The 49,868-nt window shown below is 67.4% G+C and carries 45 protein-coding genes; 28 read left to right on the top strand and 17 right to left on the bottom strand.

What is annotated here, in order from left to right; translation table 11 throughout:
• The first annotated feature begins 106 nt into the window (after nt 1-106).
• On the top strand, nt 107-505 hold the full coding sequence (locus ACPXB3_RS19740; RefSeq protein ID WP_425729246.1) for a DUF1275 family protein: 399 nt from the start codon (nt 107-109) through the stop codon (nt 503-505).
• Between the two features lie 192 nt (nt 506-697).
• Complete coding sequence (locus ACPXB3_RS19745) at nt 698-1,462, top strand: 3'(2'),5'-bisphosphate nucleotidase CysQ (protein ID WP_425729196.1); 765 nt, start codon at nt 698-700, stop codon at nt 1,460-1,462.
• A 10-nt stretch (nt 1,463-1,472) separates the two neighbouring features.
• Here ACPXB3_RS19745 and ACPXB3_RS19750 read toward each other — a convergent pair whose 3' ends face one another.
• Together ACPXB3_RS19750 and eccA are read right to left on the bottom strand one after the other, a co-directional pair.
• Nucleotides 1,473-1,922, bottom strand: a complete 450-nt coding sequence (locus tag ACPXB3_RS19750; RefSeq protein ID WP_425729198.1) for a hypothetical protein — start codon at nt 1,920-1,922, stop codon at nt 1,473-1,475.
• Entirely contained in the window at nt 1,919-3,721 is a 1,803-nt protein-coding gene (gene eccA, locus ACPXB3_RS19755; RefSeq protein WP_425706282.1) for a type VII secretion AAA-ATPase EccA, read from the bottom strand. The genes ACPXB3_RS19750 and eccA overlap by 4 nt, the downstream gene beginning before the upstream one ends.
• A gap of 147 nt (nt 3,722-3,868) precedes the next feature.
• Between eccA and purL the strand changes: the two genes are divergently transcribed.
• The 3 genes from purL to ACPXB3_RS19770 all read left to right on the top strand — a co-directional run bounded on the left by purL (nt 3,869) and on the right by ACPXB3_RS19770 (nt 7,879).
• Nucleotides 3,869-6,163 carry a phosphoribosylformylglycinamidine synthase subunit PurL gene (gene purL, locus ACPXB3_RS19760; RefSeq protein ID WP_425729200.1) on the top strand — a complete coding sequence of 765 codons (2,295 nt, stop codon included), beginning with the start codon at nt 3,869-3,871 and terminating at the stop codon, nt 6,161-6,163.
• Between the two features lie 162 nt (nt 6,164-6,325).
• The gene (locus ACPXB3_RS19765) at nt 6,326-6,967 is read left to right on the top strand and encodes a hypothetical protein (RefSeq protein WP_425729202.1); all 642 of its coding nucleotides are present in this window, start codon (nt 6,326-6,328) and stop codon (nt 6,965-6,967) included.
• 105 nt (nt 6,968-7,072) lie between these two features.
• Nucleotides 7,073-7,879 carry a hypothetical protein gene (locus tag ACPXB3_RS19770; protein WP_425729204.1) on the top strand — a complete coding sequence of 269 codons (807 nt, stop codon included), beginning with the start codon at nt 7,073-7,075 and terminating at the stop codon, nt 7,877-7,879.
• Between the two features lie 24 nt (nt 7,880-7,903).
• On the opposite strand, the gene ACPXB3_RS19775 is transcribed toward ACPXB3_RS19770, so the two are convergent.
• Nucleotides 7,904-8,752 (bottom strand): glycerophosphodiester phosphodiesterase, encoded by an 849-nt coding sequence (locus ACPXB3_RS19775; protein WP_425729206.1) that lies wholly within the window; start codon nt 8,750-8,752, stop codon nt 7,904-7,906.
• Nucleotides 8,753-8,824: 72 nt separating this feature from the next.
• On the opposite strand from ACPXB3_RS19775, the gene ACPXB3_RS19780 reads away from it, so the two are divergent.
• The 4 genes from ACPXB3_RS19780 (at nt 8,825) to ACPXB3_RS19795 (ending at nt 13,211) form a co-directional block, all read left to right on the top strand.
• Nucleotides 8,825-9,922 (top strand): diacylglycerol kinase, encoded by a 1,098-nt coding sequence (locus ACPXB3_RS19780; protein ID WP_425706277.1) that lies wholly within the window; start codon nt 8,825-8,827, stop codon nt 9,920-9,922.
• Nucleotides 9,923-10,100: 178 nt separating this feature from the next.
• A complete protein-coding gene (locus ACPXB3_RS19785; protein WP_425729248.1) occupies nt 10,101-11,324 on the top strand; it encodes a PepSY-associated TM helix domain-containing protein in 1,224 nt (407 codons plus the stop codon).
• A complete protein-coding gene (locus ACPXB3_RS19790; protein ID WP_425706276.1) occupies nt 11,321-11,698 on the top strand; it encodes a hypothetical protein in 378 nt (125 codons plus the stop codon). Before ACPXB3_RS19785 ends, ACPXB3_RS19790 begins: the two co-directional genes overlap by 4 nt.
• 205 nt (nt 11,699-11,903) lie before the next feature.
• On the top strand, nt 11,904-13,211 hold the full coding sequence (locus ACPXB3_RS19795) for a DUF222 domain-containing protein (RefSeq protein ID WP_425729250.1): 1,308 nt from the start codon (nt 11,904-11,906) through the stop codon (nt 13,209-13,211).
• 97 nt (nt 13,212-13,308) lie between these two features.
• Here the strand turns inward: ACPXB3_RS19795 and ACPXB3_RS19800 are convergent, their stop codons facing one another.
• Nucleotides 13,309-14,817, bottom strand: coding sequence for a glutamate--cysteine ligase (locus tag ACPXB3_RS19800; protein ID WP_425706275.1), 1,509 nt, complete (start codon nt 14,815-14,817; stop codon nt 13,309-13,311).
• A gap of 74 nt (nt 14,818-14,891) precedes the next feature.
• Between ACPXB3_RS19800 and ACPXB3_RS19805 the strand changes: the two genes are divergently transcribed.
• The 3 genes from ACPXB3_RS19805 to purM all read left to right on the top strand — a co-directional run bounded on the left by ACPXB3_RS19805 (nt 14,892) and on the right by purM (nt 18,217).
• Nucleotides 14,892-15,293 carry a sterol carrier family protein gene (locus ACPXB3_RS19805; RefSeq protein WP_425706274.1) on the top strand — a complete coding sequence of 134 codons (402 nt, stop codon included), beginning with the start codon at nt 14,892-14,894 and terminating at the stop codon, nt 15,291-15,293.
• A gap of 213 nt (nt 15,294-15,506) precedes the next feature.
• The gene (purF, locus tag ACPXB3_RS19810) at nt 15,507-17,090 is read left to right on the top strand and encodes an amidophosphoribosyltransferase (RefSeq protein ID WP_425729207.1); all 1,584 of its coding nucleotides are present in this window, start codon (nt 15,507-15,509) and stop codon (nt 17,088-17,090) included.
• A gap of 71 nt (nt 17,091-17,161) precedes the next feature.
• Nucleotides 17,162-18,217: a phosphoribosylformylglycinamidine cyclo-ligase gene (gene purM, locus ACPXB3_RS19815; protein WP_425706316.1), complete on the top strand. Its 1,056-nt coding sequence runs from the start codon at nt 17,162-17,164 to the stop codon at nt 18,215-18,217.
• A 189-nt stretch (nt 18,218-18,406) separates the two neighbouring features.
• Here the strand turns inward: purM and ACPXB3_RS19820 are convergent, their stop codons facing one another.
• From ACPXB3_RS19820 to ACPXB3_RS19830, 3 genes are all read right to left on the bottom strand, one after another.
• A complete protein-coding gene (locus tag ACPXB3_RS19820) occupies nt 18,407-18,583 on the bottom strand; it encodes a DUF3073 domain-containing protein (protein WP_425706272.1) in 177 nt (58 codons plus the stop codon).
• A 170-nt stretch (nt 18,584-18,753) separates the two neighbouring features.
• A complete protein-coding gene (locus ACPXB3_RS19825) occupies nt 18,754-19,428 on the bottom strand; it encodes an MOSC domain-containing protein (RefSeq protein WP_425729209.1) in 675 nt (224 codons plus the stop codon).
• A gap of 17 nt (nt 19,429-19,445) precedes the next feature.
• Nucleotides 19,446-20,663 carry a YgfZ/GcvT domain-containing protein gene (locus ACPXB3_RS19830; RefSeq protein ID WP_425729211.1) on the bottom strand — a complete coding sequence of 406 codons (1,218 nt, stop codon included), beginning with the start codon at nt 20,661-20,663 and terminating at the stop codon, nt 19,446-19,448.
• Between the two features lie 98 nt (nt 20,664-20,761).
• Here ACPXB3_RS19830 and ACPXB3_RS19835 point away from each other — a divergent pair, with 98 nt between their 5' ends.
• The 7 genes from ACPXB3_RS19835 (at nt 20,762) to ACPXB3_RS19865 (ending at nt 30,015) form a co-directional block, all read left to right on the top strand.
• Nucleotides 20,762-21,652, top strand: a complete 891-nt coding sequence (locus ACPXB3_RS19835) for an aminodeoxychorismate lyase (protein WP_425729215.1) — start codon at nt 20,762-20,764, stop codon at nt 21,650-21,652.
• Nucleotides 21,653-21,861: 209 nt separating this feature from the next.
• Complete coding sequence (locus ACPXB3_RS19840) at nt 21,862-23,463, top strand: cytochrome ubiquinol oxidase subunit I (RefSeq protein ID WP_425729226.1); 1,602 nt, start codon at nt 21,862-21,864, stop codon at nt 23,461-23,463.
• A gap of 11 nt (nt 23,464-23,474) precedes the next feature.
• The gene (cydB, locus tag ACPXB3_RS19845; RefSeq protein WP_425729228.1) at nt 23,475-24,554 is read left to right on the top strand and encodes a cytochrome d ubiquinol oxidase subunit II; all 1,080 of its coding nucleotides are present in this window, start codon (nt 23,475-23,477) and stop codon (nt 24,552-24,554) included.
• A gap of 8 nt (nt 24,555-24,562) precedes the next feature.
• Complete coding sequence (gene cydD, locus ACPXB3_RS19850; RefSeq protein ID WP_425729252.1) at nt 24,563-26,242, top strand: thiol reductant ABC exporter subunit CydD; 1,680 nt, start codon at nt 24,563-24,565, stop codon at nt 26,240-26,242.
• Between the two features lie 10 nt (nt 26,243-26,252).
• Nucleotides 26,253-27,971, top strand: coding sequence for a thiol reductant ABC exporter subunit CydC (gene cydC, locus ACPXB3_RS19855; protein ID WP_425729254.1), 1,719 nt, complete (start codon nt 26,253-26,255; stop codon nt 27,969-27,971).
• Nucleotides 27,972-28,361: 390 nt separating this feature from the next.
• Nucleotides 28,362-29,150 (top strand): hypothetical protein, encoded by a 789-nt coding sequence (locus ACPXB3_RS19860; RefSeq protein WP_425729230.1) that lies wholly within the window; start codon nt 28,362-28,364, stop codon nt 29,148-29,150.
• 91 nt (nt 29,151-29,241) lie between these two features.
• Nucleotides 29,242-30,015 (top strand): hypothetical protein, encoded by a 774-nt coding sequence (locus ACPXB3_RS19865; RefSeq protein ID WP_425729232.1) that lies wholly within the window; start codon nt 29,242-29,244, stop codon nt 30,013-30,015.
• A gap of 33 nt (nt 30,016-30,048) precedes the next feature.
• On the opposite strand, the gene ACPXB3_RS19870 is transcribed toward ACPXB3_RS19865, so the two are convergent.
• The 3 genes from ACPXB3_RS19870 to ACPXB3_RS19880 all read right to left on the bottom strand — a co-directional run bounded on the left by ACPXB3_RS19870 (nt 30,049) and on the right by ACPXB3_RS19880 (nt 32,112).
• Entirely contained in the window at nt 30,049-30,720 is a 672-nt protein-coding gene (locus tag ACPXB3_RS19870) for an FABP family protein (protein WP_425729234.1), read from the bottom strand.
• A gap of 244 nt (nt 30,721-30,964) precedes the next feature.
• Complete coding sequence (locus tag ACPXB3_RS19875; protein WP_425729236.1) at nt 30,965-31,270, bottom strand: DUF1416 domain-containing protein; 306 nt, start codon at nt 31,268-31,270, stop codon at nt 30,965-30,967.
• 2 nt (nt 31,271-31,272) lie between these two features.
• The gene (locus tag ACPXB3_RS19880) at nt 31,273-32,112 is read right to left on the bottom strand and encodes a sulfurtransferase (RefSeq protein WP_425706262.1); all 840 of its coding nucleotides are present in this window, start codon (nt 32,110-32,112) and stop codon (nt 31,273-31,275) included.
• A 33-nt stretch (nt 32,113-32,145) separates the two neighbouring features.
• Here ACPXB3_RS19880 and ACPXB3_RS19885 point away from each other — a divergent pair, with 33 nt between their 5' ends.
• Nucleotides 32,146-32,475 carry a hypothetical protein gene (locus ACPXB3_RS19885; protein ID WP_425729238.1) on the top strand — a complete coding sequence of 110 codons (330 nt, stop codon included), beginning with the start codon at nt 32,146-32,148 and terminating at the stop codon, nt 32,473-32,475.
• A 9-nt stretch (nt 32,476-32,484) separates the two neighbouring features.
• On the opposite strand, the gene ACPXB3_RS19890 is transcribed toward ACPXB3_RS19885, so the two are convergent.
• Nucleotides 32,485-33,450: a DUF2993 domain-containing protein gene (locus ACPXB3_RS19890; RefSeq protein WP_425706260.1), complete on the bottom strand. Its 966-nt coding sequence runs from the start codon at nt 33,448-33,450 to the stop codon at nt 32,485-32,487.
• Nucleotides 33,451-33,630: 180 nt separating this feature from the next.
• Here ACPXB3_RS19890 and ACPXB3_RS19895 point away from each other — a divergent pair, with 180 nt between their 5' ends.
• The 6 genes from ACPXB3_RS19895 (at nt 33,631) to pstB (ending at nt 39,593) form a co-directional block, all read left to right on the top strand.
• Complete coding sequence (locus ACPXB3_RS19895) at nt 33,631-34,425, top strand: winged helix-turn-helix transcriptional regulator (RefSeq protein ID WP_425706259.1); 795 nt, start codon at nt 33,631-33,633, stop codon at nt 34,423-34,425.
• A complete protein-coding gene (gene mshD / locus ACPXB3_RS19900) occupies nt 34,403-35,383 on the top strand; it encodes a mycothiol synthase (protein ID WP_425706258.1) in 981 nt (326 codons plus the stop codon). The genes ACPXB3_RS19895 and mshD overlap by 23 nt, the downstream gene beginning before the upstream one ends.
• Nucleotides 35,384-35,558: 175 nt before the next feature.
• On the top strand, nt 35,559-36,683 hold the full coding sequence (gene pstS, locus ACPXB3_RS19905) for a phosphate ABC transporter substrate-binding protein PstS (protein WP_425729240.1): 1,125 nt from the start codon (nt 35,559-35,561) through the stop codon (nt 36,681-36,683).
• A 53-nt stretch (nt 36,684-36,736) separates the two neighbouring features.
• Nucleotides 36,737-37,825 (top strand): phosphate ABC transporter permease subunit PstC, encoded by a 1,089-nt coding sequence (gene pstC / locus ACPXB3_RS19910; protein ID WP_425706256.1) that lies wholly within the window; start codon nt 36,737-36,739, stop codon nt 37,823-37,825.
• Nucleotides 37,822-38,751: a phosphate ABC transporter permease PstA gene (gene pstA / locus ACPXB3_RS19915; RefSeq protein WP_425706255.1), complete on the top strand. Its 930-nt coding sequence runs from the start codon at nt 37,822-37,824 to the stop codon at nt 38,749-38,751. The genes pstC and pstA overlap by 4 nt, the downstream gene beginning before the upstream one ends.
• Before the next feature lie 65 nt (nt 38,752-38,816).
• Nucleotides 38,817-39,593 carry a phosphate ABC transporter ATP-binding protein PstB gene (gene pstB / locus ACPXB3_RS19920; protein ID WP_425706254.1) on the top strand — a complete coding sequence of 259 codons (777 nt, stop codon included), beginning with the start codon at nt 38,817-38,819 and terminating at the stop codon, nt 39,591-39,593.
• A 26-nt stretch (nt 39,594-39,619) separates the two neighbouring features.
• Here pstB and ACPXB3_RS19925 read toward each other — a convergent pair whose 3' ends face one another.
• From ACPXB3_RS19925 to ACPXB3_RS19950, 6 genes are all read right to left on the bottom strand, one after another.
• A complete protein-coding gene (locus ACPXB3_RS19925) occupies nt 39,620-39,769 on the bottom strand; it encodes a hypothetical protein (protein WP_425706253.1) in 150 nt (49 codons plus the stop codon).
• Between the two features lie 91 nt (nt 39,770-39,860).
• Nucleotides 39,861-40,517 (bottom strand): phosphate signaling complex protein PhoU, encoded by a 657-nt coding sequence (gene phoU / locus ACPXB3_RS19930; RefSeq protein ID WP_425706252.1) that lies wholly within the window; start codon nt 40,515-40,517, stop codon nt 39,861-39,863.
• Between the two features lie 95 nt (nt 40,518-40,612).
• Complete coding sequence (locus ACPXB3_RS19935; protein ID WP_425729242.1) at nt 40,613-42,877, bottom strand: LCP family protein; 2,265 nt, start codon at nt 42,875-42,877, stop codon at nt 40,613-40,615.
• 165 nt (nt 42,878-43,042) lie between these two features.
• A complete protein-coding gene (gene dusB / locus ACPXB3_RS19940) occupies nt 43,043-44,176 on the bottom strand; it encodes a tRNA dihydrouridine synthase DusB (protein ID WP_425729256.1) in 1,134 nt (377 codons plus the stop codon).
• A 125-nt stretch (nt 44,177-44,301) separates the two neighbouring features.
• Nucleotides 44,302-45,294: an acyl-ACP desaturase gene (locus tag ACPXB3_RS19945; protein ID WP_425706250.1), complete on the bottom strand. Its 993-nt coding sequence runs from the start codon at nt 45,292-45,294 to the stop codon at nt 44,302-44,304.
• 207 nt (nt 45,295-45,501) lie between these two features.
• The gene (locus ACPXB3_RS19950) at nt 45,502-46,053 is read right to left on the bottom strand and encodes a nuclear transport factor 2 family protein (protein ID WP_425706249.1); all 552 of its coding nucleotides are present in this window, start codon (nt 46,051-46,053) and stop codon (nt 45,502-45,504) included.
• 147 nt (nt 46,054-46,200) lie between these two features.
• Here ACPXB3_RS19950 and ACPXB3_RS19955 point away from each other — a divergent pair, with 147 nt between their 5' ends.
• Nucleotides 46,201-47,604 (top strand): WS/DGAT/MGAT family O-acyltransferase, encoded by a 1,404-nt coding sequence (locus ACPXB3_RS19955; RefSeq protein ID WP_425706248.1) that lies wholly within the window; start codon nt 46,201-46,203, stop codon nt 47,602-47,604.
• 41 nt (nt 47,605-47,645) lie between these two features.
• Nucleotides 47,646-49,703 carry an NAD(+) synthase gene (locus tag ACPXB3_RS19960; RefSeq protein WP_425729244.1) on the top strand — a complete coding sequence of 686 codons (2,058 nt, stop codon included), beginning with the start codon at nt 47,646-47,648 and terminating at the stop codon, nt 49,701-49,703.
• Nucleotides 49,704-49,868 lie beyond the last annotated feature (165 nt).

Genomic DNA, 49,868 nt, shown 5'->3' on the forward strand with positions numbered 1-49,868 from the left:
TCGGAATGTTTCGCAACATCCAGATTTCCGGAGACCAGGGGCGTCTCACCTCAACGACACGCCAGCCCTCTGACCAGACACTGCCCGCTCACCTCGAAGAGCCCCTATCGCCGCATTCGCCCTGGGTGTGTTCGTGTATGCGCTCATCAAATCTGGGCGCATCGACCACGTGCTGCCGCACCCCCTTCGGTGGGTGATGGCAGCGCAAGCCCTGGTCCTGCTCGCTGCAGGATGTGTGCCACTGACCGTTCCGCACAGCTACGTCACCGTCCCGATCGCTTTCATGGCCGGTGTACAACTGGGTCTGTTCAGAAACATCGGCGACTTCAATTACGTCGCGATCGCGACCACCGGGAACCTCATGCGCCTCGTAGAGTCGGCTTTCGGCGGTGTCATCGACAAAGACCCCGTTGCCATCACAGCATTCGGGATCTACGTACGGGTGATCGGGATCTTCGCGGGCGGGGCCGTCATCGGGGCGTTCGCCACCCTGGCATGGCATTAACACTCCGCTTGGATACCAGCTGCCCTGCTGGCCCTGACTCTGGCACTGTTCATCCTCGACGAACGGCAGCGGTAGTCGTTCCACCCCGTACGTGGATCGAAGGCGTTGAGTATTGCGGCCCACGCCGAGACCATCGGTCTCGGTTCCCGATTAGAGTAGCGAAGGTCACGGACATCGAAGTGGGAGACGAGTATGGACGACGACCGCGCACTCGCGGGCGAACTGGCCACCGCGGCAGGGCGTTTGCTGCTCGATATCCGCGCGAACAGCGGACTGGCGGGTAAGGAACTCGGTGACGCAGGCGACCAGCGGTCCAACGAACTGCTGATTCGCCGGCTGGCCGAGGAACGACCCGACGACGCGGTGCTCTCCGAGGAGTCGGCCGACGACAAGTCGCGGCTGAGCGCCGCACGGGTGTGGATCGTCGATCCGGTCGACGGCACCCGCGAATACGGCAAGGGCGACCGGGCCGACTGGGCGGTGCACGTGGCGCTGTGGTCGTCGGCAGACGGCGGCGGCCTGATCGCGGGTGCGGTGGCGTTGCCGGCGCTGGGCGTCACCTACGTCGACGATCCCGGGCCGGTCCCGCCGACAACAGGTCTGGCGAGTTCACCGAAGGGTGACCGGCCGCGGGTGGTCGTCAGCAGCTCACGGCCACCGGCCTTCTCGCAGCCGGTGGCCGACGCCATCGGCGGCGAGGTGCTGTCGATGGGGTCGGCGGGGGCCAAGGCGATGGCGGTGGTGCGCGGCGAGGCCGACGCCTACGTGCACTCCGGTGGCCAGTATGAGTGGGACTCGGCGGCGCCGGTCGCCGTGGCACAGGCAAAAGGCTTGTGGTGCGGGCGCATCGACGGCTCGCCGCTGGTGTACAACCGCGACGACACCTATCTTCCCGACCTGGTGATCTGCCGTCCCGAACTCACCGAGCAGATCATCGCGGTGACCGCTGCTGGTTGAGAACCTTCGGTCAGTTCGGTAGGCGTCCGGCGACGAGGTCGGCGATGAGCGCACCGGGGTAGCCGGGACACACGGAGTTGTAGATGTCGATGGCCACCCCGAGTCGGGTGCTGTCGGCGGTGGCGCCGTTGGCGCGCAACACCGCCGCCTGGGTCGACCGATCGAGTGTCACGAACTGGCTGCACGTCATCGTCGTTGCGTTCGGTGGCGCGGGCACGTCGCTGATCGGTGCGTCGGTGCTCGAATCGGGTTCGGTCGAATCCGGTTCTGTCGCATCGGGAGCTGGGGAGTCGGTGGTGGCGTCGGGGTCGGTGGTCGTCGTGGAGATCGACGCGGCGGCCGGGTCGGCCACCGGGTCGCCGCTGACGGTGCACGCGGGCACCGCCGCGAACACCACCGCGGCGAGCGCGATCATTGCCACCCGGATTCGGCGGGTCCTCATGGATGTCCCTGTGGTCATGCGTGACTCCTCGCCGGTGCCAGCCCCGACAGCACCGACGTCAACGCGGCACGCAGGTCGGTGACCTCGATACGCATCAGCTGCTCGTGTGAGAGCGACTCGAGATCGCCCGTCGCCGACAGCCGGTGTTCGCGTTCCTCTTCGGCCGCCTCGATGACATTGCGGATGAACCGTCCGTTGCCGGCCAGGTCGGTGGCCCGTTGCGGACCCGAGGCATGCCGGCGCACATCGTGATACATCGGTGTGCAGGCCTGCTCGAGTTCGGCGACGGCGTCCTCGGTGAGGATCGAGTCGCGGCGGGCGGCGATGAATTCGCCGATGCGCGCCAGTTCTTCGGGTGTGTAGGACTCGAACCGGATACGGCGTGCGAAGCGTGAGGCCAACCCGTCGTTCGCCGCGAGGAAGCGGTCGATCTCGGCGTCGTAGCCGGCAATGATCACGACGAGCCGATCGCGGTCGTCCTCCATCCGGGCGAGCAGCGCGTCGACGGCTTCGCGACCGAACGCGTCACCGCCGGAGAGTCCCTGCTGGATCAGGGTGTAGGCCTCGTCGATGAACAGGACACCGTCCATCGCGGAGTCGATGAGCGCCGCGGTCTTGATGGCGGTGGAACCCAGGTGTTCACCGACGAGGTCGCGGCGCGTCGCCTCGATCACCTTGTCGGACTTGATGAATCCGAGTCCGCAGTACAGCTTGGCGATCACGCGGGCGACGGTGGTCTTGCCGGTGCCGGGTGGTCCGGTGAATGCCAGGTGCAGGCTGCGCGCCGACGTCGACAGTCCGCGGTCGGCGCGGATCCTCGCCAGCGTGGCCGCCGACTGCAGCTTGGCCACCTGCTCTTTGACCGAGGCGAGTCCGATCTGGGCGTCGAGTTCTTGCTGGGCCTGCGTCACGAGGTCCTCGGATCCGGGCGCCGAGCCCGACGACGTGTCCGGGGCGGGCACGGACGCCGGATCCCACCGGTCGCTGCGGGCCTCGATCTGCTCGGCGCTGGTGACGCTCAGCCGGATCGTCGGACTGCGCATCGCCTCGCCCGCCGCACCGAATGCCGGATCACGCGCAAACGCCTGCTCGAAGGCATTGCGCGCCTTGTCTTCCTGGCCCTCCTCGCGGAGGGCGAGGCCGAGGGCGAACAGGGCACGGGTCGCACAGGCGGCGATCGGACCGTCGACGGCTCGCTGCAGACGGCGCGACCCCTCACCGAACATGCCCAGCTGGACACAGGCGCTGCCGCCCATGTAGTCCGCGGCGGTCCGCAGATAGTCGTCGGTCCAGGTGTCGGCATGCGGCAGCGCGGTCAGGACGTCCGGCCAGCGCTGCGCCGAGAAATGCAGGACGGCCGTCATGAATTCGACGATGGGGGAGCCGGCGCGGATCTGCGCGAGCACCTCGGCCGCCCCGGCGAGGTCGTGGCCGCGGATGAGGGTGGCGGCGTAGGCGGCGGTGGCGTGGTCGGCGTCGATGAGGGGGTAGTCGATGAACATCCCCGTGTACCAGCGGCCGACGAGGAGTCCCGGCGGCAGCCCGAGCCGCCGCTGCTCGCGACCGAGCGCGTCGCGATTGCGGTAGATCGCCAGCAGGGCCTCGTTCACCCCGTCACCGGAGCCGCCGGTGGCGGCCGGCCCGCATGCGAGCCGCCCGATCCACGCATCGGCCATGCCGGGATCCCACTCGGTCGCCCGGGTGAACGCGAGCGCGGCCTGCTCCGGATTGTCGATCGGTTCGGTGCCCTCGACCGGAATACCCATCGACAGCACACCGAGTTCGAACAGCTGCCGTGCCCTACCGACGTCGATCATCGAACCTCCCCCTATGCCGGCCCCAGCCGGTCCCGCAGACAGCGTAATCGGTGGTGCGCGTCACCGTGGGGTGATGCGCGACGACGGCACCGACGCCGGCGGATCGGCGGTGGGTGGGGCGTCGGGGTGCACGTCTAGAATGGCCTGGTGAGCGATCAGACTCAGGTGGACACCGTCACCGCAGCCGCCCAGACGCCCGATCATCCCCAGCCCTACCGAGAGCTCGGCCTCAAGGACGACGAGTACGAGCGCATCCGCGAGATCCTCGGACGCCGTCCCACCGACGCCGAGCTGGCGATGTATTCGGTGATGTGGTCCGAGCACTGCTCCTACAAGTCGTCGAAGGTGCATCTGCGCTACTTCGGCGAGACGACCACCGACGAGATGCGGTCGGGGATGCTCGCCGGGATCGGTGAGAACGCCGGCGTCGTCGACGTCGGCGACGGTTGGGCGGTGACGTTCAAGGTCGAGTCCCACAACCATCCGAGTTATGTCGAGCCGTATCAGGGCGCGGCGACCGGTGTCGGCGGCATCGTCCGCGACATCATGGCGATGGGCGCCCGGCCGATCGCGGTGATGGACCAGCTGCGCTTCGGCCCGGCCGACGCCCCCGACACCCGCCGCGTCGTCGACGGGGTGGTGCGCGGGGTCGGCGGCTACGGCAACTCGCTCGGCCTGCCCAACGTCGGCGGGGAGACCGTGTTCGACGCCAGCTACGCCGGCAATCCGCTGGTCAACGCGCTGTGCGCGGGCGTGCTGCGCACCGAGGACCTGCACCTGGCCTTCGCCAGCGGCGCAGGCAACAAGATCATCCTGTTCGGTGCGCGCACCGGGCTCGACGGCATCGGCGGGGTGTCGGTGCTGGCGTCGGAGACCTTCGACGACAGCGGTGACGCTGCGGGTCCCAATCGCAAGAAGTTGCCGAGCGTGCAGGTCGGTGACCCGTTCACCGAGAAGGTGCTCATCGAATGCTGTCTGGAGCTCTATCACGCCGGGCTCGTGATCGGCATCCAGGATCTCGGTGGAGCCGGTTTGTCTTGCGCCACTTCCGAATTGGCTGCTGCCGGCGATGGCGGCATGCGCATCGACCTGGAGCAGGTGCCGATGCGCGCGGTCGGCATGACGCCCGCCGAGGTGCTCTCCAGCGAATCGCAGGAGCGGATGTGTGCGGTGGTGGCCCCGGAGAACGTCGAGGCGTTCATGGCCGTGTGCCGCAAGTGGGATGTGCTGGCCACGGTGATCGGTGAGGTGACCGACGGCGACCGCCTCGAGATCACCTGGCACGGGGAGACCGTCGTCGACGTGCCCCCGCGCACCGTCGCCCACGAGGGGCCCGTCTACGAGCGTCCGGTGGCGCGGCCGGACTGGCAGGACGAGGTCTCCGCGTCGACCACGGCGTCGCTGGCGCGGCCCGCGACCGCCGACGAGCTGCGGGCGACGCTGCTGACGATGCTAGCCTCCCCGGCACTGTGCAGCCGCAAGTTCATCACCGAGCAGTACGACCGGTACGTGCGTGGCAACACCGTGCTCGCCGAGAACGCCGACTCGGGCGTGATCCGCATCGACGAGCGCACCGGCCGCGGCATCGCGCTGGCCACCGACGCGTCGGGCCGCTATACCTACCTCGACCCGTACCGCGGCGCACAGCTCGCGCTGGCCGAGGCCTACCGCAACGTCGCCGCGTCGGGCGCCACGCCCAAGGCCGTCACCAACTGCCTCAACTTCGGGTCACCCGAGGACCCGGCGGTGATGTGGCAGTTCCAGCAGGCGGTCCGTGGGCTCGCCGACGGGTGTGCACAGCTGGGCATCCCGGTGACCGGCGGCAACGTGAGCTTCTACAACCAGACCGGCGCGACCGCGATCCTGCCGACGCCGGTCGTCGGTGTGCTCGGCGTCCTCGACGACGTCGCGCGCCGCCTGCCCACCGGCTTCGGCACCGAGCCCGGGGAGACCCTCATCCTCCTCGGACAGACCCGCGACGAGTTCGACGGCTCGATCTGGGCGCAGGTCGCCCACGATCACCTCGGCGGGGTGGCGCCGTCGGTGGACCTCGATCACGAGAAGCTGCTGAGCGACATCCTCACCGCGGCCTCGCGTGACGGACTGGTCTCGGCCGCCCACGACATCTCCGAGGGCGGCCTGATCCAGACAGTCGTCGAATCGGCCCTTGCCGGGGAGACCGGCTGCCGCGTCCTGTTGCCCGAGGACGCCGACCCCTTCGTCTGGTTGTTCTCCGAATCGTCCGGGCGGGTGCTGGTGGCGGTGCCGCGCACCGAGGAGTCGCGCTTCGTGGCGATGCTCGACGCCCGCGGCATGCCGTGGACGCGCATCGGCGTGGTCGATCAGGGCAGCGACGCCGTCAGCGTCCAGGACCAGTTCGAGGTGCCGCTCGACGAACTCCGCGAGGTCTACGAAGGAACGCTTCCGCGGCTGTTCGGGTGAGCCGCGGGGGTATGCGCCGTCCGGCGTTCTCGGTGCCGGGCCGACCTGCGCGTCGGTGACCGCGCCGGGCTCGTGTGCTTCGATGGCGGCACCGCAGTGCTGTCGTGCTGTCGTGGAGACCTCGCGATGGCCGGCACGGAACCAACAGAGAGGCCCTGTCACATGACCGCTCCGATCGGCGGCTCGGGACCGCAGCCGTACGGCCAGCCACCCGTATACGGGCAGCAGCACCCGGGATATGGGCCGAATGTCTACGGCCAGAATCCGTTTGGTGCCCAGCCGCAGCGGCAGGCGGCACCCGGTACCGCGTACGCGACTGCGGCGCTCGCCATTCTCGGCGCGCTCTACATGCTGCTGGACCTCGGCCTGGTCGTGGTGTGGAACGCCAGCCACCACTTCGAGGTGCTCCGGTATGGCAGTCCCGCGCAAGCCCTCGCCCTCATCCTGCTGGTGATCATGCTCGGGCTCCTTGGGGCCGGGGGAGTCCTCGTCCTCGTCCGACGCCCCGCCGGCCGGATCCTCGTCGTCGTCGGCGCCGGGCTCTATGTGCTCCAGTTTCTGGGATGGTGCGTGTACTGGATGGTCGCCTACGGCGTACCCGGGCCCGACTCCATCATGGTGACGCAGGGACTGATCATGGGGACGCAGGGACTGCCCCACGTCCCCAACCTTGGTGTCCTCGACCTCCTGCTTCTCGTCTTCCCGATCGTCACCGCGGTCCTCGCGTTGTTGCCGTCGACGTCCCGGTGGCTACGAGCACGTCCGCAACGCGGTCCGGTGCCGAGCGGGCCTCCGCGCTGGTGACTGCGCCGGGCTCGTGTGCTTCGATGGAGCGAATCGCATCGTCGTTGTGCTGTCGTGAATACCCCGCGATGGCCGGCACCGAACCAACAGAGAGGCCCCGCCACCATGACCACTCCACCCGACGACCCCGGGTCGCAGCCGTACGGTCAGCAATCCAACCCGGGCTCGTCACCGTGGGACAAGACGGTCTACGGCGGCGTCCCGCAACCCCCGGCTCCTGGCCAGTCTTCCCCTGACCAGCCCGTCTACGGACAGCAGCAGCCGACCTATGGACAGCAGCAGCCGACCTATGGACAGCAGCAGCCGACCTATGGGCAGCAGCCGACCTATGGGCAGCAGCCGACCTATGGACAGCAACCGGTCTACGGCCAGCAGCCCGTGTACGGCCAGCAACCCGCATATGGTCAACCCGCCTACCCGCAAAACCCTCTCGGAGACCCGTATGCCGCAAAGCCATCCAGTGGGACTGCGATAGCCGCGGCCGTCCTGGCATTCCTCGGTGGTGTGGGAGCCATCGTGGGTATCGTCGGCGCGATCGCGGTGATCGTCGCGATCTCGGCGCTGACCACCTCCAGCGAACTCGACAAGATTCCCGGGTGGTACTCGGCAATTCTCGTGATCCAGATCATCATCGACATCGTCCTCGCGGTGCTGTTGATCTGGGGTGGCGTAGCAGTGCTCCGGCACAAGATGATCGGACGGATCCTCGTCGTCGCCGGCTGCGCCGTGTCGATCGTGTTCGGCATCGTCGGTGCCATCGCGGGCATCGCCGTCCGGGCCGCGCTGTCCGACAACGGCGTCAGCGGCGGCTTCGGTACGGGCGCACTCGGATTCGTGGGGCTGGTCTTCCCGATCGTCACCGCGATCCTGGTGCTGCTGCCTTCGACCACCGAATGGATCAAGGCGCGCTGATCTGATCAGCGTCCCGCGCGCCGATCAGTCTGTGGCCGAACCGAATCGGGCGGCCACCCCCGCCGGATCGTCGACGGTGATCTGATCGGCCCGCAACCCGACGGCGCGGGTGATACCCGGGTCGTCGGCACCGGCGAATGTGTAGACATCCACTTGTCGTGCAGCGGCGTGGAATTCGGCGACCAGATCGACACCGCGGTCCGCCGCGGTCAGCACCAGCCGCTTGTCGAGGTAGATGGTGTCGGCGCGCGGGGACGCGGCGACGGCCTTCTCGACGAAACGCCGAAACCGCCGCCACCGCAACACCCGATCGACCGCACCGTGGTGGCACGGGTCGTATCCGACCCGTAGCCCGGGCGCCGCGTCGGTGAGGATGCGGACCGCCTCCGCGTCCTCACATGAAAGAATTGCGTTGCCCGCGAATGGGCCGACGGCCTCGGCGAACCGCTCGACCACCCGCGCGTCGAGATCGGGTGCGGACTGCTTGAAATCCAACTGCAGCAATGCTTTCGGGTCGACGTCGGTGAGCAGGCCGGCCAGATCGTCGAGGAGCAGCACCTTCTCCGTGGTGGGGCGGCCCTCGTTGTCCCGCAGCGATAACGACCGCAGATATGACGCCGACGCCGCGGCGACGGTGCCGGTGCCGGTGGTCGCCGAGTCGAGCGTCTGATCGTGCAGGACCGCGAAGCCGGGTGGGTTTGCCTGCCCGCGGTGGATCAGCAGGTCCACCTCCACGCTCGCCCCGGCCCGCATGCCCTCGACGATCCGACTTCTGGTGAACGGCGCATCGTCGGCATGCTTGCGGGCCCGATGCCATTTGAGTCGGGTGCGGTGACCGCCGGACGTGACGGCGACCGGCTCGGAGGTACTCATCGCGGCGCACTCTACCGGCGTCAGTTGGCGAAAACGTGTACAGCGAAGTGAAACGTGTTCTAGTTTCGGCTCATGACGTTGCGCGTGGTGGAGTGGTCGACCGGAACCGTCGGACGGCATGCGATCGCCGGGATCGATGCCCATCCCGATCTCGAACTGGTCGGTGTGTGGGTCTCCGATCAGGCCAAGGTCGGCAAGGATGCCGGTGAACTCGCCGGGCTCGGTCGCGAACTCGGGGTGACGGCGACCAATGATCGCGACGCCCTGATCGCGCTCGCCCCCGATGCCATCGTGCACACAGCGATGACCGACGACCGCATCTTCGAAGCCATCGACGACCTGATCTCGTTCGTCGAGGCCGGCATCAACGTGGTGTCGAGCGGCCCGGTGGTGCTGCAGTTCCCCTACGGCATCCTCGATCAGAAACTCCTCGACCGGATCACGGCCGCCGGCACCGCCGGCAACGCCAGTCTCCACGTGAACGGCATCGATCCCGGATTCGCCAATGATGCGCTGCCACTGGCCATGACGAGCCTGTCGCAGCGAATCGACGAAGTGCGCTGTCTCGAGATCGCGGATTACTCGACGTATTACCAGCCCGTGGTCATGCGCGACATCTTCGGATTCGGGCAACCGATGGACGCGACGCCCCTGCTGTTGATGCCCGGTGTCCTGGCCATGGGCTGGGGCAGCGTCGTCCGGCAACTCGCCGCCGGACTCGGTCTGACACTCGACGAACCCCTGATCGAGCGGCACGAGCGGGTCGCCGCCGACCGCGACTACTCGACGTTGTCCGTGGAAATCGCCGAAGCCACCATGGCCGCATTGCATTTCGAGGTCGTCGGGCAGGTCGGCGGGGTGGACCGGATCGTCGTAGAGCATTACACCCGCACGCACCCCGAGCAGTGCCCGGACTGGCCGCGCCCGGCGGAGGGGGAGGGCTGCTATCGCATCCACATCAGTGGCGAGCCGGAGATGTCGGTCGAATTCACCCATCAGGGTGAGCATGGCGACCACAACGTCTCCGGCATGATCGTGACGGCCATGCGACTGGTGAATTCGGTTGCAGCCGTGGTGGACGCGCAACCCGGACTCGTCACGGCGCTCGACCTCGGGCTGATAACGGGCAGGGGACTCGTGGCCCGGACCGCGTCGGCCGCCCTGGGGTAGGCAGACCGCCAGTTCGCCACCCGTTCCGGCGACGTCCGAGCGGGACGCGCGTTGCGGCGGCAGCCATCTAACTTTGGTTATGCTAACCTTTGCCGCCATGGTCACGGAGCAAGTCGTCAGCCCGCCGGTCACACGCGGCCGCGCCGCCGTCCGACGCCGGCGCGTCACGCGAAAACCGATCCGCCGCGCCCTGATCGTCAGCCACCGCTGGGGTTCGATCGTGCTGGGCTTGTTACTGGTGGTCGTGTGCACCAGCGGCGCGATCCTCGTGTACGAGCCCGAGTTGGCACGCGCCACGAAGTCCGCTCTGTTCACCAGCACCGACACCGGCCACCAGGTGGGATTCACCAGCGCCATGGCATCGGTACATGCCGCCGATCCCTCCTTCGACGCCGCGTACCTGTCGCTCAAGGACGGCGTCTATTTCATCAGTTCGTCCGACACCGCGGCCGGCACCTGGGCGGTCGATGCCGGCACCGGAAAGATCAACGGCCACGGCAACATCGACGACGGGATTCTGGGATTCCTGGTCAACCTGCACGACTGCGGCCTGACCTGTGAGGGCTATCCCGGATATGTCGCCTGGCTGGCGAAGCCGTCGGTGATGGCCGACTGGGGATGGTTCACCGCCGACATGACCTGGGGCGCCGTGCTCCTCGGGGTCAGCGGAGCGCTCCTGGTGTTCCTGGCGATCTCGGGCATCGTCATCTGGTATCCCGGACTCCGGCGCTGGCGCAACGGGTTCCGCGTCCGGGTCGGCAAGGGGCGGTTCGCCCGGGACGCCGACCTGCACAACGTCATCGGCATCGTCGCCGCCGTCCCGCTGCTCATCTGGGGACTGACCGGGATGAACTTCGAGATCTCCGGCGTGGGCAAGGTGTGGTACGCGGCCACCGGCGGCATCGCACCCACCGACGACGCCTACGACATGCCGGCGCCGGGCTCCGCCGACGGCCCGCGGATCTCCCTCGATCAGGCCATCGATGCCGCGCAGGCGCACTATCCGGGTTCCCGTGCAACGTGGGTGGGCATGCCGTCAGAGGGGGCGGAGTACTATTCGGTGGATCTGCTTGTCGGAGAATCGGATCTGTGGTCGGGCGGTGCCACTTATCACGGTAACCGCGAGCTCGGTGTCGACGCCCATGACCCGGCGGTGATCAAGGAGTTCTCGGGTGCGCCGAAGACCGTCTCCAATGCGATCGCCGACGATTGGGCGCAGCCGACGCTGCACTACGGGGTGTCGGTGAACGGGTGGTGGCGGGCCCTGTGGTTCGTCTTCGGGCTGACGCCGCTGATGCTCATGATCACCGGGCTGAGTACCTGGCAGATTCGGCAACGCAACGCCCGTCGGCGACGTCGCCGGACCCGCGAGCGTGCCGCCGCGCCGGTGTCCGCGGCATGAACTCCTCGGTGGCGCTGGGTATTTCGGTGAGCTGTCTGGTTGCGGCCTTGTGGTCGCTGCGTGGGCTCGTGTCCCGGTCGTCGGTGGCGTGGCCGGCACGGGTGACCTTGGTTGTGGCGCTCGCCGTGATCGCCTGGACGGCGGGCGGTCTGGTGATGTGGGCGCTGGGCCGGGATGCACCGGCACGTCCCGGGGTGTTCCTCGGCTATGCGGCCACCGCGGTCGGCCTTGCCGCACTGGGTATTCCGGTGACCGGGAACCTCGGTCCACGCGCCGGGGCGGTGGTACGCGCCGTGGTGCTCGCGTTGCTCGCCTTCGTGTGTTGGCGCACCGAGTCCGTATGGCTGATCGGACCGTCCGGCGCCGGTCGGTGAAACATGCCATCGGGCGCGGTGGGTCAGACGATGCACCGGTGTGCGCTACCACACGTGGCCGACAGAATTCGTCCTTCGATAGCGACTCGAAACATGTTGTCCACAATCGGTATTCGGTCCACAGATCCCGACAAGATCGTGGGTGATTGTCGGTGGGTTCGCGTAGTATGGACACATCGAATTGATCACCAAGGGGGGCACCATGATTGTCGACACCACTGTTGAAAGCGCTGTTACCGCAGCTATTCTGGCCGGCGTTGTCGACCTGCTCGCCGAGCTGCGCACGGGCCCGGATGTGACCGGGCCGCAAGCACACGCCGCGCTGCAGCAGATTCTGCTGATCCGCAATCTCGCCGACCACCATGCGGCCACGTTGACCGGTGATCTTGACCGCCTCGATGTCGCCGACGGCAAGGGTCGCCGGTTGCGGGAACTATTGGTCGTGATGGGGTGCGCGCCCGCGGTCGCCTCGCGATTTGTGCGGATCGGTACTGCCACCGACATCGACCCACTCCTGCGCCGGGCCGCCGACGGCGCCATCTCGTCCGAACACGCCGACGCGATCGTGCGGGGGCTGTCGCACATCGAATCGCGGTCGGCCGAGCCCGTCGACGCCGACCTGCGGTCAGCACAGTTGATGTCACTGATGTCGTGGTCGTCGGCGGGCATGACGCCGGCGCAGATCTCCGATCATGCCCGTACCATCGCGAATGAGCTCGCCGCCGACACCGACGATGGCAAACCTGCCGCCGAAGACAAGTCGATCAACGAACTCGGCTACCACAAAACCGATGATGGCCGCCTCGATGTACGCGCCAACCTCGATGCCGTTGCCGGGGAAAAACTGCACAGTCTCGTCGAAGCGCTGTCGGCGCCGAAACCGCAACCCGACGGCTCGCATGATCCGCGGCCAGGACAACACAGGCGCGCCGATGCCTTCGAATCCATTCTCGAGCTCGCCGAGAAGGGTCTCGCTGACGAGACCGTGTCGTGCAAACCGACCGGCGGGGTCCTGTTGACCATCCCCGCTGATGCCCCGAAGTTTTCCGCTTTGGAGTTCATGGGATCGGTGACCCCTGCGACGGCAAAAGCGTTGGGTTGTGATGCCGGGATCACCGTCGTCATCGTCGACGGCGACGAGGTGCCGTTGAACGTCGGACGCGAAAAGCGGCTGTTCACCCCGGCACAGCGAAAAGCCTTGCTGCTGCGGGATAAGTGCTGCGTGAAATGCGGTGCACCCGCATCGCGCACCCAGGCACACCACCTCGTGTCATGGGTTGACGGTGGGGCTACCGACCTCGACAACGGCTGCCTGCTGTGCACCGCATGCCATCACGACGTCCATGACAGAGCCGGCGCCGGGAGCGCAGCGAGCGGGCCGAATGATCACTGGGATGTGGTGATGGGCTTCGACCGACATCCGTGGCTGATCCCACCCGCCACCGTCGACCCCAGACGGCGACCACAACCGGCCTACAACCGACGCACGCCACGACTCGACAGCGCTGCCTGAAACAGGCTCACCCACAAGACTTCCCGACCCCTGCACCCGGTCCGCCGGGACCGCAATTGTTGTTTGAGAACTTCATAGATAGGGCTTCGGCCCGGGGTCAGACAGCCCAGGAGTGCACCGGCTCGCCCTCGTGCATGTAGGTCACATAGTCGCCGAGCATCCCGCGCAGCGCGTCGGCGCGGTTCTCGCCGGCCGCTTCCCGGGCCTGCACCGCGCGCCGCTGCCACACCGATCCGGTCTGATGGCTGATACAGCGACCCTCGATCACCGAGAGGTAGCGGTCACGCGCCTTCGACGACACCCCGAAGGCCTGCAGCCCGTCGTCGGCGAGGGGCAGCAGCCGGCGCAGGGTCAGTTCGTCTGGGCGCACCCACCCGACGTCGGGCCAATACAGTTGCGACTCAAGGCCTGCGCGGGCACCGGCCTGCAGGTTCTCGGCAGCGGCGTTGAACGACATCTGCGACCACAGCGGTCGGTCGGTCTCCACCAGGCCGCGCACGACGCCGTAGTAGAAGGCGGCATTCGCCATGATGTCGACGACGGTCGGTCCGGCGGGCAGCACCCGGTTCTCGACGCGCAGATGCGCCTGGCCGTCGACGACCTCGTAGATGGGACGGTTCCATCGGTAGACGGTGCCGTTGTGCAGGCGCAGCTCATCGAGTGCCGGGATGCGTCCGACGTCGAGTTCGGTGAGCGGATCGATCTCAGTCGAGACCGGCAGCAGCGCAGGGAAGTAGCGGGTGTTCTCCTCGAAGAGATCGAAGATCGTGTTGATCCACCGCTCGCCGAACCAGACGCGCGGCCGCACCCCCTGATTCTTCAACTCCAGCGGCCGGGTGTCGGTGGCCTGCTCGAAGACCGGGATCCGGCTCTCATGCCACAGCGCGGTCCCCGCCAGGAACGGAGCGTTACCTGCGAGTGCCACCTGCACGCCGGCGATCGCCTGCGCCGCATTCCAGTGCGCCGCAAAGTCCTCGGGCGCCACGCGCAAATGCAACTGCAGCGACGTACACGCGGCCTCGGGCAGGATCGAATCGGTCGACGTGTGCAGGCGTTCGGTGCCGTGATGGTCGTCGAGCGGCATCCCGGTGATGTCGATCTCGATGTCCTCGCCGCGCGCGGCGAAGATCTGCTGATTCAACAAGTCATAGCGCGGGTTCGTCGAAATCCATTGACGGGCAAAGTGTTCGGTGCCCAAGGTGGGGAGCATGCCGACCATGACGAGATGCGTACCGACCCGGCTCGCCCGCTGCTCGGCACGGTTCAACGAGGTGCGCAGCCCCTGCTCGAGCGACATCGTGTCATCGCTGACGAAGGGGCGCGGCGAAACGTTGATCTCGATGTTGAACCGGCCGAGTTCGGTCTGATAGTCCGGGTCGGCAATGGCGTCGAGCACCTCGGCGTTGGCCATCGCCGGATTCATGTCGGCGTCGACCAGGTTGAGCTCGACCTCCATGCCCAGCAGCGGTTCGGGGGGCCGGCCGTGGTCGGTGAACAGCCCCTCGGCCAGCATCCGCGCGATCGCCTCGGTGCCCCGGCCGACCTGCGTGCGGAAACGCATGCGGTCGGCCCCGGTGAATTGCTGTGCGCTCACGTCGGTGCCCATGGACCAATCCTGCCCGCGCGTCGGGCGGATGTCTGCCGAAGAGCGCCGTCGCGACGACCGTGCATGATGACTGTGTGCCTGCACGTAAACCGATCGATCCGGCCGCGGCCCGCGCAGCGGTCCTCGAGGTGGCGGGATGGCTGCGCGACGCGGAGCTGCCCGCTCCGCCGCGGCCGGCGCTCGCGGCCGCGGTCCGTCTGACCGCCCGCACCCTCGAGGACATCGCACCCGGCAACTCGGTGGAGGTGCGGGTGCCGCCGTTCGTGGCCGTCCAATGCATCGAGGGGCCGCGGCACACGCGCGGAACGCCACCCAACGTCGTGGAGACCGATCCGCGTACGTGGCTGCGCCTGGTCGTCGGCGATGCGGAGTTCGCCGACGTCGTCGAATCCGGCGCGGTGAACGCGTCGGGCAGCCGGGCCGACGAGGTGGCGCGATGGCTGCCGCTGGTGCCGGTGGCGCCCGGGTCGCCGTGACCTCGACCGGCAGGGCCCCGGGCCGTTATGACGCCGCTCACCCGGCGGAATATCGCCGGGCGTGTCGTCGCTGCACGGTTTGGCATCGAGGGAGTGTCGGTCGGTAGACTCCGAGAGGTCTCCATCGGCGTTGCCGCCCCGATCAGGATTTCCCCGATCAGAATTTCACCGATCCGCATGTGCAGACAGCACCCAGCCCCAGGGAGTTCGTCGATGACCGAAGAGTCGATAGCCGGCCAGAACCTGCTGGCGCCGACGCCACATGCGCGTCCGGCGGGCGGGCAGATGGACGAACCAGAGAGCGAGCCGCGCGAGGAGTGCGGCGTTTTTGGTGTGTGGGCCCCTGGTGAGGACGTCGCGAAGCTTTCCTATTACGGCTTGTACGCACTGCAGCATCGTGGCCAGGAGGCCGCCGGGATCGCCGTCGGCGACGGATCGCAGGTGCTGGTGTTCAAGGATCTCGGACTCGTCAGTCAGGTCTTCGACGAGCAGACCCTTGCCTCGATGGTGGGGCATGTCGCCATCGGACATTGCCGCTACTCGACGACCGGCTCGACGACCTGGGAGAACTCCCAGCCGATCTTCCGCACCACCGATGCCGGCACCGGGGTGGCACTGGGCCACAACGGCAACCTCGTCAACACCGCCGAACTGGCCGCCCGGGCGCGTGAGGTCGGCATCCGCAGCACTGCGGGGACGTCGGACTCCGATGTGGTCGGCGCCCTGCTCGCCCACGGCGCCGCCGACAGCAGTATCGAACAGGCGGCGATGGAGTTGCTGCCCACCCTGCGCGGTGCGTTCTGCCTCACCTTCATGGACGAGCACACGCTGTATGCGGCGCGCGATCCGCATGGGGTGCGCCCGCTGTGTCTGGGCCGTCTCGATCGCGGCTGGGTGGTCGCCTCGGAGACCGCCGCCCTCGACATCGTCGGCGCCTCCTTCGTCCGCGACATCGAACCCGGTGAGCTGCTGGCCATCGACGCCGACGGCGTCCGCAGTTCCCGCTTCGCCGAGCCCACGCCCCGCGGCTGCGTCTTCGAGTATGTGTATCTCGCCCGTCCGGACAGCGTCATCGGCGGCCGGTCGGTGCATTCCACCCGCGTCGACATCGGCCGTCGGCTGGCCCGTGAACACCCGGCCATCGGCGACCTGGTGATCCCGGTTCCCGAATCGGGGACCCCCGCCGCGGTCGGCTACGCGCAGGAATCGGGGATTCCCTACGGCCAGGGACTGATGAAGAACGCCTATGTGGGACGCACCTTCATTCAGCCCTCGCAGACGATCCGACAACTCGGCATCCGTCTCAAACTCAATCCCCTCAAAGAAGTGATCCGCGGCAAACGTCTTGTCGTCGTTGATGATTCGATCGTTCGCGGTAACACCCAGCGTGCCCTCATCCGCATGCTGCGTGAAGCCGGTGCAGCCGAGGTGCATGTGCGCATCGCGTCGAGCCCGGTGCGGTGGCCGTGTTTCTACGGCATCGACTTCGCCTCGCCTGCCGAACTCATCGCCAACGGCATGGAATCCGAGGAGCACATGGTCGAGGGGGTGCGGCAGGCCATCGGCGCCGATTCCCTTGGCTACATCAGCACCGAGCAGATGATCGCGGCGACGCACCAGCCGGCGTCGGCGCTGTGTGCGGCGTGCTTCGACGGCTACTACCCGATCGAGCTGCCGAAGGAGTCGTCGATGGGCAAGGCGGTGCTCGAACAGATGCTGTCCAATGCCGCTCAGGACGCCAACATCGACCCGTTGACCGCGACCAATGACAACGTCAGCGCCGTGATGCGCCCCTGAGGCACTCGGGTAGCGTGTCATCCGTGAACGAACCGGGTCCGGCCGAGAACATCAACTCCACGTCCGATGGCATGTCCTATGCGGGGGCCGGGGTCAGCATCGATGCCGGCGAGGCCGCAGTCGAGCTGATCGCGCCGCACGCCAAACGCGCCACCCGCTCGGAGGTCCTCGGTGGGCTCGGCGGATTCTCGGGTCTGTTCGCCCTCAAGGGCAATTACCGTGAGCCGGTCCTCGCGGCCGCCAGCGACGGTGTCGGCACGAAGCTCGCCGTCGCACAAGAAATGGGTAAGCACGACACCGTCGGCCAAGACCTCGTCGCCATGTGTGTCGACGATCTGGTCGTGTGTGGTGCCGAACCGCTGTTCCTGCAGGATTACATCGCCATCGGCAAGGTCGTCCCGGAGACGATCGCCGAGATCGTCTCCGGCATTGCCGACGGTTGCGTCATCGCCGGATGCGCGTTGCTCGGCGGGGAGACCGCCGAACACCCCGGGTTGATGCGTGATGACCACTACGACCTGTCGGCGACCGCCGTCGGCGTCGTCGAGGCCGATGCGGTGCTCTCCCCGGACAAGGTCCGGGCTGGTGACTCGGTGATCGCGATGGGCTCGTCGGGCCTGCACTCCAACGGGTATTCGCTGGCGCGCAAGGTGCTGCTCGACTGGGGTCACATGGATCTCGGCGGGGATGTCGAGGAGTTCGGCCGCACCCTCGGCGAGGAGTTGCTCGAACCCACCCGCATCTACGCCCGTGACTGTCTCGCACTGGCCGCCGAGACCGACGTGCGGACGTTCGCACACATCACCGGGGGCGGGCTCGCCGAGAACCTGGCGCGCGTCATTCCGTCCGGTCTGGTCGCCGAGCTCGAGCGCAACACCTGGACTCCCGCACCGATTTTCGCGATGATCGGCCAGCGCGGCCGCGTCGAGCAGTCGGAAATGGAACGCACGTTCAACATGGGTGTCGGAATGGTCGCGGTGGTGGCGCCCGAAGACACCGACCGCGCGCAGGCCGTGCTGACCGCACGCCACGTCGACAATTGGGTGCTGGGCACCATCAAGCGCAATCCGGAAGCCAAGGGCGGAGCGGGCCTGGCCCACCTCGTCGGCGAGCACTCGCGCTTCTGAGTCGTCGGCGAAAGCCGACACCAGAAGACGCGGATTCGACGCCGAAGACCGACCAACGCTCCGGCCGCCGGACGCCCGGTGGTGGGACGTCCGACGGCCGGAGCGGGCACTCGATCTGGTGGAGCCAAGCGTGACGACGCCGGGGCGGTGGCGTCAGGTGTCGGCAGCGAAGAGTGGATGCGTACGCGCTCAGGCGCGACGCCACTCATCCTCTTCGACCAGCTCCTCCACCGGATCCGGGCGGTCTGCCGGATCCGCCGACCCGGACAGTTCGCGCTGCAAGCTGTCGAAGTCGGTTTGGGGAGTGGAGTACTTCAGCTGACGAGCAACCTTCGTCTGCTTTGCTTTAGCCCGGCCGCGGCCCATATGGGACCCCCTCGCACAATGACGGGGCGGCCAAACTGGTGGCGGCCCCGTTCTCTCGGTAGTTGAGTATCTCGTGGGGACCAGTTTAGCGCGCGTTTCACGATTACGCGGACCGCCCCGGCGTTGGCACGCCGAGCAGTGCTGTGGACGCTGTTCGGCCGCCCTCGATCTCAGACCTCGGCGGCGCGGACCAGGTGCCGGCTCGCCTCGCGGCGGACTTTCCCCGGGAGGTCGTCGGCGGCCAGCAGGGCACGCAGCAGCCGCGCATCGGTGCCGGTCAGCAGGTCGCGAACGGTGACGCCGTGCACGGGGCGGTGGATGACGCGGATCTGGTCGCCCGCGCCGACAGTGCCGGGTGTGAGCACCCGGAGATAGGCGCCCACATCGCCGGCCTGCATGAAGCGTTTGACCCATTGCGGCTCGCCGGCCCAGGCGCCGAACGTCCGGCATGGGGTGCGCGGAATCGTGGTTTCCAGGACGAGGCCGCCGGGGGCACGGCCGTCGCCGGAATCGGCGGGCGGCCCGATCTGCCAACGTTCGCCGACCAGTGCGTCGGTGACGGCGAGCCCGTCGACGCGCAGATTCTCACCGAACCACCCGAACGGCAGCTCGCGGCCGAGTTCGTCGGACCATCGGCGCGCCTCGCGCTCGTCGTAGGCGTAGACGGCCTGATCGTGACCGCCGTGGTGGGTGGTGTCACATACGTGGTCGGTGACCAATCCGAGCTCACCGACCCGCACCCGCCCGGTCTGTGGGCGCTTGTCGATGGCACTGATGCCGGCCTTACCGAGGTCGACGTCGGCGTGCACCGAGCAGACGGCGAGGATTCTGCCCAGATCGCTCATCGACTCGTCCGGTCGCCTCACGCACGCCCACGCAGGCGGTCGATGGCGGCACGGCCGGCCTGAACGCGGTCGTCGGAGTCCACCGAGTCCGGATCGATGCGCGCGGCGACCGGACCCTCGTCGGCATCGCCGGCGATGAGGAGCTCGGTGTCGGCGTCGACCCCACGCTTGACGAGGCCCAACGCGATCGGGCCGAGGTCGAAGTGGTCGATGGCCGTCCCGACACGCCCGACGGTGCGGCCACCGGCGGTGATGGGGGTACCCGGTGCCGGGCGGAGATCGGAACTGCCGTCGAGGTGCAGTAGCACCAGTTGCCGCGGCGCCTTGCCGAGATTGTGCACCCGCGCCACCGTCTCCTGGCCGCGGTAGCAGCCCTTGTCGAGGTGGACGGCCCCGAACATCTCGGGCCCGCCGATCCAGCGCGCCTCCTGGGGAATCGTGCGGTCGTCGGTGTCGACGCCCACCCGCGGGCGCGTCGCCGCGACGCGTAGCGCGTCGAACGCCCAGCTGCCGGCCAGGCGGGCACCGGCCTCGACGAGTTGCTCGGTCCATCGCAGCAGCAGCGACTCGGGCACCACGAGATCGACCACCGGCAACGCGGCGTCGCTGTGCGGACCCTCGGACAGTGGCGGCATCATCCGCCAGAAGCCCAGCGGCTCTTCCTCGTGGTGCGATTCGGGCAGGTCGCCGGCCTGATAGGGGACGGCGGCGGGGTCGATCTCGATGAGGTCGGCGATCGGCCCGTGCAGGACGTCGGGACCGATCAGCGTCAGAACCTTGAGGTCGGGTCGTGCCGCGGGGGTCACCTTGGCCCAGAACACCATCTTCGTGAGAAAACCCGCGAGGGCGTCGCCGCGGGCGCCCTCGGTGTCGATCCAGGTGACCTCGTCGAGGTCGGTGAGGACGAAATGATCTTCGACACGGCCGTTGGCGTCGAGGGACAACGACTCGGCGCTCGACCGGTCGGGCAGGCCGGCGACCTGTTGGGAGCAGATCGTGTTCAGCCAGGTGAGGCGTTCGGGGCCGGACAGTTCGATGACCGCACGGTCGCTGCGGTCGACGAGGACGGCGCCGCGGGTGGCGGCCCGCTGCTCACCGAGCGGATCGCCGTAATGCCAGGCCACCGATGATGATTCGGTACCGAGGCCGGTGGCGGTCGGCTCAGACGTGTCGGTCGCCGGGGCGACAACCGCGCCTTCGCCGGAATACCTGGTCAGGATGGGTGAGCGACTCACACGGCGAGTCTACGCGGGCGCACCGCATCCCAGGGGGCTGCCGCGACACCTCCGTTGCACGCCGCGCTGCGCGGCGGTTCACGTCTTAAAGTGGCGTCATGCCGCAGTCCATCCTGGTGTCCCTCGACGGGACCGTCCTCGACCCAGACGCCCCCTTCTTGTGTGCCGATGATCTCGCCGTGGTGCGCGGCGACGGCATCTTCGAGACCTTGCTGATCCGCGACGGCTGGGCGCGCTGTGTCTCGTTGCATCTGCAGCGTCTGGCCCGTAGTGCCGCGATGCTCGAACTGCCCGAGCCCGACGCCGACGAGTGGCGTTTCGCGATCGAGGTCGCGACCGAGGCATGGGTCGAGCGGGCCGGCGAGTCGGCCGAAGGTCTACTGCGCCTTGTGTATTCGCGGGGACGAGAAAGTGCGCCGGCTGGGACGGAGGCGGCGGGCGGGCCGACGGCCTTCCTGACGGTCGGCGCGGTCGCCGACCGTGCTGCCGCGGCTCGCTCGAAGGGGGTGTCGGTGGTGACCCTCGACCGGGGATATTCGATCGACGTCGCCGGTGATGCCCCGTGGCAGCTGCTGGGCGCCAAGACGTTGAGCTACGCGAGCAACATGGCCGCGCTGCGTCATGCCGCCGACAACGGCTACGACGACGTCATCTACACCAGCAGTGAGGGTGCGGTGCTCGAGGGACCGCGTTCGACGGTGGTCGCGGTGATGGGGAAGACGCTCGTCACCCCGCCCGTCGAGATCGGGATTCTGCCCGGTACCACCCAGGTGGCGACGTTCGCGCTGGCCGCCGAGGAGGGATGGGACACCGAGACCCGCATGCTGCGTCCCGCCGACCTGCTGGAGGCGGATTCGGTATGGCTGGTCAGCAGCGTCACCCTCGCGGCACGGGTGACCGCGCTCAACGGCCACCCGCTCACCGCATCGGAGTCGGCGGGGGAGTTCGTCGAGCTGGTCGACCGGGCGGTGTCGGCCGACCGGCCGTAACGGATCTCCGCCGCCGGGATGGCGGGCGTCGCCCGTCTCGGCAGGGGAGAGCCGGACCACACCCGAAAGCCCCGGTGACGGGACTTTTGTCGCTTGTTCGCGTCAGTGAACGCGGGTAGCGTCGTCGATATGGTTACTACATTCCGTAGTAGCCATGTTTCGGCCCAGCCCGTGCCCGCGTCCGGGTACGTCCACGATTCGAGGCGACGTTGAACGCTCTGGATTTGTCCCGGTGGCAGTTCGGTATCACCACCGTCTATCACTTCCTTTTCGTGCCGCTGACCATCGGCCTGGCCCCGATGATCGCGATCATGCAGACCGTCTGGCACCGGACCGGTAACGAGCAGTGGCTACGCGCCACCAAATTCTTCGGGAAGCTGTTCCTCATCAACTTCGCGCTGGGCGTCGCCACCGGCATCGTCCAGGAGTTCCAGTTCGGGATGAACTGGAGCGAATACAGCCGCTACGTCGCCGACGTGTTCGGCGCCCCGCTCGCGCTCGAGGGGCTCGTCGCCTTCTTCCTCGAGTCGACGTTCCTGGGTTTGTGGATCTTCGGCTGGTCGCGACTCCCGCGCCGGGTCCACCTGGCCACCATCTGGCTGGTCGCGATCGGCGTCACCGCCTCGGCGTACTTCATCATCGCCGCCAATTCGTTCATGCAGCACCCGGTCGGCGTCAGATGGGACGAGACGCGCAACCGCCCGGCCATGAACGACTTCTGGGCGGTCATCACCAACAACACGACACTCGCGGCCTTCCCGCATGTGATCGCCGGTTCCTGGCTGACCGCGGGAACCTTCGTCGCCGGGATCGGTATCTGGTGGATGTCGCGAAACATGTGGCGCGCCAAGAAATTGCGCGAGGTCATCGACAACGTCGGGACGCAGGAGCCGGGTGCCGAGCCGGCCGACCGTATCGATTCGGGCCTGCCGAAAACCACCTCACCCAGCCAGATCGACGCCACCCCGGAGGATCTCGAGCGCGATGCGCACCGGCTCTGGCGACCGGTGACCCGGTTCGCGTGCTGGGTGACGATCGTGTCCGGCGTACTGCTGCTGATCACTGGGGACGTCCAGGCGGAGATCATGTTCAAACAGCAGCCGATGAAGATGGCCTCGGCGGAATCGTTGTGCGACACCGCGACCAATGCCGGGTTCTCGGTCCTGTCGATCGGCCGGCAGAACAATTGCGACCACATCGATCACCTCGTCGAGATCCCCGGCATGCTCTCCTTCCTGGCGTCGCACCGGTTCGGTGAGACGCTGCAGGGCGTGAACCAGCTGCAGAAGCAGTACCAGGAAGCCCTGAACATGCCGGGCCAGAACTTCGCCCCCAATCTGTTCGTCACCTACTGGGGCTTCCGCGCCATGATCACCTGGGCGCTGGGCTCGGTCGTCGTGGCCTTCGGCGGACTGTGGCTGACCAGACGCAAGCGGGTGGTCGAATCCAGACGCCTGGGCCTGTTGGCCCTGTGGCTGATCCCGACGCCGTTCCTGGCCAATGCATCCGGCTGGATCTTCACCGAGATGGGCCGGCAGCCGTGGGTGGTCGCGCCCAACTGGGAGGACAACCTGGACCCGCTCCGGATACACATGCTGGTGCAGAACGGTGTCTCCAACCACACCCCGCCCATCCTGTGGGTCAGCCTGATCGGCTTCACCCTGATCTATGGCGGACTCGGCGTGATCTGGTTCCTGCTGCAACGACGGTATTGCATCGAGGGTCCGTCCGGCTACGACCACATAGCTCCGGAGGTGGAGTCCGACGACTCCGATTCCGATGAGCCCAAGCAGCTTTCGTTCGCGTACTGAGGAGTGGACACATGGCTCTGGAAAACTTCTGGTTCATCGTCGTCGCCTTCCTCTTCGTGGGCTACTTCGTCCTCGAGGGCTTCGACTTCGGCGTCGGGATGCTCATGCCGTTCCTCGGCGCGAGCCACACCGGCGGCGACGAGTCGGTCTCGCCGCAGGACGACGCCGCCGACCCCGACAAGCGTCGGCGCGTGCTGCTCAACACGATCGGCCCCGTGTGGGACGGCAACGAGGTGTGGCTGATCACCGCGGGCGGTGCGCTGTTCGCGGCGTTCGGTGGTTGGTACGCAACGATGTTCAGTGCTTTCTACCTGCCGCTGTACCTCATCCTGGTCGGGCTGATCGTGCGCGTCGTCGCCATCGAATGGCGCAGCAAGATCAACACGGTGCGCTGGCGGACGTGGTGCGACGTGGGTATCGGTCTGGGGTCGTGGATTCCCGCGATCCTGTGGGGTGTGGCCTTCGCCAATGTGGTGCGCGGTCTGCCGATCGATGCGCAACACCAATACACGGGCGGCTTTTTCAATCTGCTCACTCCCTACGCGCTGCTCGGTGGAGCGACCACCTTGCTGGCGTTCTTGACCCACGGCGCAGTGTTCCTGGGGCTCAAGACCGCCGGCGTGATCCAGCAGGACGCGATGCGATACGCCAAGGTCCTCGCGATCCCGACGCTGGTGGTCGCCGCGGCGTTCCTGCTGTGGACGCAATTCGCCTACGGCAACGCGTGGACCTGGATTCCGGTGGTGATCGCCGCCGTCGCCGCGGTCGTGATGGTGGTGGCGACCCAGATGCAGCGGGAGGGCCTCGCGTTCGTGGCGAACTGCATCGCGATCGCCGCCACCGTATCCACCTTGTTCGCGGTGTTGTTCCCGAATGTCCTTCCGTCGAGCACGGATTCGGCATACAACCTGACCATCGCGAACACCTCGTCCAGTAGTTACACCCTGACCGTCATGACCATCGCCGCGGTCATCATGACGCCGGTGGTCATCGCGTATCAGGCCTGGACCTACTGGGTGTTCCGCAAGCGGATCAGCATCGAACAGATCCCGATGCCTGCGGGACTGTCGTCGCTGAAGGCGTGGCAGTAGCCGCCGGCGTGACGCGCCGGGCCGGCCCGCCGATCGATCCCCGGCTGCTGCGGTACTCACGCGTCACCCGGCGTTACGTGGTGGTGACCGCGATACTCGCCGCGGTGACCACCGTCGCGGTGATCGTCATCGCGGCGATGACGGCCTCGGTACTCTCCGAGCTCGTCACCGATCCGTCGCGACGCAGCCTGGCCGCGCAGTCGGGACACCTGTGGATACTGCTGGGCGTGTTGGTGGTTCGGGTGATCGCGTCGTTCGGACACGATCGGTATGCGCACCGGGCATCGGCGTCGGCGATCGCCGAACTGCGCGCCCAGGCGCTCGACGCCCTCACCGACCCCGACCGGACGCCGCCGCGCGAGTTGGTGCGTCGCCGCGAACATGCGACGACGGTGCTGCTACGCGGGCTCGGCGCACTGGGTCCGTACCTATCCGGATATTTGCCCGCCCTGATCGTGACGGTGCTGGTCACCCCGACGGTGCTCGCCGTCGTCGCCGTCACCGACTGGCCGTCGGCGGTGATCATCGTGATCACGCTGCCCCTGATCCCGCTGTTCATGATCCTCATCGGCAAGATGACGCGCGAACGCACGCAGCGCAAACTCGCGACGTTGAGCCGGCTGAGTGCACAGCTGCTCGACCTGGTGGCGGGGTTGCCGACGCTGCGCGCGCTCAATCGCGCACGCGCACCCGCACGGCAGGTCGCCGACCTGGGGCAGGCGCACCGGCGGAGTTCGATGTCGTCGCTACGGGTGGCGTTCCTCTCGGGTGGGGTGCTGGAATTCCTGGCGACCATCAGTGTGGCGCTGGTCGCCGTCGGCATCGGCCTGCGCCTGGTGACCGGCGAGATGTCCTTGTACGCAGGCATTCTCGCGCTCATCCTGGCGCCGGAGGCCTATTTGCCGTTGCGTCAGGTCGGCGCGCAGTTCCACAATTCCACCGATGGGATGGCCGCCGCCGCCGAGGTCATCGATCTCATCGAAACCGGCACGGGCCCGACGGCGGGCGCACGGTCGCGCACCTGCACCGTGGCCGGCGAACCGATCCGACTACTCGACGTGGGTGTCCACGGGCGGGACGGCTGGGCGCCGTACGAGTTGTCGGCGACTGCTGACCCGGCTGCGCTGACTGTGCTCACCGGACCCAACGGGTCGGGCAAGTCGACCGCCATCGCCGCGATCCTCGGGCTCGTCGCCCCGGACGAGGGGTCGGTGCTCGTCGGCTCGATCTCGGTGGCCGAACTCGATCCGGCCGCCTACCACGAGCAGGTGGCGTGGCTGCCGCAACAGCCGGTTGTGGTGCCCGGCACCGTCGCCGACAATCTCGCCGTGTTCGGTGCGCTGGATTCGGAGGCGCTCGCGCGTGCTTCGGCGGCAACGGGTTTCGACGCAGTGCTCGCGTCACTTCCCGATGGCAGCGCCACGGTGCTCGGCGGCGGGGGAGTGGGCCTGTCGGCGGGGCAGCGGCAGCGGCTCGCGCTCACGCGCGTGCTGGCGTCGCCGTCGCCGCTGTTGTTGCTCGACGAGCCGACCGCACATCTCGACGCGGCGAGCGAGGCGTCGGTGCTCTCCGCACTGGCGGACCGCGCGCACGCCGGCGATACCGTCGTCGTCGTCGCACACCGCGCGGTGGCCCGCGCGTACGCCGACCGGGTGATCGAGCTACCGGAGGTGGCCGGTGTCCGCTGAACCCGACCCACTGATTCGCGCGCTGGGTTTCCTCGGACTGCGCACCCGGCCACTGCTGCAGTCACTGCTGCTCGGGGTGGCCGGGGCGCTCTCGGCGCTCGGACTCGCGGCGCTCTCGGCGTGGCTGATCACTCGGGCCTGGCAGATGCCGCCGGTGCTGTATCTGTCGGTGGCGATCACTGCCGTTCGGGCACTGGGTATCTCGCGCGGACTGTTCCGATACTTGGAGCGGCTGGCCACCCACGACCTCGCGCTCGGCGCGATGGCGAGTGCACGGGAACGTGTGTATGTGGCCCTGGCGTCGGGCTCGCCGGCCTATTCGGTGACGCTGCGCCGCGGGGATCTGCTGACCCGGACCGGTGACGACGTCGACGAGATCGGGAACGCGTTGATCCGCGGATTCGTGCCGATCGGGGTCGGATTGACCACGTCGGTGGCGGCGGTGGCGATCATGGCGACGGTGTCGGGTTGGGCAGCTCTCGTGCTCGCGATCGCGTTGATCGTTTCCGGGGTCGTGGCCCCGTGGCTGGCGGCGCGGGGATCCGAGCGGGCCATCACCGATGGTGCCGCGGCAGGCAACCGGTCCGCGGAGGCCACCACCACCGCATTGTGGCATGCACCCGAACTGGTTGTCGCCGGGCGACGTGGCAGCGTGCTGGCGGAGGCCCGGCGCGCCGATGCCGATGCGATCGCCGCCGCCGACCGCGGTGAACGTGTGCAGGCCCTGGCCGCCGCGGCCACCCCGTTGTCGATGGGGGCGTCACTCGTCGCCGCCGCTCTGATCGGGATCGGGCTGGCATCCGACGTCGGTGGTTCGCTCGCGGACGTGTCGAGTAGCTCCGGGCTGCTGACCCCGATGGTGCTCGGCGTGCTGATCCTGTTGCCGCTGTCGTCATTCGAGTCGACGGCGCCGCTGACCGAGGCGGGCATCGCGCTCGAACGCAGTCGGCAGAGCGCAGCGCGGGTGATGGCGCTCGTCGACGCCGCACGTTCCGGCCGGGAACCGATGTCGGACAAGGTGATTGCCGATTCGGCGATCGACGACGTCGTGGTCCATCCCGGTGCGGCGACGCTGCGGCTCGACGCGCTGCGCTGGGGGTGGCCGGAGAGTGCGGTGCTCGGCCCGGACGCCGGTCTGACCCAGACGTTGCCACCGGGCTCCCGGCTGGCCGTCGTCGGACCCAGCGGAATCGGCAAGTCGACGTTGCTGCTGACGATGGCGGGGCTGCTCGACGCGCGCAGCGGCCGGGTGACCACCGTCGACGAGGATGGTGCCGGGATCGATGTGCGCGCTGCGACCTGCTATTTCGCCGAGGAAGCGCACATCTTCTCCACCTCGCTGGCGGAGAATCTGCGGGTGGCCCGCGGCGACGTGACGCTCGAGGAGATGACCGCGTCGCTGTCCGCGGTGGGCCTGTCCGATTGGGTGGCCGAACTACCGGCGGGACTCGACACCGAGCTCACCGGTGGTTCGGAAGCACTCAGCGGCGGGCAGCGCCGCCGCGTGCTGCTCGCGCGTGCACTGGTGCATCGCGCACCGGTCGTCCTGCTCGACGAGCCGACCGAACACCTCGATGCCGCCGACGCGGCCCGGCTCCTCGACCGGCTACTCGACCCGTCGTCGGGGCTCTTCGGTCCCGACCGCACCGTCGTGGTCGTCACCCACCAATTGCCAGCGCATCCGCCCCGGTCCACCTCGGTCGTCGACCTCGGCGCGGGCCCGGCGTGAGAGTCGGCAGGGCGGTCGGAAATTGCGTTGCCGGACTTCGGAACGCGGCGTAGTTTCGTCGGTACACACGGAAGGAGGTGGTCCGAAGTTGATTGGCAAACGGACATGTGAGGTGACCATCCGCTGACGCGGAGATCCATCTGATATCCACTGATCGATCCACCGTATCGGCGAATACCAGTTGGTCACCCGACCCCCGCACCCGACCTGGTCCGGTCGACCGGCCCGAGCACTCGGGCGGTGCGGGGGTCGCTTCATGTGCGGCCCCGTTTCTACCCGCTTCGTGTGCGTCCTACTCAGGCAACGTTCAGGTAGTGCGCTACTCGTGTTCCGGCGGTGCTGACGACGTGGACTGATACCAGGCATCAGCACACGGACACAGGAGCCATCATGAACAGCCGCGTGAGCACCACTCTCACCGCAGTGGCCACCCGCGAATTCGACGTACCGCTCGCCCGGCCGTCCCGGTTCCTGTCTCCGGGCGACTGCGACTGGACCGACGACGGCGCAGGCAACTGGCTCGCCGGCTATGCGGGCGGGTTGTGCTATTCGCTGACGCCGCGGCGTGCGGATTCGCACCTGACCCTGCACAATCGCGGAGGCCGCGATCTGGCGGTGCTCTCGATTCCCGGGTTCGCCGGAACATCGGGCGCGCGATTCACGATGTTGCCGAGCGGAACGTCGGCGGCATTGCCGGACAACGAGTTCCACATCCTGCAGGGCGAGCGCCGCGGTGGACGGCCGGTCGTCGTCGGGCAGATCGTCGACGACGGCGAGCCGTGCGTCCTCGTGCATCCACCGCGAGCCGACGAGGTCGACTGGTCGCAGATGCCGGGTGCCGACGAGTTCTGGACGCCCTACTCGCCCGCGCCGACGAGCGAGGTGAGCCGATCCGGCGTGAACCCCTCGGGGGCAGGCTCCCGCAGCGCCCGCGGTCCGCGCAGCGCCGCAGACGCAGGTGTCTTCTGCGAGAGCGTCCACGGAATGGCCGTGGTGCACAATCGCGGGGAGCGGCGCATCGCCGTGTTGATGACCGGACTCGGCGGCGCCTTCGACCTCGTCGTCGCGCTTCCCGGGGAATCGATTCCGATCCCGGCGGGAGCGGGTATCCACTACGTGCAGGCGGCTCGGGAAGCCGGGCGGCCGGTCGTCGTCGACGTCATCCACGTACGCCGCTGATGTGTATGACGTTTCCTCCGGAATCCGGGCAAAACGTCATACTGATCGGCCCTCCGGGTGGGCCGGAGGGATTGCCGGTAGCGTATGCGCGGTGACCGAACCGGGGACCCCTTATCCGAATCCGTATCCGCAGCAGCAGTACCCCCTCCCACAGGGGGTTCCGCCGGCCGGGCAGCCGTGGGGTGGCGTCGGGTACCCGGGCGGCTACGGGATGCCCGGTGCCTACGGTGCCGCACCGTACGTGCCGGCCCCGAAGCCGCCGCTGCGACACGTTGCGCTGACAAGGACGTTCGCTGCGTGCACGATGCTCGCGTGGTTGCTGATCATGCTTTTCGGCTTCCTCACCTTCGCGACGGTGACCCGCATCGGTGCGGGTGACTCCACCTTCAGCGGTTGGGGCCACTGGACGTCGCAGGGTGAGGGGCTGCCGCTCATCGGCGGCGCCGAGGCGGTCATCTTCCCGGGTGTGCTGCTGCCCCTGCTCATCCTGTTCCCGACGCTGCTGTCGTCGATCCTCATCCTGTGCAACGTCGCCCGGCGCGGGTTCGCGGTGGTGAACATGGTGTTCGGGATCATCGGTGCGGGCGTTGCGACGGCGGCGGTCGTCGATCCGTCGCTGGTGGTCGCCACCTTCGACGATCGGTCGTCGCAGTACGTCGATGCCCACTACACGTTCTCGGCCGGACCGTCGGCGATCCTGAACGTCGTGCTCGGCGTCGCGGTCGTGCTGCTGGCGATCGGTGGAATCATCTGGGGCGGCAAGGCCCCGGTGCCGGTCCCCGCGTACACACAGCCCGCCTACCCCGAACCTGTCTACCCCCAGCCCGGTTACGCACAGCCCGGCTACGCACCGCCTTCGGTGTGAGGGGCGGGGGCCGCAACGTTCGAGATCGGCAGCTCAGCCGACGTACCGACGCAGCTTGGCCGAGAGTCGTGGGGTGAGGTCGCCCTCGGCGTCGACTCGCTCTTCGACGTAGGCGAGGTCACCGTCGGGCACGACCCCGTACAGACGCTTGGCGCCGCCGGTGTGCTTGCCGGATTCGGTGCGGATGACGACGTCGGTGGTGAGGTTCCAGGACGTCTGGTTGAGCGGGCGGCCGTAGTACAACTCGATCGAACCCTCGGCGTGCGCCAGGAGCAGTTCGATGGCGTCGTCGTCGCCGATGCGCCAGAAACCGGACTCCCGCTGATCGGGGCGGAGGTAGGTGCCGTCTTCGTCGATGACCCAGGAACGCGCTTCCCAGTTGAGGAAGTTCTGGCCGTCATGGCTGACGACGATCTGCTGGGCGAAGTGGTAGTCGGCGCCGCTGACCGGATCGTGGCCCTCGCCCTCGCCGCGCCACACCCCGACCATCGGCAGCAATGCCAGCAGGCCCGGATGGAGGTCGGCGCCGAGGCGCAGGTTGGCCGTGTCGGCGGGCAACGGCAGATCGTCCCATGACGGGGTGTTGCGTTCGCGACTGCCGGACTCGGCTGCTCTGGACTCGGCCTCGGAGATCGCCTCGTCGCCCGAACGCAGCGGCACCGATACGCCATCGGCGTCGGGTTGCCCGTCGGGTGGCAGGGTCACGATTCGTCGTTGACCAGGCGGTAGATGACGTACAGCGCGAACCACACGATCAACAGCGAGGCAAGACCCAGCAGGATTTCGAAGAAGAGGACCACGCGTCGGAGTTTACCCCCCGACATGTACCCGGACGTCGCCGGACCTGCCGAGTGACGCACGGATCACGCCCGACGAAAGACACCCCGGCACGAGCACGAGGGCCCGGCCACCGCGTGGGTGGCCGGGCCCTCGGGCCGTGCAGGGGGAACTACTTGCTGACGGTGATGTCGTGCGTGTGCACGCCCGGTCCGTCGGGGCTGACGGTGACGTCGCCGTTGCCGACCGAGCTCAGCGCACGCAGCGTCCACGTGCCGGGCGCGGCGAAGAAGCGGAAGTCGCCGGTCGGGCTGGCGACGACCTCGGCCGTGAACTCGCCGGTGTTGTCGAGCAGCCGGACGAAAGCACCGGCGACCGGGCTACCGGAGTTGTCGGTGACCTGTCCGGTCAGGACGGTCTCCTTCTCGACGTCGACGCCCGCGGGCAGCTTCTGTCCTTGTTTGGGTGCAGCGCACATGATTACTTACCTTCTCCCAATTCGACCGGAACACCGACGAGTGAGCCGTATTCGGTCCAGCTGCCGTCGTAGTTCTTGACGTTGTTGTGGCCCAGCAGCTCCTGCAGAACGAACCAGGTGTGGCTGGAACGCTCGCCGATGCGGCAGTAGGCGATGGTCTCCTTGTCGCCGTCGAGGCCGGCCTCCTTGTAGAGCTCGGCGAGGTCCGCGTCGCTCTTGAAGGTGCCGTCCTCGTTGGCGGCCTTGCTCCACGGCACGTTGATGGCGCTGGGGATGTGGCCGGGACGCTGGCTCTGCTCCTGCGGCAGGTGGGCCGGCGCGAGGATCTTGCCCGAGAACTCGTCCGGGCTGCGCACGTCGACGAGGTTCTTGACGCCGATGGCGTCGACGATCTCGTCGCGGAAGGCGCGGATCGAGTTGTCCGGGTCGGCGGCCTTGTATTCGGTGGCCGGGCGGCTCACGGTCTCGGTCGAGAGCGGCCGGCCGTCGAGCTCCCACTTCTTGCGGCCACCGTCGAGCAGCTTCACGTCCTGGTGGCCGTACAGCTTGAAGTACCAGTAGGCGTAGGCGGCGAACCAGTTGTTGTTGCCGCCGTAGAGAACGACGGTGTCGTCATTGGCGATGCCGCGCTCGGAGAGCAGCTTGGAGAACTGCTCGCGATCGACGAAGTCGCGGCGGACCGGATCCTGCAGGTCGGTCTTCCAGTCGAGCTTGACCGCGCCCTCGATGTGGCCGCCGTCGTAGGCGCTGGTGTCCTCGTCGACCTCGACGAAGACGACCTTGTCGGTGTGCAGGTTCTGCTCAGCCCAATCAGCGCTGACCAGGACGTCGGAACGTGCCATGGGTATTCCTCCCGTAGATGTGGGTATCGGCTTGTGGAGATGGAAAACGGTGTAGATCGAAACAGCGATGAAGGCGTCGGCGTCGAATATGCGATGACTTCGGCAGATGATGACGGACGGGAGCAGACGCGGCGGGCGGCGCCGTCATGGGAGATGCGCCTGCACCTGGGACCGGCATCGGGTGAACGTGCCCGCGCGGCGGGACGATCACATCGTCTGGCGACAGCAACAGTCGGCGACGCGACAGAAGTCGATCGCCCGGCGGCGGGTGAGCATCAACTCACGGCGCTGTTGCATGCCCACGAGGGTACAACAGCGATCGCCGTCGACCACAAGCGCGTCCCCGGCGTGCAGGGGTTGTGATCGGTGCGGTCAGAAACGCTCGGGCTGCAGGTCACGCTGCCCGGACTCGGCGGTCAGCAGCACGTCGCTGCCCGAACTGTGGGCGCCGGTGGCCGGGAGGTCCCACGGCATGGGCAGCGGGGGCAACGTGGTGGTGAATCGGGCCAGGACGGCGTTGCGCAGGGACTGCTTGTCGTTGCCGTCGAGTGCCGGTGAGCTGACGTGCTTTTCGGGTCCGGTGTAGAAGCCGGTGGCCTGCAGATGCAGCCGGCCCGCGCGCACCGACAGGTCGACGGTGACGCTCACCTTGGTCCGGGGGCCGGGGTAGGCCGAGGCCGACGGCGCGCGCTCGGGCGCGGGACCCCGGCCGGTCGGTGGCGCGGAGTCGGGCGGCAGCGCGACCGTGCCGGTGAGCACGACGCCGGAGGTGCGTTCGAGGTTGCCGAACTGCGGACCGCCGCCACCCACGCGGTCGGGCGTCGCCGGGGTGTTGACGGTGAGGTCCACGATGCCGAGCATCCGACCCAGATTCACCGAGTTGAGTAGCGTGTATGCGGTGACCGACGTCGTCCGCAGGGTGTCGGTGGGGCTGATGCGGAAGCCGTCGGGGACGGTGAAGGAGCCCAGCGATGCCCCGAGTTCGGCGAAGCAGTCGCCCATGGCCGGGTAGGAGCAACCGTTGATCGGTACCCCGCGCGCGGTGATCGTGGCCGCACCGAAGGCGCCCGACGAGGCGTGGGTGATGAAGGGAAAGCCGCCGAGGGTCACCTCGGGCGGATAGGTGATGCCGGGCGCGCTTGCGAGCGACGCCGAGAGGCGGTGTTCGCTGCGGCTCGCGGCGACCACGTCGGCAACGATCCCGAGGACACACACGACGACCACGATCCCCACGGCCACCAGGGCGGCCCGGCGGAGCGCGAAGCGGGAGCGTATGTGGGGTGCTGCGTCCGAGGTCACGCCCTCCGAGTCTGCCTTGTTAACAGTCGAGCGTGACATTGCGGCTATTCTGTCATCTGTCGCGCACATGTTGGTAAGGCGGAGTAAACAAGTCTCACCGGCGCGATCGGTCGATCGCCTCAACGTCGAGGTGGCCGGGAACGGGGTCGAATAATCCCCGAGGCCCCTGCCTCGGGACGTCAGGTGCGCGAGGCACGACGAGGAAGATCGGAGTATTGCGTGGATCTCCTGTTGTTGACCGCCGACCCCAATCCGGAGTCGGTGTTGCCGTCATTATCGCTGCTGGCGCACACCGTGCGGGTGGCGCCGACAGAGGTGTCGTCGCTGATGGAGGCGGGCAACGCGGACGTCGCCATCGTCGACGCCCGCACCGATCTGGCCGCGGCCCGCGGGCTGTGCCGGCTGCTCGGCAGCACAGGTTCGGCGGTTCCGGTGGCTGCGGTGCTGACCGAGGGGGGTCTGGTAGCGGTGAATGCGGACTGGGGGCTCGACGAGTTCCTGCTGCCCGCCACCGGCCCGGCCGAGCTCGATGCGCGCCTGCGTCTGCTGATCGTGCGCACGCGTGGGGTCAGTACCGAAGAAGCGTCGGGCAAGGTCACCCTCGGCGAGCTCGTGATCGACGAGGGCACCTACACCGCCCGCCTGCGGGGCCGGCCCCTGGACCTGACCTACAAAGAGTTCGAACTCCTGAAGTATTTGGCGCAGAACGCCGGTCGCGTCTTCACCCGCGCCCAGCTCTTGCAGGAGGTGTGGGGTTACGACTTCTTCGGCGGTACCCGAACGGTCGACGTCCACGTCCGGCGGCTGCGTGCAAAACTCGGCAGTGACCATGAATCGCTGATCGGCACCGTGCGCAACGTCGGTTACAAGGCGGTGCGGCCGACACGGGGACGATCGGCATCGGCCGAGGACACCGCAGACGAGGGCGATGGCGCCGTCGACGAGGTGGCCGCCGATCTCGGCGGGCCCGCCGCCAAGGTCGATCCCTTCGATGAGGAGTTCAGTGCACCCTGAGCCCGCCGGCGCCGCATCCGAGAGCACCGAACCGGTTTTGTGCGACTCGCTGTCCCCGGAGCTGGCGGCGCACGCACATCGACTGATCTCGGCGGCCACCGACAACGACGGGGTGGATCCGCTATCGGAGCAGGCCGTTCTCGCGATCGACGATCGAAGCATGCCGGTGCGCCATGTGGTCTCCGCTGCCGGGTACGCCAACATCCGGCCCGGCCGCGACGATGAACCCGCCACGATCGAGGCCGTCGTCGATCCCGGCCGGCGCCGCCGCGGACACGGCCGGGCCCTGCTGGAGGCGGCATTCGGTGCCGGGGCGCAACTGGCGGGCGGCCCGGCCGGTACGTCATCGGACCGCGTACGTGCCTGGGCCCATGGAGACCTCGCCGGTGCGCAGGCGCTGGCCGCATCCCTGGGGTTGAGGAGGCGCCGGGAACTGTTGCAGTTGCGGCGAACTGGTGGCGCCGTCGGACTCGACCCACTGGTGATACCCGACGACATCGAATTGCGAAACTACGCAGGGCCTTCCGATGACGCGGAGATCCTGCGCGTCAACAATGCCGCATTCGCCTGGCACCCAGAGCAAGGCGGCTGGGCGCCCGAGCAGATCACCGAACGCGTCGGATCCGACTGGTTCGACCCGGCCGGGCTGTTCCTGGCGTTCGATGCCACCCCTGGTGCCAGCCCTGATGCCGATGAGTCAAAGGGCCGCCCGCTCTTGGGTTTTCACTGGACCAAGAAGCAGGGGCCGGGACTCGGCGAGGTCTACATCGTCGGAGTCGACCCCGCCGCGCAGGGCCGCGGACTCGGACGTCTGCTGACGCTTGCGGGCCTGCACTACTTCGCCGACCGGGGCATCGACGAGGTACTGCTCTACGTCGAGGGCGACAACACCGCGGCCCTGCACACCTATGAGCGGCTCGGCTTCACGCGCCACGCCATCGACGTCGCCTACGGCTGAGCGGGCTGTCGCAGGTCATCGCGGCCGGCGGACGTTTCCGAAGTGTCCGAGTCGTCCAATTCATCTCTCGTTCACCTTTCGTGGGGGAACCGTCCACCACTGCCCCCTATGGTCGGTCCGACCGGGCAGAGTCGCTTGGCGGGACTGCCGTGTTCTGATGCTGGAGGAACCAGAAGTGAAATTCAGTCGTACAGGTGCCGTTGCCGCCGTGCTGGCGGCCGGCTCGGGCCTCGTTCTCGGTGCGTGTAGCAGTAACGCGGACAAGGGAGACACAAGCGCGGCACCCGCCTCGGCCGTGTCGAATATCACGTGTGCCGGCAAGCAGTCGCTCAAGGCGAGCGGCTCGACGGCGCAGGCCAACGCGATGAAGATCTTCTCGACATCATTGGCCAAGACCTGCCCGGGATTCGAGCTCGCCTACGGCGGCGGCGGGTCGGGTCAGGGCGTATCCGACTTCACCCAGGGCCTCACCGACTTCGGCGGCTCGGATTCCCCGCTGAAGGACGCCGAGATCCAGAACGCCGCGAAGCGCTGCAACGGCTCCGAGGCATGGCAGCTGCCGCTGGTCTTCGGTCCGATCGCGGTCACCTACAACGTCGACGGGGTCACCGATCTCGCACTCTCCGGCCCGACTCTCGCCAAGATCTTCAGTGGCGCGGCCAAGACGTGGAACGACCCGGCGATCGCCGCCGACAACCCGGGTAAGACCCTGCCGGCCACGCCGATCAGCGTCATCTACCGTGCCGATCAGTCCGGCACCACCGACAACTTCCAGAAGTACCTGACCGCCGCCGGCGGATGGACCAAGGGTGTTGGCAAGACCTTCAACGGCGGCGTCGGTGAGGGCAAGCAGGGTAACCCCGGAGTGGGTGCGGCCGTGAAGCCGACGCCGGGCTCCATCGCTTACGTAGAGTGGGCGTACGCGCAGTCCAACACTCTGCCGATGGCCAAGATCATCACCGACAAGGACCCCAGCGGGGTGGCGCTGAACGCACAGACGGGCGGCAAGACGATCGAGTCCGCGACGTTGAAGAACGGGCCGGACAACCACAACATGGTGATCGACACCTCGTCGTTCTACAAGCCCTCCGCCGCGGGCGCTTACCCGATCGTTCTGGCAACATATTCGATTGTCTGCTCGAAGTACTCGGATTCGTCGCTCGGCCAGGGTGTCAAGACCTTCCTCTCCGTGGCATCTGCCCCGCAGAACCAGGGTCAGGAACTGATCAACGCCGGATACATCCCGCTGCCGGGCGACTTCCAGCAGAAGCTGCAGTCGTCGATCAACGCGATTCAGTGATCCACCCGATCCGGTGATCGACGAAGAACCCCCGAAGCTAGGCGATAAGAGTTATGTCAGTGGATGACACCACCGGAACGGGCCGGGGTCGGACGGGAACGCCGTCCGGCTCCGGCGCGCAGCCGCCCGAAGTGCCCAGTCAGTTGCCGCCCGACGAGGAACGGCAACTCGACGAGCACCTTCACCCGGGTCTGCGCAACCACCGGGGTGCCATCGGCGACCGCGTCTTCTCCTACCTCGCCCGGGGAACGGGGTTCTTGGTCATCGTCCTGATCGCCGGCATCGGCATCTCCCTGATCTTCGATGCCATCCCGGCGATCACGGCCAATCACGCCAACTTCCTGTTCTCCTCGGAGTGGAAGGTGGCGGCGTCGGACTTCGACGCAGGCACCGTGCGCTTCGGTGTCTGGGAATTGTTCCGCGCGACGGTCTTGACGTCGGTCTTCGCGCTGGTCCTCGCAACACCCGTCGCCATCGGGATCGCGGTGTTCCTGGTGGAGTACGCGCCGCGGCGGATCTCGCGGCCGCTGGGCGGGGCCATCGACCTGCTTGCCGCGGTGCCGTCGATCATCTTCGGCCTGTGGGGTATCTACATTCTCGCGCCGGTCATCGCGCCCGTCGCCGATTGGATCAACAGCACCTTCGGCTGGTTCTTCCTCTTCGGGTCGGGCAGCACGTCGGTGGCCGGGGGCGGCACCATCTTCACCGCCGGCATCGTGCTGGCGATCATGATGCTGCCGATCATCACCTCCATCACGCGAGAGGTGTTGCGCCAGACGCCGAGCGGGCAGAAGGAAGCCGCTCTTGCGCTCGGCGCGACCAAATGGGAGGTCATCCGGATGACCTCGTTCCCGTACGGGCGCTCCGGCATGATCGCCGCGGCGATGCTCGCCCTGGGGCGCGCGCTCGGCGAGACCATCGCGGTGATGATCATTCTCAGTTCGGCCGTCGGCCGTCTGCACTGGTCGCTGTTCGAGGGCGGTGACACGTTCGCCTCGAAGATCGCCCGTGATGTCGGTGAGTTCGTCGGCAGCCGCGACACGCAGAGCGCCTACATCGCGGCCGGCCTGGTGCTGTTCATCCTGACATTCGTGGTCAATGCGATCGCCCGATCGGTCGCCGGTGGAAAGGTGAACGGATGAGCATCAGGCTCGATGCAAGCCCCGGCGGCGGACCCGTCAAACAATCCGGCTCTGCCTTCCGCCCCGTCTCGGCGAGTCGCCGCATCCGCAACAATGCCGCCCGGGCGATCTTTGTGATCTGCTTCGTGCTCGGAGTGATACCGCTGGTGTGGCTGCTGTGGACGGTCGTCTCGAACGGGTTCGGTGCACTCACCGATCCCCACTGGTGGTTCGGTGACGCGTACGGCATCGACACCACCACGCAATTCGGCGCGGGCGCCGCACCGGCCATCGTGGGGTCGATCATCCAGGCGTTCCTCGCCGCGATCATCTCGGTGCCCATCGCCGTGCTGACCGCTGTCATGTTGGTCGAATATCCCACGTCGAAGCTGGTCAAGCCGGTGAGCTTCATGGTCGACATCCTCGCCGGCGTGCCGTCGATCGTGGCGACGCTGTTCATCTTCACGGTGTTCGTCATCGGACTGTCGATGGGGCAGAGCGCATTCATGGTGAGCCTCGCGCTCATCCTGCTGATGATCCCCATCGTCGTACGGTCCACCGAGGAGATGTTGAAACTCGTTCCCGACGAGCTGCGTGAGGCGTCCTATGCGCTGGGCATCTCCAAATGGAAGACGATCCTGCGCGTCGTCATCCCGACCGCGCTGTCGGGCATGATCTCGGGCATCGTTCTCGCGATCGCCCGGGTGATGGGTGAGACCGCTCCCGTGCTGATCCTCGCCGGTCCGGCCAGTTCGCTGGTCAAGACCAATCCGTTCGAGGGCGGGATGAACTCGCTGCCGCTGTTCATCAAGGACATGTGGTCGGCCAGCCAGCCGGCCTCGTCCTTCTACTACTGGGGTGCGGCTCTCACCCTGATCCTCATCATCGCCGTCCTCAACGTCATCGCCGCGGTGCTCTCGAAGTACCTGGCGCCCAAGACCAAGTAAGCCGGGTGCGCCGACGCGAAGCGCGTCGCCGTCACCGATCGATCGTCGGAGAAAGTAGCAGTGCCATGGCCAAGCGCCTCGACATCAAAGACCTGAACGCCTACTACGGCAAGTTCCACGCCGTGAAGGACGTGACGCTCTCGGTTCCGCCGCGCAGCATCACGGCGTTCATCGGCCCGTCTGGCTGCGGCAAATCGACCGTGCTGCGCACCCTCAACCGGATGCACGAGGAGGTCCCCGGCGCGTATGCGGAGGGCAGCGTGCTCCTCGACGGCGAGGACATCTACGGCAAGGGCGTGAACCCGACCAGCGTCCGCACGACCATCGGAATGGTGTTCCAGCGCCCCAATCCGTTCCCGACGATGTCGATCCGCGACAACGTCGTCGCCGGACTCAAATTGCAGGGTGGCTGCTCCAAGAGTCAACTGAACGAGGTCTGCGAGCGCAGCCTGCGTGGGTCGAATCTCTGGGAAGAGGTCAAGGACCGCCTCGACAAGCCCGGTGGCGGACTTTCCGGCGGCCAGCAACAGCGACTGTGCATCGCGCGGGCGATCGCCGTGTCGCCGGATGTCTTGCTGATGGATGAGCCGTGTTCGGCGCTCGATCCGATCTCGACCCTGGCCATCGAGGATCTGATGGGCGAGCTCAAGAACGAGTTCACGATCGTCATCGTCACCCACAACATGCAGCAGGCTGCACGCGTGAGCGACCAGACGGCATTCTTCAATCTCGAAGGCGTCGGACAGCCCGGTCAGCTCGTTGAGCTCAACGACACCGAAACGATCTTCTCCAACCCGACCAAGCGCGAGACCGAGGACTACATCTCGGGCCGTTTCGGCTGAGCGCGGGCCGGTTCACAGACCCCGGCTCACATGGTGACGTAGAGAATCACCAGCAGGGCCAGCAGCGACAGGATCACACCACCGTAGGCGATGAACTGGCGGCCACGGCCGGCGTGCGGATCGTCGTCCTCATCGGCGACGGCGTTGAAGTCCGGCTCGGGGTAGTGCAGGCCCATGGCGAGCTACCCTAGCCCCTCGGCGCCCGCCGGTGCACATCGATGCCCCCGCACATCGGCGCTCGCCACATCGATGTGCGGGGGCGGGGGCTCAGACCTCGAGCTGCTCGAGGGTCTTCCCGGTCGCCTGGAACACCACGCGGCGTCCGATCATCACGGCGTGGTCGGCGAAGCGCTCGTAGTAGCGCCCCAAGAGCGTGATGTCGACCGCGGCGGCCACCCCGTGCTTCCATTCGCGGTCCATCAGCACCGTGAAAAGATGCCGGTGCAGATCGTCCATCGCGTCGTCGTCCTCTTCGAGACGGATGGCTGCCTGCGGATCCTGGGTGTCGAGCGCCTCGCGGGCGTTGCGCGCGAGATGTACGGCCAGCCGGCCCATTTCCGCGAAGTAGCCTGCAACCTCTTCGGGCAGGGCCTTGGCGGGATGCCGGCGGCGCGCGACCTTTGCGACGTGCAGCGCGAGGGCGCCCATCCGGTCGGCGTCGGCGACGATCTGCAGCGCGCTGATGATGCCACGCAGATCTCCGGCCACCGGCGCCTGGAGGGCCAACAGCCCGAAGGCCTGCTCCTCGGCGCGGGTGGTCAGTTCGTTCATCCGGGCGTTCTCGCTGATGACGTCTTCGGCAATGGCGAGGTCGGCCTGCAGCAGCGAGCGGGTGGCGCGTTCCATGGCCGAGCCCGCAAGATCGCACATCTCACCCAAGATGGCGTTGAGTGAATGCAGTTGTTCCTGGTAGGCGGTCCGCATGTATCAAGGCTACTGCCATGATCACGCGGGGTCTCTCCCCAACCCGGTGAACAGCCCGTGAACGGTGATCGGCGGGCTGTCGGTGGCCGGACCGGTCACGAACAGGTGGTGTCACCGGCGTTGGTGATCGCCAGGTCATTGGGCAGATCCGAGGTGTTGGATGCCGGTGGCAGTGCCGCCGCCGACAGCGTGGTGCCGACCGCGGGCGCAGTACCCACCGAGCCGTCGAAACCCGACCCGAGGATGACCTCGACGCCGGAGCGTACCGTCCGGTCGAGCTGAATCGATGCGCCCGGGAACATCTCTGCGACGGTGGCCGCCGAGTCCTCGGAACCGGTGCCGTAGCGGATCACCGTGTCGGAACGGTTCTCCGAGGCGTCGGCCACGCCCTGCACGTTGAAGCCCTGTGCGTACATCTGGTCGGACACCTCGCTGGCGACCCCGCTGCGGCCGGTGCCGTTGAGGACGCGCAACTCGACGTTACCGGGATTCTGGGCCGTGGCCGACACCCGCGACGGTGCGGGCGGGGGCGTCGGCGCGGGCCGGCTACTCGACGAGCTGGAACCCGACTTGTCGGCCTTCTCACCCGGAAGGGGCCGGTCGTCGATGATCGCGTTGAAGATCGCGTCGATCGCGTCGGTGTTGGGCAACTCGTTGTTGCTGCCGTCGGTTGCGGTTCCGGTGGTGGGCACGGTGATGAACGAGACCCGCCCGGCCTCGATGCCCTGCATCGATTCGGCAAGTTTCAGCAGCGACTCGGTGTTGACGTTGTCGACGTAGCTGTACTGGATGAAGGTGTTGACGATGGAGTTCAGTTTGGACGGGTTGGTCAGCACATTGCTCGACAGACTCGAGCGCAGCAGCGACGACATGAACAGCTGCTGACGCTTGATGCGGCCGTAGTCGCCGTTGCCCTCGGTGGAGACCATGCGTGCCCGCACGTAGTTGAGGGCACGCCCGCCGGTCAGCTTCTGCTTACCCGGTTTACGCAGGATCTGACCGAGCTCGTAATCGTAGATGGGCTGGGTCGAGCACACCTCGACGCCGCCGACGGCGTTGACGACCTTCTCGAACCCGGCGAAATCCATGCCGATGAAGTGATTGATGCGCAGGCCGCTCATCTGCGTGATCACCCGCACCAGGCACTGTGGTCCGCCGAAGGCGTAGACGCTGTTGAGCTTGACCTGGTTCTCGGCGTCGAGGGTGGCGCCGTAGGTGCCTTTGTCGTTGTTCCATTGTTGGCATTGCGGTCGATCGACCTGCAGGTCCCGGGGGAAGGAGACGGCGACCACCCGGCTGCGGTCGGCCGGGATGTTGACGAGGATGACGGTGTCCGAGCGGGCGCCCTCCGCGTCGGCGGTGGTCCCCGCCCCGACGTCACCGTTCTTGCCGCTGCGGGTGTCGGTGCCGACGATCAGGTAGTTCTCGTCGCCGTACTGGGCGTTCTTGTTGCGGATGTTGGCGTCGTCGGTGTTGACGGCCATGATGTTGCGCCAGTTGCCGTTCACCGACTTCAGATAGCCCCAGACGAAGCCGGTACCGACGAGCGCGACCACACACGCCAGGGTGACCAGGATGCGACCGGTGACGGTGACATTGCGGCGCATGATCTGTCGCCGGCCACGCGGCGGAACCCGGCGGGGCTGCGACCGGGCCATCGCCGTCAGGTCGGGGGTGCGCTGCAGCGGCGGGCCGGCAGCCGCGCTCGTCGTGGGTTCGGCGGGTTCGGTGGTCTCGACGGGGGTGTCGTCGGCTACCGACGGCTCGGCTTCCCCGACGGGCCCGGGGACGATCGGTGTGCCCTGGGCCCGTGATTCCTCGGAGACCCGGCGTGCGGTCGCCTGATCGGAGAGGTCGACGCCGGTCGGGGGGTCGGTGACCGGCGGGATCTTCTGGGTCACGTCGGCGGGCTGGTACCGATCGGGGGGCGGGGCCGGTGTGCCGGTGTCCGGGCCGGTCCCACCACGGATGGGGCCGATCGCCTCGGTCGGCGCGTCGTCCTGCGGGGGACGCGCCGCCGCAGTCGGTCCGGCCGCGGGACGTGGCCGTCGCAGACGGGGCCGGCTGGTGGGAATCGCCTGGGTGGGGGAGTCGTCGTCGGCGGCACCAGGGGCGGCCGATTGGCTCTCGGCCGCGTTCATCTGTTCCATCAGCTGGCGAACGGTGAGCCGGTCGCGGCCCCGGACGAACCGGTCGGCCGAGCGCGGTTCGCGCAGACGGTTCGCGTCGGCCGAGCCTCCGGACTCCGGCCCGGCGGATCCCGAACCGAGGTTGTCGTCGGCGCGGCGGCGGTCGCCTCGGTCCGGGCCGTCGTCGCCGTCACCCGGCTGTGTGCCCTTGTTCCGCGTCCAACGACTCAACTGACAGTTCCTCATGCCCCGGAAGTTCTTGTGGACCGCGTCGTCGGGGCTCAACGCAAGCGGCACGCACCACTGTGGGGCCTTGCTCGGCAAGGCCTTGCGACATCTTACTTACTATTCGCCGCCCGGCATTCCCGCCGGCCTGCTGGCGGGTTGGTGGTGGCCCTAGCCGCCCGAATGCATCACCTCGGCGCCGGCCGGCACGACGTCCTCGTCGGGGTCGTCGAGCCAGCCCTCGGGCAGCGCCACCTTGGCCGGCGAACCCTGACGCCCGCGCGGGCCGTGACCATCGTCGGGAAACGGGGTGTCGGCGGGCAGCGAGCCGACCAGCTCGCGCAGCTGCCCGAGCGTGGTCACCAGCGAAAGTTGTTGGCGCAGATCCGAACCCGCCGGGAAGCCGCGCAGATACCACGCGACGTGCTTGCGGATCTCACGCATGCCCTTGTCCTCGCCGTGATGGTCGGCGAGCAGCTCGCCGTGCCGCACGATGATCGCTGCGACCTCGCCCAGGGTGGGTGGGGTGGGGGCGGCCAGCCCGTTGAGCTCGGCGGCGAGCTCGGCGAACAGCCACGGCCGGCCGAGGCAGCCACGGCCGATGACCACCCCGTCGCAGCCGGTCTGCCGCATCATGGCCACGGCGTCGGCGGGCTCGAAGATGTCGCCGTTGCCGAGTACCGGGACGTCGGTGATGTGCTCTTTGAGCCGGGCGATCTCATCCCAGTCGGCCTGCCCGGAGTATCGCTGTGACGCGGTACGGGCATGGAGCGCAACAGCTTTCGCGCCCTCTGCGGCGGCGATCCGGCCGGCGTCGAGGTGCGTGTGGTGTGCGTCGTCGATGCCGATGCGGAACTTCACGGTGACCGGGATGTCGGTTCCCTCGGTGGCACGGACCGCGGCGGCGACGATGTTGCGGAACAGGGTCCGCTTGTAGGGGATGGCCGAGCCGCCACCCTTTCGGGTGACCTTGGGCACAGGACAGCCGAAGTTCATATCGATGTGGTCGGCGAGGTTCTCGTCGACGATCATCTTCGCGGCCTCGTAGGTGTAGCGCGGATCGACCGTGTAGAGCTGCATCGACCGGGGATTCTCGTCCGGGCCGAAGGTGGTCATGTGCATCGTCACCGGGTGCCGCTCGACGAGTGCGCGCGCAGTCACCATCTCGCAGACGTAGAGCCCGGACACGGTGCCGGTGCGGGCGAGTTCGAGTTCCCGGCACAGCGTCCGGAAGGCGACGTTGGTCACCCCGGCCATCGGTGCGAGGACGACCGGGCTCGACAACTCGAACGGGCCGATGTGCAGGCCAGACGGGTTCGCGCCAGATGGGGTTGGGCCAGACGGGGTTGGGACAGACGGGTTCGCGACAGACGCCGAACCGGCGTCCTCGATGGTCGAGGACGCCGGTGCGGTGGAAGTCGGTGCGGTACTCAGGACGCCCGCTGCTCCCGCTTCTTGGCCTCACGGGCGAGGGCGCGGTCGCGCATCTCCTCGAATCGGATCGTGTCCTTCTCGAGTTGCCCGAGGAAGGCGCTGAGCTCCTCGCGGGCTCGTTCGCCCTCGCTGCCCAGGTCGTCGCGGTCGAAGACGTTCCACTTGCGCAGTACGGGCTGCACGACCTCTTCGAGGTGCTGGCGCAGGTCGTAGATGCCGTGCTTGGCCATCAGCACGCCATGCCGGCGGAAGTTGGGCATTCCGGCGCCGGGCATCTGGAAGTTGGTGACGATGTCGGTGACCGCGCGCAGGGTCTGGTCGGGGGCGATGTCCATGCCCGCGGCGCAGATGTTGCGGTAGAAGATCATGTGCAGGTTCTCGTCGGCGGCGATGCGCTGGAGCATCTTGTCGGCGAGGGGGTCCTTGCAGGCCTTGCCGGTGTTGCGGTGGCTCACCCGGGTGGCCAGTTCCTGAAAGGTCACGTAGGCGACGGAATGCAGAAGGCCCATGTTCTGGCCCTTCTCCATCAGCTCTTCGACGCGGTCACCGGCGGCGGACTCCGGGGAGTAGCCGTTGGTCATGTGAACCATGCGGTCGGCCTCGAGGGCGGCCGGGTCGACGCCGCGGGTGACCACCAAGTAGTCACGCATGACGATCGAGTGCCGGTTCTCCTCGGCGGTCCAGCGGCCCACCCAGTGGCCCCACGCGGAGTCCATCGTGAAGTTGTTGGCGATCACGCGGTGATACGAGGGGAGGTTGTCCTCGGTCAGCAGGTTGGTGATCATCGCGGCCTTGGCGACCTCGTCGAGCTGCGATTGTTCGGGGTCATAATCGGTGCCGCCGAGCGCTGCGTAGTTGCGGCCCTCGTCCCACGGGACGTAGTCGTGTGGGTTCCAGTCCCGGGTGATGTTGAGGTGCCGGTTCACGTTGTCTTCGGCAACCGGAGCGAGTTCCTGCAGAAGCTCCAGTTGAGTCAGTTCACGTGCCATGTGGGTTCCTCCGAACGGTGGTCGCATACGTGTGAGGCGCGGTGCGCACACGCTCTGTGTTGGTACAAGCGGTCGGTACCGGGGGTTTGGGTCGCTGCCAAAGGGTACGGCATATACCAAACCCAGCAAAAGCCGCTACTTACGGCATCGTAACCAGATGTCGCGATCTTGTCTCCGGCGAGCCATCACGATGTTCATCCCCCGTGATCACCGGCGCGCGGCGAAGGCCGGCCCGATCCGGTGCATCCATTGCGCCGCGCTGTCGTCGAGCGTACCGAGGTCGGCGGCCTTTTCACACCATCGCATGGCGGCGGTGCCGAATTCGAGCGGGTTGTAGACGTCCTCCTCGCACGACCACAAGCCGTCGCCGGCGTAGGTGAGGATCGTGATGTTGGTGGCCGTGATCAGGCTGCCGTCCCCGGGATCGCGCATGGGATTGTCCACTTCGCTGATCACGCGGGCCGTCGAGGCGTCGACGACGTGCCACAGCGCGGGGAAGCCGGTCATGTGACTTCCCGGGAAGGCGGTCATCGTCCGCCAGATCCATGATCGGATTTCCTCCCGCCCGTGCATCGTGCCCAACGCATGCTCGATGTAATCGGCATCGGTGGTGAACAGCTCGGCGTACCGGTCCCAATCCCGGCTGACGCCGACCTCGGCGACGGTCTGCTGGAATGTCGCGAAGGCATCGGTCAGCTCGTGGGCACTGAACCGGCCCTGGGCGGCAGAGAGATCTTGGGCATGAGACGAGTTGGACACCTGTCCACCCTACGGCCGGTGGACAGTCGAATCGGTCGAATCGTGCAATTGCTGAAGAAGGAGAATCCGGGGAGCAGAATGGTTGTGGCCAAGGGGCCGTCACCGGAGTCTGCAAGCGCTTCGGCCGAGAACAACTGGAGGTCCGCAATGCAGCGGTTGAGTGGATTGGACGCGTCATTCCTGTATCTGGAGACACGCTCGCAGTTGATGCACGTCGTCGGACTCCTCGAACTCGACCCGAGCACCATTCCCGGTGGCTACAGCTTTGCCCGGATGCGCGGGCAGATCAACCGACGAGTTGCCGCGATGCCGGTGCTGCGGCGCAAACTCGAGAACTCTGCACTCAACATCGACCATCCGGTCTGGGTCGAGGACGATCACTTCGACATCGACCGGCACGTGCACCGCGTGGCACTGCCGTCCCCCGCCGGCGACGGTGAACTGCACGAGCTGTGCGGGCATCTGGCGGGGCAGACGCTCGACCGCGGCAAGCCGTTGTGGGAGCTGTGGATCATCGAGGGCAGCGCCGACGGCAAGATCTGCGCATTCCTGCGGATGCATCACGCCAGTGTCGACGGAGTCACCACGGCCGAGGTCCTCGGCCGGCTCTGCAGCCTGACTCCCGAGGAGCCCGACCCCGAACCGGAGAAGCTCGAAGAGAACGCGGGCGGGGCCAACCGCACGGGCATGGTGCTCTCCGGCGCACTCAACTACTTTGTGCAGCGGCCTGTCGCGATGGCCAAGCTCCTGCCGCAGACGGCAAGCGTGCCCGTCGAATGGTTCCGCCGTTCCCGCTCCCACACCGCGATGCCCGTCCCGTTCGCCGCTCCCCGCACCGTGTTCAACGGCCCGATCTCCCCGCACCGCAGCATCGCGACGACTCAACTGTCGCTCGATGACGTCAAGCGGGTGAAGAATCGCTTCGGGGTGAAGTTGAACGACGTTGTGCTCGCGATGGTGGGCGGTGCGCTACGTGAATACCTCGCCGACCACGGCGACCTGCCGGGCAGCCCGCTGGTGGCGCTGGTCCCGGTGTCGGTGCATGGTGCCGACGAAACCGACCTGATGGTCAACGGCACCAACAAGGTGACCGGAATGTTCACCGAACTGCCCTCCGATATCGCCGATCCGGTCGAGCGTCTCGAGCGGGCGGGCGAGTTGGCGCGCCGCGCCAAGGAGCATCACGCGGGCATCGACGCCAACATTCTGCGGGCGTGGGCGCAGTTCGCACCGGGCGCTGCGTTGTCGACGCTGATGAAGTTCTACGGCGATCGCAAACTTTCGTTGAATCACCCGCCCGTCTACAACGTCACGGTGTCCAACGTCGCCGGCCCCGACTTTCCGATGTACTTCTGCGGGGCGCGGGTCAACGCCATCTACCCGCTCGGCCCGATCTTCCACGGGTTGGGACTCAACATCACCGTCTTCTCCGTCAATGGGCATCTCAACGTCGGCATCTTGACGTGCCCCGACGAGGTGCCGGATGTGGAAGTGATCGCGATGGCCTTCGATCACCAGCTCAAGGAGCTGCTCGAGGCGTGTGACGACTGAATTCGCGGTTCCGCGGCAGCGCCCGCACTAGGCTGAGGGGCGTGTCTGTCTATGACCATGGGTTCGCGCGGGTCACCGGAGCTGTCCCGGTAGTTCGTGTCGCCGACCCGAAAGCCAACGCCGAGACGACGATCGACCTGATGCGGCAGGCCGCCGCCGACGGCTCCTCATTGGTCGTCTTCCCCGAAATGGGTCTGTGCGGCTACAGCGTCGACGACCTCGTCCAGCAGGACGCGGTGCTGTCGGGCTCTCTGCGCGCGCTCGCCGAGGTCATCGCGGCCAGTGCGGGTCTGGCGCCGCTCGTCGCGGTGGGGCTTCCACTCGTGGTCGGCGACGGGCTCTACAACTGCGCCGCGGTCCTCCGCGACGGCCGGTTGCTCGGCGTGGTCCCGAAGTCGTATCTGCCCAATTACCGGGAGTTCTACGACAAGCGTTACTACGCCGCCGCCCGCGACGCCCCGCGCGAGTCGGCGACGGTGCTCGGCACCGAAGTGCCCTTCGGGGCGGACCTGATCTTCGAGGCCACCGACCTCCCGGGCTTCGCGCTACACGTGGAGGTGTGTGAGGACGGATGGGTGCCGATCCCGCCGAGTGTATGGGCATCGCTGGGCGGTGCCACCGTCCTCGCGAATCTGTCCGGCAGCCCGGTGACGGTGGGCAAGGAGTCCTACCGAACCCTCTTGGGCACCAGTCATTCCGCGCGCTGCGTTGCCGCGCACCTGTACGTGGCGGCCGGCTTCGGCGAATCGACCACCGACCTCGCGTGGGACGGTGACGCACTCATCGCCGAGAACGGCTCGCTGCTGGCCCGCAGCCGCCGATTCGAGTTCGGCGGCCAATCCATCAGTGCCGATATCGATCTCGATCGCCTGCGTCAGGAGCGGATGCGCATGACGAGCATGCGTGACCAGGTTGGTGATCATGCCGATGATCTGAAACGACTGCGGCGCATCCCCTTCTCATTCGGTACGCTTCCGGGCGCCGGTGCCCGGGCCGACGCCGCCGATGCGACCGGCAGTGCCGACGTCCTGCGCCGCGGCATCCCACGATTCCCATTCGTGCCCAGCGGCACCGGCGATCTCGCCGAACGCTGCCGCGAAGTCGGCAACATCCAGGTACAGGGCCTGGCGGCCAGATTGCGTGCGATCGGGCTGGACAAGATCGTCATCGGGGTATCCGGTGGCCTCGACTCCACGCTGGCGCTGTTGGTTGCCGTCGACACCTTCGATCGACTCGGTCTGCCGCGCACCAACATCCTGGCTTACACGATGCCCGGCTTCGCGACCGGCGATGCCACCCTGCAGCGCGCACACGCGCTGATGGATTCCCTGGGTGTCAGCGGCGCGGAGATCGACATCCGGCCGTCATGCGAGCAGATGCTGGCCGACCTCGACCACCCGTATGCCCACGGCGAGAAGGTCTTCGACGTCACCTTCGAGAATGTGCAGGCCGGTGAACGGACGTCACATCTGTTCCGGCTGGCCAACCATAACGGCGGGATCGTGCTCGGCACCGGCGACCTCTCCGAGCTGGCGCTCGGCTGGTGTACCTACGGTGTGGGTGATCAGATGTCGCACTACAACGTCAACGCATCTGTCCCGAAAACGCTGGTGCGCCACGTGATCCGGTGGATGATCGACTCCGGCGAGTTCTCGGATACGACCAGCAAGGTGCTCGCCGAGATCCTCGGTGACGTCATCTCGCCCGAATTGGTGCCGCCGGGTGCCGACGGCGCGATCCAGTCCACCGAGGATGCGGTCGGGCCCTACGAATTGCACGACTTCTTCCTCTATCACCTCACCCGCTTCGGCTATCGCCCCAGCAAGATCAACTTCCTCGCCCGGCAGGCGTGGGGTGCCGTCGACCGCGCGCCGTGGGACACCGAGCCGCTCCGCGACCGCAACGTCTACGACGACGCGACCATCGAGAAGTGGCTGACGGTGTTCTGTCAACGGTTCATGGCCAATCAGTTCAAGCGCTCCGCGATGCCCAACGGACCCAAGATCGGTTCGGGCGGTTCGCTTTCGCCACGCGGTGACTGGCGGTCACCGTCGGACGCGTCGTCGCAGGCATGGCTGGACGAGCTGCACGGCGAGTGAATAAGCCGAGGCGGGTTCTCTGTGGAGTTGTCAAGGTACGGATGCGGTCCCGGTGGGCCGGGTGCAGGTCGGGAAAGTGTTGTGGGGAAGTGTGTTCAGGCGGCGACGTTGTCGAGGCGTAGGGTGCGTCGGTGGTAGGCGGGAAGTGGTCGGCGGTGTGGGTCG

It is taken from the genome of Gordonia sp. DT219 (assembly GCF_049847065.1).
Classification (GTDB): Bacteria; Actinomycetota; Actinomycetes; order Mycobacteriales; family Mycobacteriaceae; genus Gordonia.

Bases quoted from the DNA above. Each gene is read 5' to 3' on its own strand.
- cydB (WP_425729228.1), top strand. From the start codon at position 23,475: ATGGCTCTGGAAAACTTCTGGTTCATCGTCGTCGCCTTCCTCTTCGTG.
- pstB (WP_425706254.1), top strand. From the start codon at position 38,817: ATGGCCAAGCGCCTCGACATCAAAGACCTGAACGCCTACTACGGCAAG.
- ACPXB3_RS19820 (WP_425706272.1), bottom strand. From the start codon at position 18,583: ATGGGCCGCGGCCGGGCTAAAGCAAAGCAGACGAAGGTTGCTCGTCAG.
- ACPXB3_RS19835 (WP_425729215.1), top strand. From the start codon at position 20,762: ATGCCGCAGTCCATCCTGGTGTCCCTCGACGGGACCGTCCTCGACCCA.
- ACPXB3_RS19825 (WP_425729209.1), bottom strand. From the start codon at position 19,428: ATGAGCGATCTGGGCAGAATCCTCGCCGTCTGCTCGGTGCACGCCGAC.
- ACPXB3_RS19750 (WP_425729198.1), bottom strand. From the start codon at position 1,922: ATGACCACAGGGACATCCATGAGGACCCGCCGAATCCGGGTGGCAATG.
- eccA (WP_425706282.1), bottom strand. From the start codon at position 3,721: ATGATCGACGTCGGTAGGGCACGGCAGCTGTTCGAACTCGGTGTGCTG.
- purM (WP_425706316.1), top strand. From the start codon at position 17,162: ATGTCCTATGCGGGGGCCGGGGTCAGCATCGATGCCGGCGAGGCCGCA.
- pstA (WP_425706255.1), top strand. From the start codon at position 37,822: ATGAGCATCAGGCTCGATGCAAGCCCCGGCGGCGGACCCGTCAAACAA.
- ACPXB3_RS19780 (WP_425706277.1), top strand. From the start codon at position 8,825: ATGACGTTGCGCGTGGTGGAGTGGTCGACCGGAACCGTCGGACGGCAT.
- ACPXB3_RS19775 (WP_425729206.1), bottom strand. From the start codon at position 8,752: ATGAGTACCTCCGAGCCGGTCGCCGTCACGTCCGGCGGTCACCGCACC.
- ACPXB3_RS19875 (WP_425729236.1), bottom strand. From the start codon at position 31,270: ATGTGCGCTGCACCCAAACAAGGACAGAAGCTGCCCGCGGGCGTCGAC.
- ACPXB3_RS19770 (WP_425729204.1), top strand. From the start codon at position 7,073: ATGACCACTCCACCCGACGACCCCGGGTCGCAGCCGTACGGTCAGCAA.
- mshD (WP_425706258.1), top strand. From the start codon at position 34,403: ATGAGGAGTTCAGTGCACCCTGAGCCCGCCGGCGCCGCATCCGAGAGC.
- ACPXB3_RS19925 (WP_425706253.1), bottom strand. From the start codon at position 39,769: ATGGGCCTGCACTACCCCGAGCCGGACTTCAACGCCGTCGCCGATGAG.
- ACPXB3_RS19860 (WP_425729230.1), top strand. From the start codon at position 28,362: ATGAACAGCCGCGTGAGCACCACTCTCACCGCAGTGGCCACCCGCGAA.
- pstC (WP_425706256.1), top strand. From the start codon at position 36,737: ATGTCAGTGGATGACACCACCGGAACGGGCCGGGGTCGGACGGGAACG.
- ACPXB3_RS19945 (WP_425706250.1), bottom strand. From the start codon at position 45,294: ATGGCACGTGAACTGACTCAACTGGAGCTTCTGCAGGAACTCGCTCCG.
- phoU (WP_425706252.1), bottom strand. From the start codon at position 40,517: ATGCGGACCGCCTACCAGGAACAACTGCATTCACTCAACGCCATCTTG.
- ACPXB3_RS19880 (WP_425706262.1), bottom strand. From the start codon at position 32,112: ATGGCACGTTCCGACGTCCTGGTCAGCGCTGATTGGGCTGAGCAGAAC.
- ACPXB3_RS19955 (WP_425706248.1), top strand. From the start codon at position 46,201: ATGCAGCGGTTGAGTGGATTGGACGCGTCATTCCTGTATCTGGAGACA.
- ACPXB3_RS19745 (WP_425729196.1), top strand. From the start codon at position 698: ATGGACGACGACCGCGCACTCGCGGGCGAACTGGCCACCGCGGCAGGG.
- ACPXB3_RS19890 (WP_425706260.1), bottom strand. From the start codon at position 33,450: ATGTCACGCTCGACTGTTAACAAGGCAGACTCGGAGGGCGTGACCTCG.
- ACPXB3_RS19765 (WP_425729202.1), top strand. From the start codon at position 6,326: ATGACCGCTCCGATCGGCGGCTCGGGACCGCAGCCGTACGGCCAGCCA.
- purF (WP_425729207.1), top strand. From the start codon at position 15,507: ATGACCGAAGAGTCGATAGCCGGCCAGAACCTGCTGGCGCCGACGCCA.
- ACPXB3_RS19790 (WP_425706276.1), top strand. From the start codon at position 11,321: ATGAACTCCTCGGTGGCGCTGGGTATTTCGGTGAGCTGTCTGGTTGCG.
- ACPXB3_RS19800 (WP_425706275.1), bottom strand. From the start codon at position 14,817: ATGGGCACCGACGTGAGCGCACAGCAATTCACCGGGGCCGACCGCATG.